62 protein-coding genes (2 of these 62 only partly in view) are annotated in these 54388 nt (G+C 59.1%); 23 read left to right on the plus strand and 39 right to left on the minus strand.

The annotated features are described in order from the left end of the window. The 5 genes from FBY04_RS25525 to FBY04_RS25545 all read right to left on the minus strand — a co-directional run. Positions 1–584: the 5' end (the start) of a diguanylate cyclase gene (locus FBY04_RS25525; protein WP_145317835.1), read on the minus strand. Its footprint begins 1462 nt before the window's first position; 584 of the gene's 2046 nt are visible here — the first part of the coding sequence; the start codon lies at positions 582–584; its stop codon lies off the left edge, out of view. Then, the gene (locus tag FBY04_RS25530; protein ID WP_084317518.1) at positions 581–1459 is read right to left on the minus strand and encodes an endonuclease/exonuclease/phosphatase family protein; all 879 of its coding nucleotides are present in this window, start codon (positions 1457–1459) and stop codon (positions 581–583) included. Before FBY04_RS25530 ends, FBY04_RS25525 begins: the two co-directional genes overlap by 4 nt. Before the next feature lie 14 nt (positions 1460–1473). Then, complete coding sequence (locus FBY04_RS25535) at positions 1474–2115, minus strand: thiol:disulfide interchange protein DsbA/DsbL (RefSeq protein WP_084317517.1); 642 nt, start codon at positions 2113–2115, stop codon at positions 1474–1476. Positions 2116–2315: 200 nt separating this feature from the next. Continuing rightward, entirely contained in the window at positions 2316–2927 is a 612-nt protein-coding gene (locus FBY04_RS25540; RefSeq protein WP_084317516.1) for a cytochrome c4, read from the minus strand. 46 nt (positions 2928–2973) lie between these two features. Further along, a complete protein-coding gene (locus FBY04_RS25545; protein WP_003196231.1) occupies positions 2974–3264 on the minus strand; it encodes a cytochrome c5 family protein in 291 nt (96 codons plus the stop codon). A 191-nt stretch (positions 3265–3455) separates the two neighbouring features. Here FBY04_RS25545 and yihA point away from each other — a divergent pair, with 191 nt between their 5' ends. Continuing rightward, complete coding sequence (yihA, locus tag FBY04_RS25550; RefSeq protein ID WP_017341758.1) at positions 3456–4097, plus strand: ribosome biogenesis GTP-binding protein YihA/YsxC; 642 nt, start codon at positions 3456–3458, stop codon at positions 4095–4097. A 323-nt stretch (positions 4098–4420) separates the two neighbouring features. Here the strand turns inward: yihA and polA are convergent, their stop codons facing one another. Beyond that, positions 4421–7192: a DNA polymerase I gene (polA, locus tag FBY04_RS25555; protein WP_145317838.1), complete on the minus strand. Its 2772-nt coding sequence runs from the start codon at positions 7190–7192 to the stop codon at positions 4421–4423. Positions 7193–7266: 74 nt separating this feature from the next. Between polA and FBY04_RS25560 the strand changes: the two genes are divergently transcribed. Together FBY04_RS25560 and FBY04_RS25565 are read left to right on the plus strand one after the other, a co-directional pair. After that, on the plus strand, positions 7267–7554 hold the full coding sequence (locus tag FBY04_RS25560; protein ID WP_084317514.1) for a DUF2782 domain-containing protein: 288 nt from the start codon (positions 7267–7269) through the stop codon (positions 7552–7554). Between the two features lie 60 nt (positions 7555–7614). Beyond that, positions 7615–8565, plus strand: coding sequence for a homoserine kinase (locus FBY04_RS25565; protein WP_145317841.1), 951 nt, complete (start codon positions 7615–7617; stop codon positions 8563–8565). An 80-nt stretch (positions 8566–8645) separates the two neighbouring features. On the opposite strand, the gene FBY04_RS25570 is transcribed toward FBY04_RS25565, so the two are convergent. After that, positions 8646–9566, minus strand: coding sequence for a zinc ABC transporter substrate-binding protein (locus tag FBY04_RS25570; RefSeq protein ID WP_084317806.1), 921 nt, complete (start codon positions 9564–9566; stop codon positions 8646–8648). A 66-nt stretch (positions 9567–9632) separates the two neighbouring features. Between FBY04_RS25570 and zur the strand changes: the two genes are divergently transcribed. From zur to FBY04_RS25590, 4 genes are read left to right on the plus strand one after another with little or no spacing between them, the layout of a single operon-like run. Continuing rightward, complete coding sequence (zur, locus tag FBY04_RS25575) at positions 9633–10115, plus strand: zinc uptake transcriptional repressor Zur (protein WP_145317844.1); 483 nt, start codon at positions 9633–9635, stop codon at positions 10113–10115. Then, positions 10115–10900 (plus strand): zinc ABC transporter ATP-binding protein ZnuC, encoded by a 786-nt coding sequence (znuC, locus tag FBY04_RS25580; protein WP_017341764.1) that lies wholly within the window; start codon positions 10115–10117, stop codon positions 10898–10900. Before zur ends, znuC begins: the two co-directional genes overlap by 1 nt. Continuing rightward, on the plus strand, positions 10893–11681 hold the full coding sequence (gene znuB / locus FBY04_RS25585; protein WP_084317511.1) for a zinc ABC transporter permease subunit ZnuB: 789 nt from the start codon (positions 10893–10895) through the stop codon (positions 11679–11681). Before znuC ends, znuB begins: the two co-directional genes overlap by 8 nt. Positions 11682–11718: 37 nt before the next feature. Then, the gene (locus tag FBY04_RS25590) at positions 11719–12435 is read left to right on the plus strand and encodes a PA5502 family lipoprotein (RefSeq protein WP_145317847.1); all 717 of its coding nucleotides are present in this window, start codon (positions 11719–11721) and stop codon (positions 12433–12435) included. A 119-nt stretch (positions 12436–12554) separates the two neighbouring features. On the opposite strand, the gene katE is transcribed toward FBY04_RS25590, so the two are convergent. Further along, positions 12555–14693 (minus strand): catalase HPII, encoded by a 2139-nt coding sequence (gene katE, locus FBY04_RS25595; protein ID WP_145317850.1) that lies wholly within the window; start codon positions 14691–14693, stop codon positions 12555–12557. A 265-nt stretch (positions 14694–14958) separates the two neighbouring features. Here katE and FBY04_RS25600 point away from each other — a divergent pair, with 265 nt between their 5' ends. Genes FBY04_RS25600 through FBY04_RS25610 form a run of 3 tightly spaced genes read left to right on the plus strand, consistent with a single transcriptional unit; the run spans position 14959 to position 17467 of the window. Further along, positions 14959–15966 carry a methionine ABC transporter ATP-binding protein gene (locus FBY04_RS25600; protein WP_145317854.1) on the plus strand — a complete coding sequence of 336 codons (1008 nt, stop codon included), beginning with the start codon at positions 14959–14961 and terminating at the stop codon, positions 15964–15966. Beyond that, the gene (locus tag FBY04_RS25605; protein WP_145317857.1) at positions 15966–16640 is read left to right on the plus strand and encodes a methionine ABC transporter permease; all 675 of its coding nucleotides are present in this window, start codon (positions 15966–15968) and stop codon (positions 16638–16640) included. The genes FBY04_RS25600 and FBY04_RS25605 overlap by 1 nt, the downstream gene beginning before the upstream one ends. 56 nt (positions 16641–16696) lie before the next feature. Beyond that, on the plus strand, positions 16697–17467 hold the full coding sequence (locus tag FBY04_RS25610; protein WP_145317860.1) for a MetQ/NlpA family ABC transporter substrate-binding protein: 771 nt from the start codon (positions 16697–16699) through the stop codon (positions 17465–17467). Positions 17468–17612: 145 nt separating this feature from the next. On the opposite strand, the gene FBY04_RS25615 is transcribed toward FBY04_RS25610, so the two are convergent. Genes FBY04_RS25615 through FBY04_RS25635 form a run of 5 tightly spaced genes read right to left on the minus strand, consistent with a single transcriptional unit; the run spans position 17613 to position 21515 of the window. Next, positions 17613–18248: an SCO family protein gene (locus FBY04_RS25615; RefSeq protein WP_084317507.1), complete on the minus strand. Its 636-nt coding sequence runs from the start codon at positions 18246–18248 to the stop codon at positions 17613–17615. Further along, the gene (cyoE, locus tag FBY04_RS25620; protein WP_084317506.1) at positions 18245–19144 is read right to left on the minus strand and encodes a heme o synthase; all 900 of its coding nucleotides are present in this window, start codon (positions 19142–19144) and stop codon (positions 18245–18247) included. Before cyoE ends, FBY04_RS25615 begins: the two co-directional genes overlap by 4 nt. Continuing rightward, positions 19132–20205: a heme A synthase gene (locus FBY04_RS25625; protein ID WP_145317862.1), complete on the minus strand. Its 1074-nt coding sequence runs from the start codon at positions 20203–20205 to the stop codon at positions 19132–19134. The genes cyoE and FBY04_RS25625 overlap by 13 nt, the downstream gene beginning before the upstream one ends. 10 nt (positions 20206–20215) lie before the next feature. Next, positions 20216–20809: a hypothetical protein gene (locus FBY04_RS25630; protein WP_084317805.1), complete on the minus strand. Its 594-nt coding sequence runs from the start codon at positions 20807–20809 to the stop codon at positions 20216–20218. Further along, a complete protein-coding gene (locus FBY04_RS25635; protein WP_145317865.1) occupies positions 20775–21515 on the minus strand; it encodes an SURF1 family protein in 741 nt (246 codons plus the stop codon). Before FBY04_RS25635 ends, FBY04_RS25630 begins: the two co-directional genes overlap by 35 nt. A 70-nt stretch (positions 21516–21585) precedes the next feature. Between FBY04_RS25635 and FBY04_RS25640 the strand changes: the two genes are divergently transcribed. Beyond that, the gene (locus tag FBY04_RS25640; protein ID WP_008064738.1) at positions 21586–21789 is read left to right on the plus strand and encodes a twin transmembrane helix small protein; all 204 of its coding nucleotides are present in this window, start codon (positions 21586–21588) and stop codon (positions 21787–21789) included. Positions 21790–21792: 3 nt separating this feature from the next. Here FBY04_RS25640 and FBY04_RS25645 read toward each other — a convergent pair whose 3' ends face one another. The 4 genes from FBY04_RS25645 to coxB form a co-directional block, all read right to left on the minus strand. After that, positions 21793–22680 (minus strand): cytochrome c oxidase subunit 3, encoded by an 888-nt coding sequence (locus tag FBY04_RS25645; protein ID WP_084317503.1) that lies wholly within the window; start codon positions 22678–22680, stop codon positions 21793–21795. Between the two features lie 25 nt (positions 22681–22705). Next, positions 22706–23257 carry a cytochrome c oxidase assembly protein gene (locus tag FBY04_RS25650; RefSeq protein WP_084317502.1) on the minus strand — a complete coding sequence of 184 codons (552 nt, stop codon included), beginning with the start codon at positions 23255–23257 and terminating at the stop codon, positions 22706–22708. Positions 23258–23380: 123 nt separating this feature from the next. Further along, positions 23381–24973, minus strand: coding sequence for a cytochrome c oxidase subunit I (gene ctaD, locus FBY04_RS25655; protein ID WP_084317501.1), 1593 nt, complete (start codon positions 24971–24973; stop codon positions 23381–23383). A gap of 82 nt (positions 24974–25055) precedes the next feature. After that, positions 25056–26183, minus strand: a complete 1128-nt coding sequence (gene coxB / locus FBY04_RS25660; protein ID WP_145317868.1) for a cytochrome c oxidase subunit II — start codon at positions 26181–26183, stop codon at positions 25056–25058. 370 nt (positions 26184–26553) lie between these two features. Here coxB and FBY04_RS25665 point away from each other — a divergent pair, with 370 nt between their 5' ends. Continuing rightward, positions 26554–27204 (plus strand): hypothetical protein, encoded by a 651-nt coding sequence (locus tag FBY04_RS25665; RefSeq protein ID WP_084317499.1) that lies wholly within the window; start codon positions 26554–26556, stop codon positions 27202–27204. A 122-nt stretch (positions 27205–27326) separates the two neighbouring features. Here FBY04_RS25665 and FBY04_RS25675 read toward each other — a convergent pair whose 3' ends face one another. From FBY04_RS25675 to FBY04_RS25685, 3 genes are all read right to left on the minus strand, one after another. After that, on the minus strand, positions 27327–28853 hold the full coding sequence (locus tag FBY04_RS25675) for a SulP family inorganic anion transporter (protein WP_084317498.1): 1527 nt from the start codon (positions 28851–28853) through the stop codon (positions 27327–27329). A gap of 90 nt (positions 28854–28943) precedes the next feature. Beyond that, a complete protein-coding gene (locus FBY04_RS25680; protein WP_084317497.1) occupies positions 28944–29675 on the minus strand; it encodes a carbonic anhydrase in 732 nt (243 codons plus the stop codon). 244 nt (positions 29676–29919) lie between these two features. After that, positions 29920–30978, minus strand: coding sequence for a PA0069 family radical SAM protein (locus tag FBY04_RS25685; RefSeq protein ID WP_145317871.1), 1059 nt, complete (start codon positions 30976–30978; stop codon positions 29920–29922). 232 nt (positions 30979–31210) lie between these two features. Here FBY04_RS25685 and FBY04_RS25690 point away from each other — a divergent pair, with 232 nt between their 5' ends. Next, positions 31211–31513: a hypothetical protein gene (locus tag FBY04_RS25690; RefSeq protein ID WP_145317915.1), complete on the plus strand. Its 303-nt coding sequence runs from the start codon at positions 31211–31213 to the stop codon at positions 31511–31513. 188 nt (positions 31514–31701) lie between these two features. Next, positions 31702–32343, plus strand: a complete 642-nt coding sequence (locus FBY04_RS25695; RefSeq protein ID WP_084317494.1) for a tyrosine-protein phosphatase — start codon at positions 31702–31704, stop codon at positions 32341–32343. Between the two features lie 43 nt (positions 32344–32386). Here the strand turns inward: FBY04_RS25695 and FBY04_RS25700 are convergent, their stop codons facing one another. Then, positions 32387–32674, minus strand: coding sequence for a YheV family putative zinc ribbon protein (locus tag FBY04_RS25700; protein ID WP_084317493.1), 288 nt, complete (start codon positions 32672–32674; stop codon positions 32387–32389). After that, positions 32671–34722: an oligopeptidase A gene (gene prlC, locus FBY04_RS25705; RefSeq protein WP_145317874.1), complete on the minus strand. Its 2052-nt coding sequence runs from the start codon at positions 34720–34722 to the stop codon at positions 32671–32673. Before prlC ends, FBY04_RS25700 begins: the two co-directional genes overlap by 4 nt. 89 nt (positions 34723–34811) lie before the next feature. Between prlC and FBY04_RS25710 the strand changes: the two genes are divergently transcribed. After that, positions 34812–35357, plus strand: coding sequence for a gamma carbonic anhydrase family protein (locus FBY04_RS25710; protein ID WP_145317877.1), 546 nt, complete (start codon positions 34812–34814; stop codon positions 35355–35357). 26 nt (positions 35358–35383) lie between these two features. Further along, complete coding sequence (locus FBY04_RS25715; protein ID WP_145317879.1) at positions 35384–36034, plus strand: HAD family hydrolase; 651 nt, start codon at positions 35384–35386, stop codon at positions 36032–36034. A gap of 93 nt (positions 36035–36127) precedes the next feature. On the opposite strand, the gene FBY04_RS25720 is transcribed toward FBY04_RS25715, so the two are convergent. Beyond that, entirely contained in the window at positions 36128–37219 is a 1092-nt protein-coding gene (locus FBY04_RS25720) for an aminopeptidase (RefSeq protein WP_145317882.1), read from the minus strand. A 60-nt stretch (positions 37220–37279) separates the two neighbouring features. Here FBY04_RS25720 and FBY04_RS25725 point away from each other — a divergent pair, with 60 nt between their 5' ends. Next, positions 37280–37702 carry a hypothetical protein gene (locus tag FBY04_RS25725; protein ID WP_084317489.1) on the plus strand — a complete coding sequence of 141 codons (423 nt, stop codon included), beginning with the start codon at positions 37280–37282 and terminating at the stop codon, positions 37700–37702. A gap of 41 nt (positions 37703–37743) precedes the next feature. Then, positions 37744–38166 (plus strand): hypothetical protein, encoded by a 423-nt coding sequence (locus FBY04_RS25730; protein WP_084317488.1) that lies wholly within the window; start codon positions 37744–37746, stop codon positions 38164–38166. A 6-nt stretch (positions 38167–38172) separates the two neighbouring features. Here FBY04_RS25730 and FBY04_RS25735 read toward each other — a convergent pair whose 3' ends face one another. After that, entirely contained in the window at positions 38173–38412 is a 240-nt protein-coding gene (locus FBY04_RS25735; RefSeq protein ID WP_145317884.1) for a DUF1161 domain-containing protein, read from the minus strand. 189 nt (positions 38413–38601) lie between these two features. After that, positions 38602–39033: an OsmC family protein gene (locus FBY04_RS25740; RefSeq protein ID WP_008152515.1), complete on the minus strand. Its 432-nt coding sequence runs from the start codon at positions 39031–39033 to the stop codon at positions 38602–38604. A gap of 244 nt (positions 39034–39277) precedes the next feature. On the opposite strand from FBY04_RS25740, the gene FBY04_RS25745 reads away from it, so the two are divergent. Beyond that, the gene (locus FBY04_RS25745) at positions 39278–40279 is read left to right on the plus strand and encodes an LLM class flavin-dependent oxidoreductase (protein ID WP_084317486.1); all 1002 of its coding nucleotides are present in this window, start codon (positions 39278–39280) and stop codon (positions 40277–40279) included. Positions 40280–40343: 64 nt separating this feature from the next. On the opposite strand, the gene FBY04_RS25750 is transcribed toward FBY04_RS25745, so the two are convergent. Both FBY04_RS25750 and FBY04_RS25755 read right to left on the minus strand, forming a co-directional pair. Further along, a complete protein-coding gene (locus FBY04_RS25750; RefSeq protein ID WP_145317888.1) occupies positions 40344–40565 on the minus strand; it encodes a DUF1161 domain-containing protein in 222 nt (73 codons plus the stop codon). Between the two features lie 121 nt (positions 40566–40686). Then, positions 40687–40902, minus strand: a complete 216-nt coding sequence (locus FBY04_RS25755) for a dodecin (RefSeq protein WP_008027736.1) — start codon at positions 40900–40902, stop codon at positions 40687–40689. Positions 40903–41060: 158 nt separating this feature from the next. Between FBY04_RS25755 and FBY04_RS25760 the strand changes: the two genes are divergently transcribed. Continuing rightward, positions 41061–41387, plus strand: coding sequence for a YqjD family protein (locus FBY04_RS25760; RefSeq protein WP_084317484.1), 327 nt, complete (start codon positions 41061–41063; stop codon positions 41385–41387). On the opposite strand, the gene FBY04_RS25765 is transcribed toward FBY04_RS25760, so the two are convergent. Further along, positions 41384–42277 carry a LysR family transcriptional regulator gene (locus tag FBY04_RS25765; RefSeq protein WP_145317891.1) on the minus strand — a complete coding sequence of 298 codons (894 nt, stop codon included), beginning with the start codon at positions 42275–42277 and terminating at the stop codon, positions 41384–41386. The two genes, FBY04_RS25760 and FBY04_RS25765, sit on opposite strands and share 4 nt — an antisense overlap. Before the next feature lie 112 nt (positions 42278–42389). Here FBY04_RS25765 and trpB point away from each other — a divergent pair, with 112 nt between their 5' ends. The 3 genes from trpB (at position 42390) to FBY04_RS25780 (ending at position 45002) form a co-directional block, all read left to right on the plus strand. Continuing rightward, positions 42390–43625 (plus strand): tryptophan synthase subunit beta, encoded by a 1236-nt coding sequence (gene trpB, locus FBY04_RS25770; protein WP_084317482.1) that lies wholly within the window; start codon positions 42390–42392, stop codon positions 43623–43625. Then, positions 43625–44437, plus strand: a complete 813-nt coding sequence (gene trpA / locus FBY04_RS25775; RefSeq protein ID WP_084317481.1) for a tryptophan synthase subunit alpha — start codon at positions 43625–43627, stop codon at positions 44435–44437. The genes trpB and trpA overlap by 1 nt, the downstream gene beginning before the upstream one ends. Before the next feature lie 121 nt (positions 44438–44558). Continuing rightward, positions 44559–45002: an anti-virulence regulator CigR family protein gene (locus FBY04_RS25780; RefSeq protein WP_145317894.1), complete on the plus strand. Its 444-nt coding sequence runs from the start codon at positions 44559–44561 to the stop codon at positions 45000–45002. Between the two features lie 122 nt (positions 45003–45124). Here the strand turns inward: FBY04_RS25780 and FBY04_RS25785 are convergent, their stop codons facing one another. The 11 genes from FBY04_RS25785 to FBY04_RS25835 all read right to left on the minus strand — a co-directional run. Then, positions 45125–47086, minus strand: coding sequence for a DUF4105 domain-containing protein (locus tag FBY04_RS25785; RefSeq protein WP_145317897.1), 1962 nt, complete (start codon positions 47084–47086; stop codon positions 45125–45127). Next, entirely contained in the window at positions 47083–47403 is a 321-nt protein-coding gene (locus FBY04_RS25790; RefSeq protein ID WP_145317900.1) for a DUF2388 domain-containing protein, read from the minus strand. Before FBY04_RS25790 ends, FBY04_RS25785 begins: the two co-directional genes overlap by 4 nt. Positions 47404–47430: 27 nt before the next feature. After that, complete coding sequence (locus FBY04_RS25795) at positions 47431–47739, minus strand: DUF2388 domain-containing protein (protein WP_145317903.1); 309 nt, start codon at positions 47737–47739, stop codon at positions 47431–47433. Between the two features lie 107 nt (positions 47740–47846). Beyond that, positions 47847–48164: a DUF2388 domain-containing protein gene (locus FBY04_RS25800; RefSeq protein WP_017335802.1), complete on the minus strand. Its 318-nt coding sequence runs from the start codon at positions 48162–48164 to the stop codon at positions 47847–47849. Positions 48165–48308: 144 nt separating this feature from the next. Next, positions 48309–48518 carry a DUF1127 domain-containing protein gene (locus FBY04_RS25805; protein ID WP_145317906.1) on the minus strand — a complete coding sequence of 70 codons (210 nt, stop codon included), beginning with the start codon at positions 48516–48518 and terminating at the stop codon, positions 48309–48311. 256 nt (positions 48519–48774) lie between these two features. Beyond that, positions 48775–48990, minus strand: coding sequence for a DUF1127 domain-containing protein (locus tag FBY04_RS25810; RefSeq protein ID WP_007947887.1), 216 nt, complete (start codon positions 48988–48990; stop codon positions 48775–48777). Between the two features lie 319 nt (positions 48991–49309). Further along, entirely contained in the window at positions 49310–50803 is a 1494-nt protein-coding gene (locus tag FBY04_RS25815) for an acetyl-CoA hydrolase/transferase family protein (RefSeq protein ID WP_145317909.1), read from the minus strand. A gap of 180 nt (positions 50804–50983) precedes the next feature. Further along, complete coding sequence (locus FBY04_RS25820; protein ID WP_084317474.1) at positions 50984–52417, minus strand: NAD(P)(+) transhydrogenase (Re/Si-specific) subunit beta; 1434 nt, start codon at positions 52415–52417, stop codon at positions 50984–50986. Then, positions 52417–52740: an NAD(P) transhydrogenase subunit alpha gene (locus FBY04_RS25825; RefSeq protein ID WP_017335806.1), complete on the minus strand. Its 324-nt coding sequence runs from the start codon at positions 52738–52740 to the stop codon at positions 52417–52419. The genes FBY04_RS25820 and FBY04_RS25825 overlap by 1 nt, the downstream gene beginning before the upstream one ends. A gap of 15 nt (positions 52741–52755) precedes the next feature. Beyond that, complete coding sequence (locus tag FBY04_RS25830; RefSeq protein WP_145317910.1) at positions 52756–53877, minus strand: Re/Si-specific NAD(P)(+) transhydrogenase subunit alpha; 1122 nt, start codon at positions 53875–53877, stop codon at positions 52756–52758. A 435-nt stretch (positions 53878–54312) separates the two neighbouring features. Continuing rightward, a protein-coding gene (locus tag FBY04_RS25835; protein WP_145317913.1) for a LysR family transcriptional regulator crosses the window boundary here: on the minus strand, positions 54313–54388 show its 3' portion. It continues 824 nt past the right edge of the window; only the last 76 of its 900 coding nucleotides appear in the window; the start codon falls outside the window, past its right edge; it ends in the stop codon at positions 54313–54315.

Raw genomic sequence — 54388 nt, forward strand, 5'->3', positions numbered from 1 at the left:
GGCGGCGGGGTGGGCGCTTGCGCCTCCGGGGGGGCCACCTGCTGTATCGCATCTTCCGTTTCACGATTACCAAACAAGCGCTGCAACAAGCCCGGACGACCGGGTTCCGCCGGGTTCTCCAGCTGATTCAAGGCTTTACCTTGCAGGCCGCTCAGCTCGCTGAGCAGCAACGGGATCTCTCGTGCCTGGCCGACGCGTCCGTCCAGTGTTTTGGCAAAGTTCTTGAGTGGGCGGCTCACTTCACGGGGTAGCGGCAATGTCTGCAGTTGCGCCACCAGCGCGGTCAGTGCGGCGCTGGTCTGATTGACTCGGGTTTCGCGACGCTGTTCAGAGTCGAGTACCGCTTTTTCCAGGCGCGGAAGCAGTGCCGCCAGACCGGCGTCCATGTCATTGGTGCGGATGACTTCGCGCATTTCTTTCATGCATTGGTCAACTGCGCGGTCGGTGCCCTCGGCCGCCAGCGTGCTGCGCACCAGGCCGCGCCGCAGCAGGTCGAGCCGGGCGTCCCAGCGACGCTCGAGCTTTTCCTGTTGTTCGATGCTTTTGAGGTATTTCTCTTTCCAGCGTTGTGTTTCGTCGCTCATTCATGGGTTCCGCGAGGGGCAGGACTCAACGCGGGCAATGCATCGGCCGTGAGCGAACCCGGCAGACGAATCTCTACCGCGACCGGCAGGTGATCGGAAATGGGTTGTGCCAGCACTTCGACCTTTTCCAGCGTCAGGGTCGGGCTCAGCAGAATGTGGTCCAGGCAACGCTGCGGGCGCCAGCTGGGGAAGGTCGCTTCCAGTTGCGGTGCCAGCAGGCCGAGGTCGCGCAACGGAGAATTTTGCAGCAGGTCACTGGCGTGGGTGTTCATGTCGCCCATCAGCACTTGATGCTTGTATCCGCCAATCAGCTCGCGGATGTAAGCCAGTTGCATGCTCCGGGCACGGGCGCCCAGGGCCAGGTGCATCATGACCACCACCAGCGCTTCCGGGCCTTCACCAAAACGCACCAGGATTGCCCCGCGACCCTTGGGCCCCGGCAGCGGATGATCTTCAATCGCCCACGGGCGCAGGCGGCTGAGCACGCCATTGCTGTGCTGGCCGAGACGGCCGAGATTGCGATTGAGTTGTTGATACCAGTAGGGGAAAGCGCCGAGTTGCGCCAGGTGTTCGACTTGGTTGACGTAGCCGGATCTCAGGCTGCCGCCATCGGCTTCCTGCAGGGCAACCAGATCGAAGTCGCCCAACAGATTGCCGATCTTTTGCAGATTGTCAGCACGCCCGGTATGCGGCAACAAATGTTGCCAGCCCCGGGTCAGGTAGTGCCGATACCGCTCGGTACTGATGCCGACCTGGATATTGAAACTGAGCAAGCGCAGACGGCTGTCTGCGGGCAGGCCCGTCGACTCCAGGTGATGTTCGTTGACCCGCGGATCATGCAGGCCAACGATGCGTTCAGTACCCCAGCGGCGCATGGCAGGCCCCGCGCTTAGTTGGCAGCAGCCTTGTTAGCCGCTCGCTCTTTGTCGACCAATTTGTCGGCCAGTTGCAGGGCTTGCTCGGCGCCACCGGCAGAACCCACGTCAAAGCGATACTTGCCGTTGACGATCATGGTTGGCACGCCGGAGATTTCATATTTCTTGGCCAGTTCTTTGGCTTTGACGATCTGGCCTTTAACGGCGAAGGAGTCAAAGGTCGCCAGGAACTTGTCCTTGTCTACGCCTTGAGTCGCCAGGAAGTCGGCCATATCGTTTTTATCGGTCAGCTTTTTGTGTTCTTTCTGAATCGCGTTGAACACCGCAGCGTGAACCTTGCTCTCGACGCCCATGGCTTCGAGGGTCAGGAACATTTGGCCGTGTGCGTCCCATGGGCCGCCGAACATGGCTGGAATACGAACGAAGTTCACGTCGGAAGGCAGCTTCTCGACCCAAGGATTGATCACCGGCTCGAAAGCGTAGCAATGCGGGCAGCCGTACCAGAACAGCTCAACGACTTCGATCTTGCCAGGCACAGCGACCGGAACCGGATTGCTCAGTTCGACATAAGGGGCGGCGGGTGCTTCGGCGGCTTGGGCAGTCATGCCGAACAGGCTGGCAGCGACGAGTGCGGCGCTGATGATCAGATTACGCATGCTTTACTCCTGGACAATTTGGGTCGCCTCGCGCGACCTGTTTTCAGACAGGCCATGGCGGGCTTGAGTTCTGTAGTGTAACGGCAGCAGGCACAAAAAAGGGCGGCCTGAGCCACCCTTTTTATACTTGCTGCGACGGATTAATAGAGCGTTAACGTTGCAGGAGATGTACGTCCCGTTCGACGCTCGATTCGCCAGTCTTAGTGCAGGCCCTGAATGTAGCTGGACACCGCTGCGATATCTTCGTCGCTCAGGCGTTTGGCAATGGTCTGCATGGTTTTGGTGTCGCCGTCGTTGGTACGGCCGCCTTCTTCCTTGCGGAAGTCGGTCAGTTGCTTGGCAACGTATTGAGCGTGCTGGCCACCCAGGTGCGGGAAGCCGGCAGCCGCGTTGCCTGCGCCGTTTGGCGAGTGGCAGCCGGTGCAGGCTGGCAGGCCTTTGGCAAGGTCGCCACCACGGAACAGTGCTTCACCGCGAGCCACGACTTTGGGGTCGGCGGCGCCAACGCTGCCTTTCTGGCTGGCGAAGTAGGCGGCGATATCGGCCAGGTCCTGATCGCTCAGGTTGGTCAGCAGGCCGGTCATTTCGAGTACCGTACGTTTACCGGACTTGATGTCGTGCAGCTGCTTGTTCAGATAACGCTCGCCCTGACCTGCCAGTTTCGGAAAGTTAGGCGCCATGCTGTTGCCATCCGGGCCATGACAGGCGCCACATACTGCGGCTTTCGCCTGACCAGCAGTTGCATCACCTGCAGCATGGGCTATGCCGGAGATCCCCACGGTCAACAGCAGACTCACGATCAATTTGTTCATCAGCTAATCCAACTACGGCTAAGGGTTAAAGAGTTATGGACCGGGATCACTCGCTCATCCACTGGATGATGGCTCGGTAATCCTCGGCACTGCAGTCCATGCACAAACCACGCGGCGGCATCGCCTTGAAACCCTGGGTCACGTGTTGCACCAGCGTCTCCATACCTTTCGCCAACCTCGGCGTCCAAGCTTCCTGATCGCCCTTTCTGGGCGCCATGGGTAGTTGGCCGGAATGACAGGCACCACAAACACGGTTGTACACAGCTTCCGGATCCTGTGTAGCCTGAGCGCTGTAAAGCGGCATCAAGACACCGGCAGCTAGCAGCCATTTCGTCATAAAACGACCTTTTCAGGGTTGAGAGCGTTCTGCGTTCTAGTGCGCAATCAAGGTCAATCGCTCTCGTGAACTTCATCCTACGCTGGGACAAAGCGCACACAAAATCTGCGGCATTATATACTGGCGTCACTGAAACGGAAACGACACCGCTTGCCGCGTCCATTCCCGGCGCCGCCCACATCGGAAATCCCATGCAACTCAAGAACCCCATCCTCGGCCTGTGCCAACAGTCCACCTTCATGCTCAGCGCTGCCAAAGTCGACCAATGCCCCGACGACGAAGGCTTTGAAGTGGCCTTCGCCGGGCGTTCCAACGCCGGTAAATCCAGCGCGTTGAACACTCTGACGCATGCCAGCCTGGCGCGGACCTCGAAAACACCGGGTCGCACGCAACTCTTGAACTTCTTCAAGCTAGACGATGATCGTCGTCTGGTCGACCTGCCGGGCTACGGTTACGCGAAAGTGCCGATCCCGTTGAAGCTGCACTGGCAGCGTCACCTCGAAGCTTATCTGGGTGGTCGCGAGAGTTTGAAAGGTCTGATTCTGATGATGGACATCCGTCATCCAATGACCGATTTCGACCTGTTGATGCTTGATTGGGCCGTCGCCAGCGGCATGCCGATGCACATTCTGCTGACCAAAGCGGACAAGCTGACTTACGGCGCTGCGAAAAACGTGCTGCTCAAGGTTCAGTCGGACATCCGCAAAGGCTGGGGTGATGCGATCAGCATCCAGCTGTTTTCGGCGCCAAAACGCATGGGCCTGGAAGACGCCTACACTGTATTGGCCGGCTGGATGGAACTGGCGGACAAAGGCTCGGAACTCGCGGAGTAAGCTCATTTACAAAAAACGCGGGCAAAAAAAACCCCGGACTTCTTATGGGGAGGGGGAAGTTCCGGGGTTCAAGTTCCGGACCGCTAGGGCGGGGTCCAGATTATCTGCCAACACTTAACACAACATAGGAGCATCGAAGGGCTTCACCAGCCATTCAGTTACTCTGAGTGGCAGTTCACAGGTTTAGTTCCGGCGCTTCAAAAACCATTTGAAATAAGTCGAATCGCTAACTGAAATAAGCGCTCTTCGCCCCCTCTGCCGCGGCACTATGCCGCACCAAAATCCCTGTGGGAGCGAGCTTGCACGCTCCCACAGAAGACGGGTTAGTGAGCCTCATCCCAGTTATTGCCTACGCCAACTTCGACCAGTAGCGGCACATCAAGCTTCGCGGCGTCAGCCATGTGGGCGCGAATCTCCTCGCGAACCTGATCGACCAGGTCTTCCCGCACCTCAAGCACCAATTCATCGTGCACCTGCAGGATGACTTTGGCGTCCAGACCCGACGAGGTCAGCCAGTTATCCACAGCCACCATGGCTTTCTTGATGATGTCCGCCGCAGTGCCTTGCATCGGTGCGTTGATCGCCGTGCGTTCGGCGCCTTTGCGCAGGGCTGGGTTTTTTGCATTGATTTCCGGCAGGTACAGGCGGCGACCGAAGAGGGTCTCGACAAAACCTTGCTCGGCCGCCTGGGCGCGGGTGCGCTCCATGTAGTCCAGGACGCCTGGATAGCGGGCGAAATAGCGGTCGATGTACGCCTGCGACTGTTTGCGATCGACGCCGATCTGCTTGGCCAGGCCAAACGCGCTCATGCCATAGATCAATCCGAAGTTGATCGCTTTGGCGCTACGACGCTGATCAGTGGTGACCTCTGCCAGATCGACGCCGAATACTTCGGCGGCAGTGGCTTTGTGCACGTCCAGGTCATTGCGGAAGGCGTGCAGCAAACCTTCGTCCTTGGCCAGGTGGGCCATGATGCGCAGCTCGATTTGCGAGTAGTCCGCGGCCAGCAGCTTGTAGCCTTTTGGCGCAATGAACGCCTGACGAATCCGCCGCCCTTCGGCGGTGCGGATCGGGATGTTCTGCAGGTTCGGATCACTGGACGACAAACGCCCGGTCGCCGCGACAGCCTGGTGATAAGAGGTGTGAATTCGCCCGGTGCGCGGGTTGATCTGCTCCGGCAGACGATCGGTGTAGGTGCTTTTCAGCTTGCTCATCGAGCGGTACTGCATCAGCACTTTGGGCAGCGGGTAGTCCTGCTCGGCCAGTTCCGCCAGCACGGCTTCGGCGGTGGACGCCTGGCCCTTGGCGGTTTTGCTGAGGATCGGCAGGCCAAGTTTTTCGTACAGGATCACGCCCAATTGCTTCGGCGAACCCAGGTTGAATTCTTCGCCGGCGATGGCAAACGCCTCACGCTCCAGTGCGACCATCTTGTCACCCAGCTCAACGCTTTGAATGCCCAGCAGGTTGGCATCGACCAACGCGCCCTGGCGTTCGATTCGCGCGAGTACCGGCACCAATGGCATTTCAATTTCGCTCAGGACTTTGCTCAAGCTAGGGATGGCATTGAGCTTTTCGTGCAAGGCCTGATGCAGGCGCAGCGTTACGTCGGCGTCTTCAGCGGCGTAAGGCCCGGCCAGTTCCAGGGAGATCTGGTCAAAAGTCAGCTGTTTGGCACCTTTGCCGGCAATGTCCTGAAAGCTGGTGGTGGTGTGATTCAGGTACTTCAGCGCCAGGCTGTCCATGTCGTGGCGGGTCGCGGTGGAATCCAGCACGTAGGATTCGAGCATGGTGTCGAACGCGATGCCTCGCACGGTGATGCCGCAGCTCTGGTCGCCACCGATGGCGCAGTTGGCCAGGATGTTCATGTCGAACTTGGCGTGCTGGCCGACCTTGAGTTTGTTCGGGTCTTCCAGGATCGGTTTCAGTGCGCGCAGCACGGTGTCGCGATCGAGCTGATCCGGCACGCCCATGTAGGAATGGGTCAGCGGAATGTAGGCCGCTTCGTTGGCCTGTACAGCGAACGACAGACCGACCAGTTGCGCCTGCTGCGCATCGATGCCGGTGGTTTCGGTATCAAAGGCGATCAGCGTGGCGTCGTTGAGCTTCTTCAGCCACAGGTCGAAATCGGCCTGAGTGAGGATCGTCGTGTACTTGAGTTCAGTCTCGACGGCGGCTTCTTCAATCACCGGCGCACTGACTTCCTGGCCGGAACGCTTGGCGTCGCGCTGGTTTTCTTCGAACCAGCTCTTGAATTCCAGCAGCGTGTAGAGCTCGGCCAGTTTGTCGTGATCCGGCGTGCCCATTTGCAGGTCGTCGAGGCCGATATCCAGCGGCACGTCGATCTTGATCGTCGCCAGTTGGTAGGAGAGGAAGGCCATTTCCTTGTGCTCTTCAAGTTTGGCCGGCAGGGTTTTCGCGCCGCGAATCGGCAGGGTCGGAACGATGTCGAGCTGCGCATAGAGCTCGGTCAGGCCGCCGTTTACGCCGACCAACAGGCCGGAAGCGGTCTTGGGACCGATGCCCGGAACGCCAGGGATGTTGTCGGAAGAATCGCCCATCAGCGCCAGATAATCGATGATCTGCTCGGGAGCGACGCCGAATTTCTCCTTCACGCCTTCCACGTCCAGCGCGCTACCGGTCATGGTATTGACCAAGGTAATGTGGCCGTCGACCAGTTGCGCCATGTCCTTGTCGCCGGTGGAGATAATCACCGGACGGTCGGCCGCCGCGCTGCTGCGGGCCAGGGTACCGATCACGTCATCGGCCTCCACGCCTTCGACGCACAGCAGCGGGAAGCCCAGCGCCATCACGCTCTGGTGCAGTGGCTCGATCTGTACGCGCATGTCGTCGGGCATGCTCGGACGGTTGGCCTTGTACTCGGCGAACATTTCGTCACGGAATGTCCCGCCCTTGGCATCGAACACCACGGCGAACGGACTGTCCGGGTACTGCTTGCGCAGACTCTTGAGCATGTTCAACACGCCTTTGACCGCTCCGGTCGGCAGACCTTTGGAAGTGGTCAGCGGTGGCAGGGCGTGAAAGGCGCGGTACAGGTAAGAAGAACCGTCCACCAGGACGAGGGGGGCTTGGCTCATGAGCAGGATCAACCTTTTCGGCGGGTCCGGCGCTAGAATAGCGGGACCGTTGACGACAAAGGGACAAGGTTATCATGCGCACACTAAATCGCCTGTTGCTGGCTGGCTTGTTTGCAATCACACCATTGGCCGTGATGGCCGCAGATGACGCACCCTCGGCAGACCCGGATGTCACGATCCGCACGGAAGGCGATAAAACTATCCAGGAATATCGGCAAAATGGCTTTTTGTATGCCATCAAGGTCACCCCAAAGGGCGGCAAGCCGTACTTTCTGGTGCGCGCGGATGGATCGGACGGTAACTTCATTCGCTCGGATCAGCCGGATATGCTGATCCCGGCATGGAAAATCTTCGAATGGTAAGCCGTTCCTAACTTAAATCGGCGCCGGCAGAGTGGCGGCGCCCGTACTGGCAGTTAAAACATGTCTGTGTTCACCCCGCTGGCTCGGCCCGAGCTGGAAACCTTTCTCGCCCCATACGGGCTCGGCCGCCTGCTTGATTTCCAGGGGATTGCCGCCGGTAGCGAAAACACCAATTTCTTTATCAGCCTGGAGCAGGGCGAGTTTGTACTGACCCTGGTTGAGCGTGGTCCGGTTCAGGAGATGCCGTTCTTCATCGAACTGCTGGATGTGCTGCATGAAGCCGACCTGCCGGTGCCTTACGCCTTGCGCACCACCGATGGCGTTGCCTTGCGCGAGCTGGCGGGCAAGCCTGCGCTGTTGCAGCCGCGTCTGGCCGGCAAGCACATCAAGATCGCCAACGCACAGCATTGTGCCCAAGTGGGCGAGTTGCTCGCGCACCTGCATCTGGCAACCCAGGCCAACATGATCAAGCGCAAGACCGATCGTGGGCTGGACTGGATGCTGGAAGAGGGCACGCAGCTGTTGTCGCACCTGAATGCAGAGCAGAGCGATTTGCTGCAACGGGCGCTGGATGAAATCACTCAACAGAAAGAAAAAATCCTGGCGTTGCCACGGGCCAACATCCACGCGGACCTGTTTCGCGACAACGCGATGTTCGAAGGCACGCACCTGACGGGATTGATCGACTTTTACAATGCTTGCTCGGGGCCAATGCTCTACGACGTGGCGATTGCCTTGAACGATTGGTGTTCGGACGACGACGGGTTGATTGACGGACCGCGGGCGCGGGCGTTGCTGGGCGCGTATGCAGCGTTGCGGCCATTCACGGCGGCCGAGGCTGAGTTGTGGCCGACCATGTTGCGTGTGGCGTGTGTGCGGTTCTGGTTGTCGCGGTTGATTGCCGCAGAGTCTTTCGCCGGGCAAGACGTGTTGATTCACGACCCGATGGAATTTCAGCAGCGGTTGGTGCAGCGGCAGAAGGTCAGTACACCCCTACCGTTCGCCCTTTAAAGTCAAAAGATCGCAGCCTTCGGCAGCTCCTACACCGATCTACGTAGGCGCTGCCGAAGGCTGCGATCTTTTTTATGGGACTACAACGACTCCAGACACCCCGCCAAATCATTCCCCAACTTCTCCAGCACCTGCTCATACCCCTGAGCAGTCGCCGGCGTGTACCCGCCCAACGCATCCAGTTCCGCCAGTTTCACAGGCAACCCCGCCACCAGCGTTTCCGCCAGCCGCGGACGCAACGGCGGTTCGCTGAACACACAGGTCTTGCCCACTTCCTGCAACCGCGTACGCATTGCCGATACATGCTGGGCACCTGGCTGAACTTCGGCGGCGACGCTGAATACGCCAGCGTGCTTCAGACCATAAGCCTCTTCGAAGTAGTCGAACGCCTCATGGAACACAAAGTACGGTTTGCCCGCGATGCCTGCCAGTCGAGCCTTCAAGCGCAGGTCCAGCGCATCCAGGCGCTCATCGAACGCTTTGAGGTTGCTTTGATAACGCGCCGCATTGGCCGGATCGACGGCACCCAGATCTGCGGCCATTTTTGTCGCGATCACCCGAGCGTTGACCGGTGATAACCACAAATGCGCATCCAGGCTGCCCGGACGGTGATCGTGATCATGTTCGTCGGCTTCTTCGGCGTGGGAGTGACTGTCTTCGGCGAAGCGACGCAATTTCAGCCCCGGCAGATCCTGCACGGCAACGCTCGGCAGCGTGCGACCGTTCAGCACGCGAGGCAGGAAACCTTCCATGTCCGGACCGATCCAGTAAAGCAGATCCACCGATTGCACCTTCCGTACGTCGGAAGGGCGCAGGGCATAGTTATGCGGGGAAGCGCCGGGCGGAAGCAGCACTTCCGGGATTGCCACACCGTCCTGCACCGCAGCGGCAATCAGCTGCAGCGGCTTGATGCTGGTGAGGACTTTGACTTCTGCGTGAGCAGAACCGATCAACAGAAAACTGGCGACAAATGCGACAAAGGTAGAAAAAAGTCGGGACACGATGACCACTCGAAGAGGCGAGAACGGGTAACATAATAACGTCTCTCACAAAACTCGTCGCCGCTCATGCCTAAAACACCGATTGCCAGCCGTCCCCACGACCACTCTCATTGCGTTCACAGCGCACTGTCTGAGGCCGATGCCCTGTGCGCGCGTCAAGGCCTGCGCCTGACTGCCTTGCGCCGGCGGGTGCTGGAACTGGTGTGGCAAAGCCACAAGCCGCTGGGTGCCTATGACATTCTTGCCGTGCTCAGCGAGCAGGATGGTCGCCGTGCTGCGCCGCCGACCGTGTACCGCGCACTGGATTTCCTGCTGGAAAACGGCCTGGTGCACCGCATCTCCTCGCTGAACGCCTTCGTCGGTTGCAATCATCCGGAACATGCTCACCAGGGCCAGTTCCTGATCTGCCGCGAGTGCCACGCCGCCATCGAGCTTGAGCAGAAGTCCATCAGCGACGCGATCATCGGCAGCGCCAGGGACGTCGGATTCGTCGTCGAAAGCCAGACTGTCGAAGTGGTCGGCATCTGTTCGGGTTGCCAGGGGGCTTGATGAGCAACGCGTTGATCCGCCTTGAGCAGGTTGCCGTCACCTTTGCCGGGCAAAACGTGCTGGATAACATCGAGCTGAGCGTCGAACCCGGGCAGATCGTCACGCTGATCGGTCCCAACGGTGCCGGCAAAACCACCCTTGTGCGGGCGGTGCTCGGCCTGTTGAAGCCGGACAGCGGCAGCGTGTGGCGCAAGCCGAAACTGCGGGTCGGTTACATGCCGCAAAAACTTCATGTCGATCCGACGCTCCCGCTGTCGGTGCTGCGCTTCTTGCGGCTGGTGCCCGGTGTGGATCGCACTCGCGCGTTGGCGGCCCTCAAGGAAGTGGGCGCCGAACAGGTGATCGACAGCCCGGTGCAAAGCGTTTCCGGTGGTGAAATGCAGCGCGTGCTGCTGGCCCGGGCGCTGTTGCGCGAGCCAGAATTGCTGGTGCTTGATGAGCCGGTGCAAGGCGTCGACGTAGCGGGGCAGGCCGAGCTGTACAGCCTGATCACTCGCCTGCGTGACCGTCACGGCTGCGGCGTGCTGATGGTTTCCCACGATTTGCATCTGGTCATGAGCACCACCGATCAAGTGGTCTGCCTCAACCGTCACGTCTGCTGTTCCGGTCACCCCGAGCAGGTCAGCGGCGATCCTGCTTTCGTCGAGTTGTTCGGAAAGAACGCACAAAGCCTGGCGATTTATCACCACCATCACGACCACGCCCATGATCTGCATGGTTCGGTGGTCACCACGGCCCCGACGGCCCAACCTCACGTTCATGGAGATAGCTGCAAGCATGGCTGATTTTCTGCTCTACGCCCTGCTTGCAGGCCTGGCCCTGGCGCTGGTGGCGGGGCCGTTGGGATCTTTCGTGGTCTGGCGGCGCATGGCGTATTTCGGCGACACCCTGTCCCACGCGGCCTTGCTCGGCGTGGCGTTGGGCTTTCTGCTGGATGTCAGCCCGACAGTGGCGGTCACCGTAGGCTGCCTGTTATTGGCGGTGTTGCTGGTGACCTTGCAACAGCGTCAGCCGCTGGCATCCGACACGCTTTTGGGAATTCTCGCACCGAGCACGCTCTCTTTAGGCCTTGTCGTACTAAGCTTCATGCACGAAGTGCGGATCGACCTGATGGCCTATCTGTTCGGCGATTTGCTGGCGATCAGTCCGACCGATCTGGCCTGGATTCTCGGCGGCAGCGCAGCTGTCATGGCCTTGCTGGTGACATTGTGGCGGCCATTGCTGGCAATCACGGTGCATGAAGAGCTTGCCAGGGTGGAAGGTTTGCCGGTGCCGGCGCTGCGTCTGACCCTGATGCTGCTGATCGCCGTTGTGATCGCCGTGGCGATGAAAATCGTCGGTGTGTTGTTGATTACGTCGCTGCTGATCATCCCGGCGGCTGCGGCACAACGTCACGCCCGGTCGCCGGAACAGATGGCACTGGGCGCGAGCCTGCTGGGCATGCTCGCGGTGTGTGGCGGGTTGGCATTGTCCTGGTTCAAGGACACCCCGGCAGGCCCGTCGATCGTGGTGGCGGCCGCCGCGCTGTTTCTGCTGAGTTTTGTCCTGCCCCGTCGAGGGGTGTAGACTTGCTCGTTTTTTGCGCAAATAGAGAGTCGCAGGAATGAAGCTGTTAGCCTCCCGTTATCTGCTCCTTGTTGCATTTTCGCTGCTACTGGGCGCATGTCAAAGCACGCCACCGGCGGCCACCGAGGCCACTGATGCGCGAGCCTTGGCCATCGCACAGCTCGAGCAAAGCCTCGCCAGCAGCGAGCTGGCCACTGCTGAAGATCAACTGGCTGCCTTGCAGGCCGGGTCGCCAAACGACCCTTCCCTTGTGCAGTACCAACGACAACTCGCCGAAGCCTATCTGCAACGCAGCCAGATCGTGCTGCAAAAAGGCGATGTGAATGCTGCTGCCACTGCCCTGAGCCGTGCGCGGGCACTGATGCCCAAGGCTCCGGCGCTGACCGGTGGGGTCAATAACGCTATCGTCAATGCGCGCAAGGCTGAGCTCGATAGAGCTGAAGCGGCGCTGTTGGCGGCCGAGGCCAAACCCCAGGCGAAAGTGATTGATCCGACCGCTGAGAGCACTACCGTCGCATTGAACCTCGCCGATATGAGCAAACTTCGTCGGCAACTGGATGCGATCGCGGCTGATGTGGTGAATTACAAGTGCGACGTGAGCATTCAGGCGCCGCGTACGCAGGATTATCCGTGGTTGGCTACGTTGTTGACCAAACGGGTAAAGAAGCTGGATTCGGGGTTTGATCTGAATCTGCAGAAGCAGATTCTGCGCAATGTTCCGGCGCAGATGGTCTTGAGTCCGCGTAAACCCTAAAAGCATCGCGAGCAAGCTCGCTCCCACAGGTCCAGTGTCGTTCACATAGTTGGCGAACGACACAAATCCTGTGGGAGCGGGCTTGCCCGCGAAGGCGCCCTACCTAGCAATACAGTGCCTTAAGCCGGAATCGCCTTGGCCTTAGGCTCCCGTTCCCACACCCGATGCTGCCCGATCGCCGCAAAAAACGCCTTGATCAACTTCGCGTCCGTCCCCACGATCAACCCCGCATCAGCCTCCAGCTTCAACACATCCAGCAATTGCTTCGCCTCGCCTTGCAACGCGATCGCCTTCAAGTGCTTGAACGCCTCCAGCACGTAATGCAGCGCCACGCCATCACCGCTCAACGCTTTGATGGATGTCGCGCCACCCGGCACAAAGACCGCATCGAAAGCGATGGATGGCATGCCTTCCATGGAGGCATCCACCGGCAGCATCTTGCCATCGGCGGTTGTCACCGGGGCGGACGTCGGGCCGAGCAGTTTGGCGTGGGCGCCTTCTGCTTTCAGCGCTTTTTTCATGGCATCGATTGCAGCGCCATCGACCCCGTTGGCTGCCAGAATCGCGACTTTTCGGGTTTTTATATCGCCCGGCAACAAATTGGCCTGGCTCAGGGCTGGTGAACGTTCCAGGGAGATTTTCGGCACATCGACCGTCCCGGCCTTCGGTGCCGGCAAGCCGAGGTTCTGCGCCACACGTTTGGCCAGTTCCAGGTCGATGTTGGCGAGGATCTCATTCACTTCGCGCGCACGGATAAACGCTCGCTCAACCTTGCCCAGCTCAAAGCTGTAGGCCGAGATGATGTGTTCCTGCTCGTGTTTGCTCATGCTGTGAAAGAACAGCCGCGCCTGCGAGAAGTGATCGCTGAACGACTCGCTGCGCTGGCGGATCTTGTTGGCGTCGATGCGCTCTGGATAGGTCTCGAAGCCGCCATCCTGTGCGGCGGGCGGCGTTTCTTTGGGCCAGCCGCCGTCGATGGAATTCGGTTCGTAGGACGCGCGCCCCTTGTCGATCGTGGTGCGGTGCATCGCATCCCGCTGGCCATTATGGAAGGGGGCCACCGGACGGTTGATCGGGATCTCGTGAAAATTCGGTCCACCGAGTCGGCTGATTTGCGTATCGGTGTAGGAAAACAACCGACCTTGCAGCAACGGATCGTTGGAAAAATCGATGCCCGGCACGATATGCCCCGGACAGAAAGCGACCTGCTCGGTTTCGGCGAAGAAGTTGTCCGGGTTGCGGTTGAGCACCATCTTGCCCAGCGGCGTGATGGGCACGATTTCCTCGGGAATGATTTTGGTCGGGTCGAGAATGTCGAAGTCGAAGGAATGTTCGTTTTCCTCTTCGACGACCTGTACGCCCAATTCCCACTCTGGGTAATCGCCCATCTCGATCGATTCCCAGAGATCGCGGCGGTGGTAGTCGGTGTCTTTACCGGCGAGTTTCTGGGCTTCATCCCAGACCAGCGAGCACGTCCCGGCGGCAGGGCGCCAATGGAATTTGACGAAGCGCGATTTGCCCTCGGCGTTAATCAGACGGAATGTATGCACGCCGAAACCCTGCATGCTGCGCAAGCTTTTCGGGATCGCCCGGTCGGACATTGCCCACATCACCATGTGCGCTGATTCCGGAACCAGCGAGACAAAGTCCCAGAAGGTGTCGTGCGCCGAACCGCCCGTAGGTATCTCGTTATGTGGCTCGGGTTTTACCGCGTGAACGAAGTCAGGAAACTTGATCGCATCCTGTATGAAAAACACTGGCATGTTGTTGCCCACCAAGTCGAAGTTGCCTTCGTCGGTGAAGAACTTCACGGCGAAACCGCGTACGTCGCGCACGGTATCGCCCGACCCGCGCGGGCCTTGGACCGTGGAAAATCGTACGAAGACCGGAGTTTTCTTGCCCGGGTCCTGTAAGAAACCGGCCTTGGTCAGCACGGAATGGTTTTCATAGGTCTGGAAAAAACCATGAGCGCCAGTGCCCCGGGCATGGACGATGCGCTCCGGGATGCGCTCATGGTCAAAATGCGTGATCTTTTCACGCATGATGAAATCTTCCAGCAACGACGGGCCGCGGGCGCCGACCTTCAATGTGTTCTGGTTGTCCGAAACCTTCACGCCCTGGTTGGTGCGCAGGGCCTGTTCGGTGGCGTCGGAGCGAAATTTTTCGAGGCTGTCGAGCTTGGCATTGGTATTGCCGCGGTCCAGTGTGTCGGTCCCGGCCAGGGCGCTTTTGGGTGCGGCAGGCTTTTTAGTACTCATCAGTCGTTAACTCCTCGTAGCGATTCCTGCCGTAGTCAGGATTCTTATGCATTCCCCAGGCACGGCACCGGGGGGCGTTTTCGAGTTGCCTTATTAGTGACTGATGGGCTTTTTAGCCGTTCCTTTTTTATGACCTTTGATCGTGTTATTGCCAAATGAAAGGTTGAATGCGGAATAAATGCTAATAACCTCTATACGGACAGGCTAAAATGCGCGCCCGGCTAACCGCTGATCCTTTTCTAACGCGCCCCACAAGGTTCGCTACGTGATCGAGTTTCAAAACGTCCACAAAACCTACCGCGTCGCCGGTAAGGATATTCCCGCCCTGCACCCGACCAGTCTGACGATTGAGAACGGCCAGGTCTTCGGCCTGATCGGTCATTCCGGTGCGGGAAAAAGTACCCTGCTGCGTCTGATCAATCGCCTGGAGAACTCCAGTGGCGGCAAGATCATCGTCGACGGCGAAGAAGTCACGGCGCTCGACGCCAACAGCCTGCGACGCTTCCGGCAGCAGGTCGGGATGATTTTCCAGCACTTCAACCTGCTGGCGTCCAAGACCGTTGCCGACAACGTCGCGTTGCCGCTGACCCTTGCGGGCGAACTGTCGCGCAGTGAGATCGACCAGCGTGTGGCCGAGTTGCTGGCGCGGGTGGGCTTGTCCGACCACGCCAAAAAATACCCGGCGCAGTTGTCCGGCGGCCAAAAGCAGCGTGTCGGCATTGCCCGCGCGCTGGCGACCAAGCCGAAAATCCTGTTGTGCGATGAAGCCACCAGCGCCCTGGACCCGCAGACCACGGCGTCGGTCCTGCAGCTGCTGGCCGAGATCAACCGCGAGCTGAAGCTGACCATCATCCTGATCACCCACGAGATGGATGTGATCCGTCGCGTCTGTGACCAGGTGGCGGTCATGGACGCGGGTGTGATCGTCGAGCAAGGTTCGGTGGCCGAGGTGTTCCTGCATCCAAAGCACCCGACTACCAAGCGTTTCGTGCAGGAAGACGAGCAGATCGACGAAAGCGAACAGCGCGACGATTTTGCTCATGTGCCGGGCCGTATCGTGCGTCTGACCTTCCAGGGCGAAGCGACCTACGCGCCTTTGCTGGGAACCGTCGCTCGGGAAACGGGCGTGGACTACAGCATCCTGGCCGGTCGTATCGACCGCATCAAAGACATCCCCTACGGGCAATTGACCCTGGCGGTCACCGGCGGCGACATGGAGGCGGCGTTTGCCCGCTTCACCGCGGCTGATGTCCACATGGAGGTGCTGCGCTGATGGAAGTCCTGACTGGTTTCTTCGCCAATATCGACTGGTTCGAAATCTGGCTGGCCACTGGCGATACCCTGCTGATGCTCGGCGGTTCGCTGTTGTTCACCGTGCTGCTGGGCCTTCCGCTCGGCGTGCTGTTGTTCCTTTGCAGTCCGCGTCAGTTGCTGGAAGCCAAGGGCATATACGCGATGTTGTCGCTGGTGGTGAACATTCTGCGTTCGCTGCCCTTCATCATTCTGCTGATCGTGATGATTCCGTTCACCGTGTTGATCACCGGCACTTCGCTGGGTGTTGCCGGTGCAATTCCGCCGCTGGTGGTGGGTGCCACGCCGTTCTTCGCGCGACTGGTGGAAACCGCCCTGCGTGAAGTGGATCGCGGCATCATCGAAGCGACACAGGCCATGGGTGCGACGACGCGTCAGATCATCACCAATGCCTTGCTGCCAGAGGCCCGCCCGGGCATCTTTGCGGCGATTACGGTGACAGCTATTACACTTGTGTCCTACACGGCGATGGCCGGTGTGGTGGGCGCAGGTGGTCTGGGTGACCTGGCGATCCGTTTTGGTTACCAGCGTTTCCAGACCGATGTGATGGTCGTCACCGTGGTATTGCTGCTGGTCCTGGTTCAAGTGTTGCAAACCGTTGGCGACAAGCTGGTCGTACACTTCTCGCGTAAATAAGTCATGAGCCGGCCATTCGCTGGCAGGCGCGATGCGCCTCACAAGGAGTTAGCTGAATGAAAAAACTACTCGTCGCGTTTGCTGCTATTGCAGCTTTTTCCGCCCACGCCGACACCCTGACCGTTGCGGCCTCTCCGGTCCCGCATGCAGAAATTCTCGAATTCGTGAAACCGGCCCTGGCCAAGGAAGGCGTGGACCTGAAGGTCAAAGTCTTCACCGACTACATCCAGCCGAACGTGCAAGTAGCCGAGAAACGCCTGGATGCCAACTTCTTCCAGCACCAGCCGTACCTCGATGAGTTCAACAAGGCCAAGGGCACTAACCTGATTTCCGTGGCCGGTGTGCACCTGGAACCGCTGGGCGCTTACTCCAGCAAATACAAAGCGCTGAACGAACTGCCGGGCGGCGCCAACGTGGTGATCCCGAACGACGCCACCAACGGCGGCCGCGCGCTGTTGCTGCTGGCGAAGGCTGGCCTGATCAAGTTGAAGGATTCGAACAATATCCTGTCGACCGTCAAGGACATCACCGAGAACACCAAGGACCTGAAATTCCGCGAACTGGAAGCCGCGACTCTCCCGCGGGTGCTGACCCAGGTCGACCTGGCGCTGATCAACACCAACTACGCGCTGGAAGCCAAGCTTGATCCGGCCAAGGATGCGCTGGTCATCGAAGGCAGCGATTCGCCGTACGTGAACATCCTCGTTGCCCGTCCGGACGACAAGGACAGTGAAGACATGAAGAAGCTGGTTGCCGCGCTGCACAGCCCGGAAGTGAAAGCCTTCATTCTCGAGAAGTACAAAGGCGCGGTGGTGCCGGCGTTCTGATCTGAAGCTGTAACGAAAAATGGGGCGCATTCAATGCGCCCCATTTTTTATGCCTGAAACACAGACCCTGCTGGGGCCGGCTTGCTGGCGATGGCGTCCGTGAGATTGCCATCGCCAGCAAGCCGGCCCCTACAAGGTTTGTGTGTTATTTGCGTTTGAGCATCACCGGTAACTGCGCCACCAGCTTGGCGTTGTTCAACGGCGCCCGGATAAACCCGCGCTGCGTTCCATCCGGCCCGATCACCGCCAGGTTGCCGCTGTGATCAACCGTGTAGTTTGGCTTGCTGGTGTCCGCCGGAATGAACGGAATGCTCACCGCGTTGGCCAGCTTCTGAATGTCCTCGACCGAGGTCGCCGTCAGTCCCTGAAACTGCGGATCGAAGTAACCCAGGTATTGCTTGAGCTGCTTGGGTGTATCGCGGTTCGGATCGACGCTCACCAGGATGACCTGCAATTTATCCACAGCCTCCGGCGGCAGTTCGCTCTTGATCTGGCGCAGCTGGGCGAGGGTGGTCGGGCAGATGTCCGGGCAGAAGGTGTAACCGAAGAACAACAGACTCCACTTGTCTTTCAGCGCATTGACCGCCACCGGTTTGCCGTCCTGATCGGTCATCGTCACGTCTGGCAGGTTACGGCTTTGCGGCAACAGGATGATCCCGGCGTCGATCAACGCAGTCGGGTCGCCCTGGCCTTTGCCGGACAGCACTTTGTTGATGGTCAGGCCCAGGACCAGCGCGATCAGGGCGACAAGGATGAAGACGGTTTTCTGGGTTCGAGTCATAGGTTCAACAGTAAGTAGTGGTCTACGAGCAGCGCGATAAACAGCAGGAACAAGTACCAGATAGAGTACTTGAACGTGTTGATCGCCGCGTGCGGCCGAGTGCCACGGTACAGCACGACGGCCCATTGCAGAAACCTCGCACCCAGTCCGACGGCGCAAATCAGGTAGAGCACGCCGCTCATGTGAATCACGTACGGCATCAGGCTGACGGCCAGCAACGCGAAGGTGTAAAGCAGGATATGGATTTTGGTGTAGTGCTCGCCGTGGGTCACCGGCAGCATCGGAATATCGGCTTTGGCGTATTCCTCTTTGCGATGGATCGCCAGCGCCCAGAAGTGCGGCGGGGTCCAGGCGAAGATGATCAGCACCAGCAGCAGCGGTTCGGCACTGACGTGACCGGTGGCAGCGGTCCAGCCGAGCAGCGGCGGGGCGGCACCGGCCAGGCCGCCGATGACGATGTTCTGCGGCGTCGCGCGTTTGAGGAATCCGGTATAGACCACGGCGTAACCGAGCAGCGAAGCCAGGGTCAGCCACGCTGTCAGTGGATTGGTGAACGCCAGCAATAACGCCTGGCCCAACACCGCCAGCACCAATGCGAACGTCAGCGCAGCCGTCGGTGAAACCCGGCCTTCGGCCAAGGGACGCTTATGGGTGCGCGCCATCACCGCATCGATCCGCCGGTCCACCACATGGTTGACCGCCGCCGCCCCGCCGGCACACAACGCAATCCCCAGATTGCCGAACACCAGCACCGTCCACGGCACCCCTGCGCGGGTTGCGAGGAACATGCCGACCAGCGAGGTGATGAGCATCAGCACCACCACTTTCGGCTTGGTCAGTTCCAGGTAGTCACGCCAGATCGCCTGGCTGTGACGTGCGCCGATCAGAGTCGCCATGGCATCTCTCCTTTTATTGTTATGGGCCCGGCTGAATGTTTGCGCGGGCTGAAGCGCCAGCGTGTTGGTTGTTTGACCCGAACCAGACTGGTTCGCGCGTGATAATTGACCAACACCAGCGTCAGCAGCAGCGCTGCGCCGCCGGCGTTATGCGCGACGGCCACCGGCAGCGGCAGGTGAAACAGCACGTTGCTGATGCCGAGGGTGATCTGTGCGGCGAGAGCAATCAGCACCAGCCCCGCCAGGCGTGTCATGCCGACGATTTTGAGTTGCCACGCCAGACCGAGCAGCACCAGCGTGACCAGCAATGCGCCAATGCGGTGAGTCAGGTGAATCGCCGTGCGAGCATCGCTGTCGAGCTGTCCGCCCAGGTAATTGGGGCCGATGTGTTGGGTCAGGTGAAAGCCGTTGGCGAAGTCCGCCGGGGGCAGCCACTGCCCGTGACAGGTCGGGAAGTCGATACAAGCCACCGCGGCGTAGTTGGAACTGACCCAGCCGCCGAGGGCGATTTGCAGGATCACCAACAGCAATCCGGCCGTCGCCCAGTACTGCAAACGCCGGGGCACAGTCAGCGCCGGTAAGACGCCCGACAGACGCAAGGTCAACAGAAACAACAGGCTCAACGTCGCGAACCCTCCGAGCAAATGCCCGGTCACCACTTGCGGCCAAAGCTTGAGCGTCACCGTCCACATGCCGAATGCCGCTTGGGCGATGACCACCGCCAGCAGGAACAATGGCAGCTTCACCGGTTGCCCCGGATGCCGACGATGCACCCAGGCGCGACCGGCCAGTACTGAAATCAGCAAGCCCAGCGTGCCGGCGAAGTAGCGGTGGACCATTTCGTTCCAGCCCTTGTGGGCTTCGACGGGCGTATCGGGAAAATGCAGTTCGGCATGGGCCAGCTGAGCTTCGCTTTTCGGCACGCTGATAAAGCCGTAGCAACCCGGCCAGTCCGGGCAGCCGAGGCCGGCGTGAGTCAGGCGAGTGTAGGCGCCGAGCAACACCACAATCAGTGCCAGCAAGGTGGCAAACAGCGCGAGGCGAAATCCTGGTTTGGCCATGACGATGCCCTTATCCGATGTTCGACAGTTTCAGCAGATGGCGCAGGTCGTTAAGCAGCTCCTTGCCCTTGATCGACGGGTCGTAGCGCAGCACCAGATTGCCGTGGGGGTCGATGATCCACAGGTGCGGCGTGTCATTGCTCTGAGCGCCTTTGGTGTAGGTCGGCAGGTCCAGTGAGTAACGCTGCAACTGCGGGTACTCGCGTTGAAGTTTAGTCTCGTAATCGCTGTTCAGCGGCTGCGCGGTGGCGATGGCATGACTGGCGCGGGACGCATCGCGACCGAGGCCGATCTGGATTTGTCGCGCCAGGTACACCAGTTGCTGGCAGTCCACCGAACACTCCTTGGGCGCGGTGACCAGCAATTGCCAGCGGTCCTCCTGCGCCTGCACGCCAAGGTCGGCGCGGGTCTGGCCGGTGCCGATCAGCTCGCCGTGATAGCTGCGACCTTCCGGCACCCAGAACTGCAATTTGTACATGCCGGTGGCGAGGATCATCGGACCGATCACCCCAAGCAGGATCAGCAGCAACTGCAAGCGACCCTTGCGCCGGTTCGCCGGCGTTTTTGCCTCAGACATGCTGGGTGGATTCATGGCCGCTCCCATGGTGTTTCTCCTTTGCGTTGTGCCAGCCGAGATAGACATAGAGGCCGAGCAGGGCGATCGACATGGCGAACCACTGCACGGCATAAGCGATGTGTTTTTCCGGCCCTGTGGCCACTACCGGCCAATCGGCCTGGTAGGACGCGGGGCCGGTTTCTGCGCGTAATTCGTAGGCAAAACCTTCACGGTCCAGCGCCTTCCAGAGCTTTGAAGGCTCGACGGCAGTCACTAACCGAGGCCAGGTTGTAGTGCTCGGATCGGCCTGCAGTTGAAAGGTCGCGCCGGGTGAAACGTAGACCCAGGCATCCAGGCTCAATGCCTGAGTCGGCGTGGTGAATTGCGGCGGTGTGCGCCGGTCCGGCCAAGGCAGCCAGCCGCGATTGACCAGCAGCCACAGTCCGGTCGCCTGATCCTGAAACGGTTGCAGCAGCTCGACCCCAACCTTGCCGTCGCGCTGGCGGTTGTCCAGCAACAGGCTGTGCGCCGCATCGAAGTGGCCGTGCAAGCGAACCCGGCGAAAGGCCGGGTCCTCGGTGTGTCGCAGTTCGGTGCTGGCCATCGATGCAGCGGCGCGGCGCTCGGCGTAGGTGTGCAACAGCGCGCTTTTCTCCGTGCCCCGGCTCAGTTGCCAGAACCCGAGTGACACCAGCGTGGGCAGCAATAATGCGACCACCAGCGTCGGCACGATGCCCGGCCGAAAGCGCTTCATGGCGTCGCCAGAAAGTCGGTAGTCGCGATAGCTATACTCAAGTGCATCGCCTTTCCCCCGGAGTTCCACCATGCTCAAAGCAGCCATCGTCCTGATGCTGATTGCCACGGTTGTCAGCCTGTTCAGCGGCCTGTTTTTTCTGGTCAAGGACGACAGCAGCTCGAACCGCCTCGTCATTGCCTTGAGTGTTCGTGTTGCTCTGGCCGCCATCACCGTCGGCTTGATCGCCTGGGGTTTTTTCAGCGGCCAGCTGGTGTCGCATGCGCCTTGGTAAGCCTCAGAGCACGTAGACGAAAACGAACAGCCCGATCCACACCACGTCCACGAAGTGCCAATACCAGCTCGCCGCTTCGAAGCCGAACTGGTGCTCGTTGTCGAAGTGCCCGCGCAGGATCCGCATCAGCATCACGAACAGAATGATCGTGCCGATGGTCACGTGGGCGCCGTGGAAACCGGTGAGCATGAAAAAGGTCGCGCCGTAGATGCCGGAGCCCAGGGTCAGGCCCAGTTCTTGGTAGGCGTGCAGGTACTCTTCGGCCTGGAAGCCGAGGAAGGCACAACCCAGTAAAACGGTGATCGCCAGCCAGATTTTCAGCGCGCCGCGATGGCCTTTTTTCAACGCGTGGTGGGCGATGGTGATGGTGACGCTGGAGCTCACCAGCAGCACGGTATTGAGCAGTGGCAGACCCCAGGGGCTGATGACTTCCTTCGGTGGCGGAAACAGTTTCGAGTCGGGGTTGTTCAGCAAAGGCCAGACGAATTCGAAGTTCGGCCAGAGCATATGCGCGATGCCTTTGGTCCCTTCACCGCCGAGTGCCGGACCAGAAACGTGGCGCACGTAAAACAGCGCACCGAAGAAGGCGATGAAGAACATCACCTCCGAGAAGATGAACCAGCTCATGCCCCAGCGAAACGAGCGATCCATCTGGGCGCTATATAACCCCTGACGACTTTCCTTGATCACCGTACCGAACCAGCCGAACAGCATGTAGGCCAACAGCAGGCCGCCGACGAAAAAGATCAGCGGGCCGTGGGATTCCGGCCGCGCCGCTTTCAGATCGTTGAACCAGGTGGCCAGGCCGAACACGGTGACGAACATGCCGACCGTAGCGATGATCGGCCACTTGCTCTGGGCCGGTACGTAATAATGTTCATGAGTTGCCATTTATTGTTCTCCTTATCGGGCACGCTCAGCCGCCAGTATTTACAGCCACCGGTGGATGTCGGGCGGTGATATCGAACAGCGTGTAGGACAGCGTCAGGTGCTTCACATCCTTGGGCATGTCACGGTCAACGATGAAACGTACCGGCATCTCGATCCGTTGACCGGGCTGCAGCACTTGCTGGGTAAAGCAGAAACATTCGGTCTTGTGGAAATACGCCGCCGCGTTGCTCGGCGCGATGCTCGGCACCGCTTGCGCGCTCATCGGCTTGTCAGTGGGGTTGTGCGCGATGAAGATCATCTCGTTCACTGCGCCAGGGTTGGCCGTCAGCTCGTCGCTCTTGGGGTAGAAATCCCAGGACATGTCAGCCGAGTTGGTCGACAGAAACTGCACGCGTACCTGCCGTGAGGTATCGACGGCCTGCTCGCCTTCATACTGCCCGGCGGTCTTGCCATTGATGCCGAACGCCTTGCACATCACGTCGTAGATCGGCACCAGGGCAAACCCGAAAATAAACATCGCCACCACCACCAGTAACAGGCGGGTGACCAGCTTTTTCATCGAAATCGAGTCAGCCATGGTTTCCTACCTCTACGCCAACCCCTGTAGGAGCCGGCTTGCTGGCGATCCAAACACCGCGGTGCATCAGGCGCACCGCGTTATCGTTCATCGCCAGCAAGCCGGCTCCTGCAAGGGCGGTGTTCATTTCACTTCCGGCGGCGTGGTGAAGGTGTGATACGGCGCCGGTGACGGGATGCTCCACTCCAGGCCTTCGGCCCCATCCCACGGTTTGGCCGGTGCTGGCGGGCCGCCGCGGATGGTCTTGATCACGATGAACAGGAAGAAGATCTGCGTGGCGCCAAACATGAACGCGCCGATCGACGACACCATGTTGAAGTCGGCGAATTGCAGGTTGTAGTCCGGAATCCGCCGCGGCATACCCGCCAGCCCCACGAAGTGCATCGGGAAGAACGCCATGTTCATGCCGATGAACGAGAGCCAGAAGTGCAGCTTGCCGAGGGTTTCGTCGTACATGTGGCCGGTCCATTTCGGCAGCCAGTAGTAAGCCGACGCGAAGATCCCGAAGATTGCCCCTGGCACCAGCACATAGTGGAAATGCGCGACCACGAAGTAGGTGTCCTGGTACTGGAAGTCTGCCGGGGCGATGGCCAGCATCAACCCTGAGAACCCGCCAATGGAGAACAGGATCACGAACGCCACCGCGAACAGCATCGGCGTCTCGAAGGTCAGCGAGCCTTGCCACATGGTGCTCGCCCAGTTGAACACCTTCACGCCGGTGGGCACCGCGATCAGCAGCGTGGCGTACATGAAGAACAGCTCGCCCACCAGCGGGATGCCGACCACGAACATGTGGTGCGCCCAGACGATGAACGACAGGAACGCGATACTCGCCGTGGCATAGACCATCGAGGTGTAGCCAAACAGCGGCTTGCGCGAAAAGGCCGGAATGATCGAGCTGACGGCACCGAAGGCCGGCAGGATCATGATGTACACCTCAGGGTGACCGAAGAACCAGAACACATGCTGGAACAACACCGGGTCACCGCCACCGGCGGCACTGAAGAAGCTCGTGCCGAAGTGGATGTCCATCAGCATCATCGTCACGCAACCGGCCAGCACCGGCATCACCGCAATCAGCAGGAACGCGGTGATCAGCCAGGTCCAGACGAACAGCGGCATTTTCATCAGCGTCATGCCGGGGGCGCGCAGGTTGAGGATGGTGGCGATCACGTTGATCGCGCCCATGATCGAACTGATCCCCATCAAGTGGATGGCGAAGATGAAGAACGTCACGCTTTCCGGCGCGTAGGTCGTCGACAGCGGGGCGTAGAACGTCCAGCCGAAGTTCGGTCCGCCGCCGGGGGTGAACAGGGTCGACACCAGCAGGATGAACGCCGCCGGCAACAGCCAGAAGCTGAAGTTGTTCATCCGTGGCAAGGCCATGTCCGGCGCGCCGATCATCAGCGGGATCATCCAGTTGGCGAGGCCGACGAACGCCGGCATCACCGCACCGAACACCATCACCAGACCGTGCATGGTGGTCATCTGGTTGAAGAATTCCGGCTGGACGATCTGCAGCCCCGGCTGGAACAGTTCGGCGCGAATCACCATCGCGAACGTACCGCCCAAGAGGAACATGGAGAACGCAAACCACAGGTACAGCGTGCCGATATCCTTGTGGTTAGTGGTCAGCACCCAGCGCATCAGACCTTTGGCCGGGCCATGGGCGTGATCGGTGTGGGTCTGAACATGGTCATCGACTACAGCAGTCATGTCCTGTCTCCTGCAAACAGATGGGCTGGGCGGGCCGGGGCGCATTGCCCCGACCGGTTCCTGGTGCACGCAATAGACCGGGTCATTTGCTTTCCGCCTGTTTCAGCTCCAGCACTTCTTTAGGCGTGACCATGTCGCCTTTGTTGTTGCCCCAGGCGTTACGTTCGTAGGTCACGACCGCCGCGATATCGACCTCCGAGAGCTGCTTGCCGAACGCCGCCATGGCGGTGCCAGGCTTGCCGTGGAAGACAATGCTCAAGTGATCCTTGATCGGGCCGATGGCGATTTTCGAGCCCTTGAGTGCCGGGAACATCGGCGGCATGCCCTGGCCTTCGGCCTGGTGACAGGCCACGCAAGTGGTGTGATAGACCTTGTCGCCACGCTCTTTAAGCTCGTCGAGGGTCCATTCCTTGCTGGTCAGCTCTTTGAGTTGCATGGCCTCGGCCTTGCGCTCGCCCAGCCATTTTTCGTAATCGGCCTTCTCCTTGACCTCGACCACGATTGGCATGAAGCCGTGGTCCTTGCCGCACAATTCGGCGCACTGCCCACGGTAGAGGCCAGGCTTGTCGACGCGGGTCCAGGCTTCATTGACGAATCCCGGAATCGCATCGCGCTTGACCGCGAAGGCCGGCACCCACCAGGAGTGGATAACGTCGGCGGAGGTCACCAGGAAGCGCACCTTGGCGCCAATCGGCAACACCAGCGGCTTGTCGACCTCCAGCAGGTAGTGCTCGCCCTTGGCTTCCTTGTTGTGAATCTGGTCGGCGGGCGTGGCCAGGTTGCTGAAGAACTCGACGTCCTGGCCCAGGTATTTGTAATGCCACTTCCACTGATAACCGGTGACCTGGATATCGATATCCGGCTCACTGGCGTCATACATCTTGATCAGGGTCGCCGTGGCAGGAACCGCCATGGCCACGAGGATCACGAAGGGCACGATGGTCCAGAGGATTTCGACGGTGGTGCTTTCATGAAATTTTGCGGCCACCTGCCCGGTCGAGCGACGGTGGAGGATCATCGACCAGAACATGGCGCCGAAGACGATGATGCCGATCACTACACAGATCCAGAAAATGGTCATGTGCAGGTCAAATACTGCGTGACTGATTTCAGTCGCTCCCGGCGCCATATTCACAGTCCAGGCGGCGTGCGCCTGACCGAAAATCGACCACAACAGGAGGCCCATCCAGACGTGTGGATGTCGCATCATTGCGGGTTCCCCTTATCGTTCTTGTTATCCCGCCGGCTTTCACCTGCGGCAAGGGAGCGGCATTTCAGACTACGAACTTGAATCGCCGGGCCTTGCTGCGTGTGCAGTCGGGCGTCATCAGCTAACTCCATTCCCACCCGAGTATAGACAGCGACTGCGACCTCGCAACGTGACGGCGTAAATGATCTGAAACAGCTGGGACTTGCGTTCAAGGTCCCGAATGGAGAAGGATGCAGACGAGTGGTGGCAAATGGATATAACTGTGCCGTCTCAAGGATGAAACAATTATGACAAATGCGTCTTAGCCTTTTTCGTATGCAAGCTAAGTTATGTCTTCCCTATTTCATTGCCTTTGTTTCCTGGAGTTTTCATGAACACCGCCGCATTGCGCGAGCAGATCCAAAAAGCCCAACAACACGAGGCCGAGACCGGCCTGTTGACGCGTCAGCTGGAAAGCAAACTGCCTCATCTACACCCATCGATCCAATTGCCGGAAGCGGATGCCAACGGCGTGTTGACGCGTTTTGTCGCCGCCTACATTGATGAAGTTCCTGATCTGCTGGATGCAGCCAATGAAGTCGCCAGGGAAGCGGGTATCGAGTCACAGATCAAACCGGTGCTGACAATTGCCGAGCAGTACTTCCTTCAGCCGCCGGCGCTTATGGCCGGTCACATCGGGCTCGACAGCCTGCTGGACGAAGCCTATCTGGCGCATCGGTTTGTCGAAGAGGTCAACGACCTGTACATCAAGCACTTTGGCCAGCCACTGATCCCATTGGACATGACTGTCGCCAACCTGATTGCTCACCAACTGATCGGTGAGGAATTTGCCAACCAACTGGATGAGGCGGTGCATCACGCCGTGGACGAGATGCTCAACGATGAAAGCTTTGCGCTGGAGTCGGTGGAAGCCTACCGCGAGAAACTCAGCAGCCCCGATACCGGCGCGGCATGGAAGCGCTGGCCGTGCATGTCACGCCGGTTGGGCGTAGGGCTGGAGCTGGATCAACCCGCCGCCTGATCCAACTGAAAAACCGAACCCCTGTGGGAGCGGGCTTGCTCGCGAAGACGGTGGGTCATTCAACATTAATGTCGACTGACTCACCGTCTTCGCGAGCAAGCCCGCTCCCACATTGTCCATGTTCAGGCCGTAGAACCTACTCCGGTGGTAGTCCGCAACCGCCCTTCAAGCCTGCGCTTCAACCCTCGCGCTTCAATCAATAGCGTCGACCCCTTGGCCGCATTGGCCCGACCCCATTCTTCAAGCAACTCCAGGCACGAGTGATCGATGTAGCTCAGGTTATTGAGCGGCACATGCACCGTTGCACCGGCGGGAATGGTCCCCAGCACTTGAGTCAACGCCGGCACCTTGAGAAAGGTCGCAGCCCCGATCAAGCGCAACTCCATTTCACCGTCCTTGGGCAGATCGATCAGGCTGATCTTCAACCGCGAGGCTTTCCACGCCAGTTTGGCCAGGGTCAGGCCGAAGCCGATCAGTACGCCGGTCAACAAGTCGGTGAAGACGATCGCCAGCGCTGTCGCGGCGTAGGTGAACATCGGCATCCGGCCATAACGGCCCAGACTGCGGAAGGCCTTGAGGTCGACCAGTTTGAAACCGGTGTAAACCAGCACACCCGCCAAACTTGCCACCGGAATGCTCTGCAGCACGCTGGACAGCAGCAACACGAATGCCAGCAGCCATAGGCCATGGAATATCGTCGACAGTCGTGTGGTGGCGCCAGCCTGCACATTGGCCGAGCTGCGCACGATCACGCCGGTCATGGGCAACGCACCGAGCAGGCCGCAGAGCATGTTGCCGACGCCTTGCGCCGAGAGTTCCCGGTCGAAGTCCGAGCGTTGACCGCTGTGCATCCGGTCCACCGCGGCGGCCGAGAGCAGGGTTTCGGCGCTGGCGATAAACGCGACAGCGAAGGCAGCGATCAGCAAGGTCGGGTCGGCGAGATTGAGCAAGTCCGCCGGTTTCAGCCAGTCGATGGCTTCCGCCAGATTGGCCGGGACTTCCACGCGTTTGACCTGCAAGGCGAGCATCAGGCTGGCGCCCGTCGCCAGGCCTACGCCCAGTAGCGCTCCCGGAATGAAGCGCAGGGAATGTGGGCGGAGTTTTTCCCACAGGTACATCACCGCTATGGTTGCGAGTCCGAGCAGGCCGGCCTGCCAACCAAAAGAAGGCAAGGCTTGCGCCACGGCAGCGGGGAAGGCCGCCAGGTTATCCAGCCCCGACGGTTTGGGCACGGCGTCGAGCATCACATGTACTTGTGACAACACGATCAACACGCCAATCCCGGCGAGCATGCCGTAAACCACCGCCGGCGCTGTTACCCGAAACCAGCAGCCCAGCTTCAAACGTCCGGCGACCAATTGCAGAAAACCCGCCAGCAGCAGGATTGGCCCGAGCATGGCGATGCCGTGCTGGCGCACCAGTTCGAACACCAGAACGGCCAGACCCGCCGCCGGACCGCTGACTTGCAGGGGTGAACCCGCGAGCCAACCCACGACCAGACCACCGATGATCCCGGTGATCAGGCCTTTGGCCGGCGGTAATCCCGAAGCAATGGCGATGCCCATGCACAAGGGCAGGGCGACGAGAAACACAACCACTGAAGCGAGCAGCTCCCGTGGCAGAACAGCTTTGAGTTGAGCAGCACGCATGGTGACTCTCCCGAAGTTTTCTTCAGGCATGGCAAGGCCGGGCCGCTGAAACAGCGGCCGGGGTCAAACCACACAGATTTTTAGGAAGATTTAGAAGCGCGCTTTGGGCGTTGCCACCGGTATCGGATGGCTGCCATCGAGGGGCAGGAAACGACCCTGATCGGCGTCATAAGCCTTGATTGCGCTGGTTTCGATGTCGTAGACCCAGCCATGGATGAACAGATGACCGTTCGCCATGCGCGAGGCTACCGAGGGATGAGTACGCAAATGCTGCAATTGGGCAATGACATTCTCTTCGGTGAGGATGTGCATTGTCTCGTTTTCGTCGGTGCAGTTGCAGTTCTCGTGCACCATGGTTTTCGCGACTTCCGCATGCCGCAGCCAGGCTTTGACCGTGGGCATCTTTTCCAGGCTATCGGGATTGAGCACCGCACGCATCGCGCCACAATCGGAGTGGCCGCAGATGATGATGTGTTGCACGCCCAGCGCCAGCACCGCGTATTCGATGGCCGTGGAAACGCCACCGTTCATCTGACCGTAAGGCGGTACGACGTTGCCAACGTTGCGTGTCACGAACAGATCGCCGGGCGAACTGTGGGTGATCAATTCGGGCACGATGCGCGAATCGGCGCAGGTAATGAACATCGCCCTTGGCTGTTGGGCGGTGGCGAGTTTTTTGAAAAGCTCTTCCTGCTGCGGAAAGATCTCATGATGAAAATGCAAAAAACCATCAACAATATGCTTCAACGCTGCATCGGCGGTTTCCGCCTCGGTTGGGGCTGAAGCCGACGCAGCCAACGGCTGTTTATCCTTGTCACTCATGAATTCATCCTCATTGGCGGAGTCAGGGAATTTTCCCGTTTTGTCCGGTGTGAAGCCAGTGGCTGGTTAAAAAACATCCAGGTCATGAATCTCGACCCGTCAGTCACTCGATGAACAAGGTAGCTGCCGAAACTTAACTCAAACTGAATCAACTGCTCTAGACCGTGTGTTCCAGGTCACAAAAAACGTGACCAGCCTAAATAGGTCGCACCAGTGCGCCTACTCAACCATAGGCCAATTGTCCTCAAATCAACGACATCTGGCGACCCGGCGGACAAAAGGCGTCGCAATCCAGATTGAAACCCTCCCGTCGATTCAGTCCCAGGCGTTTGATGGTCTTGGCAAATCGTTGTGCCAGCAAGTCGGCAAACGGACCTTCGCCCCGCATCCGGCTGCCAAACCGACTGTCGTAGAGCTCACCGCCGCGGCTTTGGCGGATCAGGCTCAATACATGAGCGGCGCGTTGAGGATAGTGGGCCGCCAGCCATTCTTCGAACAACGGTGCCACTTCCAGTGGCAGGCGCAACATCATGTAGGCCGCACTTTGTGCGCCGGCCGCCTGCGCCTCGGTCAGCAGGCTTTCGAGTTCGCTGTCGTTGATCATCGGAATCATCGGCGAACACAGCACGCCCACCGGAACCCCGGCCTCACGCATCACCCGGATCGCCCTCAGGCGGGCCTTGGGCGCAGCGGCGCGCGGTTCGAGGATGCGCTTGAGTTCATCGTCCAGGGTGGTAAGGCTGATCATCACCGCTACCAGCCGTTGTTCGGCGAGTTCGGCCAACAGGTCCAGGTCGCGCAGGATCAGCGAGCCCTTGGTGATGATCGTCACCGGGTGACGGTAACGCAGCAGCACTTCCAACGTTTTGCGGGTGATCTTGTGTTCGCGTTCGATGGGCTGGTACGGATCGGTGTTGGAGCCCAGGTTGATCGGTGCGCATTGATAGCCGCGTTTGGACAGTTGCTCCTCCAGCACATCGGCGGCGTTGGTCTTGGCAATCAGTTTTGTTTCGAAATCCAGCCCTGGTGACATGTCCCAGTAAGCGTGGCTGGGCCGTGCATAGCAATAAATGCAGCCGTGCTCGCAGCCGCGATAGGGATTGATCGAGCGATCGAAGGGCAGGTCCGGCGAGTTGTTGCGGGTGATGATGGTTTTCGCGGTCTCGATGCGCACCTCGGTGTCCTGGGTCATCGGCGCTTCCTGATACCAGCCGTCATCCTCCGCCACCGAACGATTTGGCGCGAAGCGGTTGTGCGGGTTGGTGGCGGTGCCGCGCCCGCGAGGTGGCAAGGGAGTGCTCATCGATCAATACTCGTTGCTGTATGTGCATACAGTATCGGAGGTTGCGCGAGCCGGCCAGTGCCGTTCGGCACTTTGGCACGGCACGAAAATTCTTTGCAATGAAGTTGATCGACAAGTGCAACTGGATGACATGCTGGGAAACAGTTGGCGAATAGCGTTGAAGCTAACTTGGTTAGTAGTATTCGTCTCGCACGAAGTTTCGTGTATTCACTCTTTAAATGGAATTTATACAATGTCGTTTTTTAATCAGCGCGGTATCTTTTTACAACTTATGCAGCCAGGCCCTTCAGAACCCAATACGCTCGTTTCAATACAGCTTGCCCGCAAGGAATCGGGTTGGGATGCCGCAAACGAAGCGCAGACCGAGGCTCTGGTGGACTCCGTCTATATGACGGCAACCTCGGTTGACGGTGGTCGTTCTTTCAACATCAAACTCGTCAAAAGTGATGTGGACGGTGATGGCGATATCGACAACGACGACAAGGAGAAACTGTTGGCTCTGGCAAAAGCTTATTTCAGTATCGTCAATCCATAAGTATGTTTTTCTAACTAAGCCTGTGTGGGTGTTCATGCAGGTTTAGTTGTGAGCGGGGATTCGGATAAGGAATCGCAGGATTTCAAAAGGAGTTGATTCACGATTCTTTGACAGATGGCTCACGGGTCTTTGACCGTTCAAGGCTCATTGTGGCGTCGTCACCCCGCCTCTCAATATGGTTGCCCCGCATGTCCTCACGTCTTATCCCTGCGATGTGTTTGTCGCTGGTTGCACTGTTCAACCTGACGTTCGCCCATGCTGACGAGACAGTCGTGCCCCGTCCTGCGGAGTGGGCTCAACCGGTCGAGGTTCAGTACAACCTTTTCCAGATGTCCCCGACCCTCTACCGCAGCGCATTACCCGACCGCGGCGTGGTTCCCTTGCTGGAAAAACTCAAGGTCGCCACGGTGATCAACTTCCTGCCCGAGCCCGATTCAAGCTGGCTGGTCTCGCCCGGTATCGAACAGGTTCAACTGCCCTACCGCACCAATCACGTGGATGATGCGCAAGTCCTCACAGCCCTTCGTGCCATTCAGAGTGCCGAAGCCAAAGGCCCGGTGCTGATGCACTGCAAACACGGCTCGGACCGGACTGGCCTGATGGCCGCCATGTACCGGGTGGTCGTGCAGGGGTGGAGCAAGGAGGACGCCCTGAACGAGATGACTCAGGGCGGCTTTGGTGACAGCACGCACTTCAGGGACGGTGTTCGTTACATGATGCAGGCCGATGCCGAGAAGCTGCGCACTGCGCTGGCCAACGGCGACTGCAGCACAAGCCCGTTCGCCGCGTGCTCGATGAAAAGCTGGTTCAAGTCCGCCCACGTCGAATAAACAGCCCCCCACGGCATTGCGCCATGGGAGGTGACCACTGAACTCAGTGCTGTTCGTCAGGCTTTTTCTTCAACTTCGGGTTCGGGAAAAACTGTACGGCCTGAACCTTGGCGTCCGGTACCTTCAGCGCTGAAACATTGACCCGCGTCCCCAGTTCCTTGGGGACGGACAGGCCTTGTTCATTGAGCGTATCGGAATAGCCGCAGCCCACGCATTCGCGATGCGGGACATCGTCTTCGCTCCACATCATCAACTTGTCCGGCTCACTACAGGCCGGGCAGACAGCCCCGGCGATGAAGCGTTTTTTCGTCTTCACAGGCCCCTCGCTCATGCTGCTGCGTCCTCACTCAGGCCGCTGTGGCGCAAGAGTGCGTCAATCGACGGGGCACGGCCACGGAAGTCGACGAACAGCACCATCGGCTCCTGCGAACCACCTCGCGCCAGGATCGCTTCGCGGAAGGCTCGACCGGTTTGGGCGTTGAGCACGCCGTCCTCTTCGAACTTCGAGAAAGCGTCGGCGGACAGAACCTCTGCCCATTTGTAGCTGTAGTAACCCGCGGCGTAACCACCGGCGAAAATGTGCGCGAAGCTGTTCGGGAAGCGGTTGTAAGCCGGAGGGCGCATGACCGAGACCTCATCGCGTATGCCTTCGAGCACTTGCAGCACGCTGCGGCCATCGCCGTGGGTGGCATGCAGTTCGAAGTCGAACAATGAAAACTCCAGCTGACGCACCATCATCAGGCCGGACTGGAAGTTCTTCGCTGCGAGCATTTTTTCCAGCAGATCCTGGGGCAGTGGCTCACCGGTTTCGTAATGACCGGAAATCAGCGCCAGACCTTCCGGCTCCCAGCACCAGTTTTCCATGAACTGACTTGGCAGCTCGACCGCATCCCATGCCACGCCGTTGATGCCGGATACGCCAGCGTATTCGACGCGAGTCAGCAGGTGATGCAGGCCGTGACCGAATTCGTGGAACAGGGTAGTCACTTCGTCGTGGGTCAGCAGCGCAGGCTTGCCGCTGTCGGCCGGTGTGAAGTTGCACACCAGATTGGCCACCGGGTTTTGCAGTGTGCCTTCAGCGGTGCGGCGACGGTCGCGGGCGCCGTCCATCCAGGCACCGCCGCGCTTGTTGGCGCGGGCGTAAAGGTCGAAGAAGAAGCGGCCGACATGCTGGCCGTTTTCCTTGATTTCGAACAGGCGAACGTCAGGGTGCCAGGTATCGAAGCCCGTCTGCTCGGCAATTTCGATGCCGTACAGACGTTGAACGATGGCGAACAGACCGCTCAACACTTTATCAATCGGGAAATAGGCGCGCAGGGCTTCCTGGGCAACGCTGTACCGTTGTTCGCGGAGTTTTTCACCGTAGAAACCGCTGTCCCAGCTTTGCAGGTCCGGGCAGCCTTGTTCGGCGGCGTAGGCCTTGAGCTGTTCCAGATCCTGGGTGGCGAAGGGCTTGCTGCGCTTGGCCAGATCGCGCAGGAAACTCAGCACCTGATCACTGGATTCAGCCATTTTGGTGGCCAGACTCAGCTCCGAGAAGCTGCCGAAGCCCAGGAGTCTTGCCAGCTCCTGACGCAGGTCGAGGATTTCTTCCATCACCGGACCATTATCGTTCTGACCGGCATTCGGGCCCTGGTCCGACGCACGGGTGCAGTAGGCGGCGTAGACTTCTTCGCGCAGGGCTCGGTCCTGGGCGTAGGTCATCACCGCGTAGTAACTCGGGAATTCCAGAGTGATCAGGAAGCCCTCCAGACCCTTGGCCTGGGCTGCGGCGGCCATTTGTGCCTTGGCGGAATCGGTCAGGCCGGCGAGGGCGGCTTCGTCGGTAACGTGTTTGGTCCAGGCTTGGGTCGCATCGAGCAACTGGTTGGAAAAGCGGCTGCCCAGCTCGGACAATTTGCTTTGCACTTCGGCGTAACGTTTTTGCTCGGCTTCAGGCAGGTCGATACCCGACAGACGGAAGTCACGCAGGGAGTGTTCCAGGATAGTTTTCTGCGCCACGTCGAAACCGGCGGCTTGCGGACTGCTGGCCAGGGCTTCGAAGGCCTCGAACAATTCGCGGTTCTGGCCCAGCTCGGTAGAGTAGGCACTCAGGGCGGGCAGGCAGGACTCGTAGGCTTCGCGCAATTCGGTGCTGTTGCACACGGCATTCAGGTGGCTGACCGGGCTCCAGGCCGCGCCCAGACGATCGTTGAGTTCGTCCATCGCCAGCACCAGGCCGGCCCAGGTCGGTTGTTTGCCCTGGGTTTTGAGGATCTCGTTAATCGCGGCGCGGTTGTCAGCCAGGATCTGTTCAATGGCCGGTTGCACGTGTTCGGCACGGATCGCCGAGAATGGCGGCAGGTCGTAGGACTGCAGAAGAGGGTTGTTCACGCTCACGGTTGGCACCTTGGCTGGAAGAAACATGCGGCCATCTTAATTACAATCGACGCTCACCGCAGCTATCGGCAACAGAGAGAAACCCTATCGTGACCCTTCGCAAGTATCAGAACCATACGCCACTGCTGGGCAAAGGCGCTTTTGTCGACAGTTCGGCGGTGGTGATCGGCGACGTCGAAATCGGCGATGACAGCTCCGTTTGGCCGCTGACGGTGATCCGTGGCGACATGCACCGCATCCGGATTGGCGCGCGCACCAGCGTGCAGGACGGCTGTGTGTTGCACATCACCCACGCCGGACCGTTCAATCCTGATGGCTTTGCGTGTTTGATCGGCGATGACGTGACCATCGCGCACAAAGTCATGCTTCACGGGTGCAGCGTGGGCAGCCGGGTGCTGATCGGCATGGGCAGCATCGTCATGGACGGCGCTGTGGTCGAGGACGACGTGATCATCGGCGCCGGTAGCCTGGTGCCGCCGGGCAAACGCCTGGCAAGCGGCTTTCTGTATGTCGGCAGCCCGGTGAAACAGATCCGTCCGCTGACTGACAAGGAACAAGCCTTTTTCACCTACAGCGCGGCGAATTACGTGAAGCTCAAGGATCTGTATCTGGCCGAAGGCTACGACCAGCTCTGACCCTGCGCCCTTATTCAGGATTCAACATGCATTACCAAACCGTATTGTTCGACCTCGATGGCACCCTGACCGACCCGCGCGAGGGCATCACCCGCTCGATCCAGTTCGCCCTGGGCAAACTGGGGATCGATGAACCCGACCTGACCAAACTGGAACACTTCATCGGCCCGCCGTTGTTACAGGCGTTCATGCAGTTCTACGACTTCGACGAACCCAAAGCCTGGGAGGCGGTGAATTTCTATCGCGAGCGCTTCAAGGTCACCGGCCTGTATGAGAATAGCGTGTTCGATGGCGTTACGCCGCTGCTGGAAACCCTCGGCGTGCAAGGCCGTCATCTGTACATCGCGACTTCCAAGCCCTGGATCTTCGCCCGGGAAATCGCCCGGCACTTCGATTTCGCCAAACACTTTAAAGTCATTTACGGCAGCGAACTGGATGGCACACGGACCAACAAGGTCGAGCTGATTGCCCACCTGATGGCCGAAGAAAACCTGGACCCGGCCAACACCCTGATGATCGGCGACCGTAAACATGACCTCATCGGTGCGCGCAGCAACGGCCTGGATGCCGCCGCGGTGGGTTATGGTTTTGGCAGCCGTGAAGAGTTGAGCGCAGAAGCGCCGACGTATCACTTTGAAACGCTGGAGGAGATGCATCAGGCGTTTTTGCGGCGTTAGTTAAATAGCTTTCGCGGGCAGGCCCGCTCCCACAGGGATTTCTGTATACCGCAGATCCAATGTGGGAGCGGGCTTGCCCGCGAAGAGGTAAATTCAGTCACCGGAAATGTCCGATTCCGCCAAGGCTTTCAATGCCGCCTTCCGCTCCTTTACAGGCAACGCGCCCAGCCTTTCCACCGCCGTATAAAACTTCACCCAATCCCCGCCCTCCTGTCGGAACAACGCCGCAAACGCCGGCACCCACTGGTCGTACAAACCAAACGGCAACAACCGGGCGTTGTTCATCGGGGCGTTGATCCAAGTGTCATAGCGTTTGTCTCCGGCCCATTGGTTGTCGCGCAACTGCCGGTATTCAACGCGCAACCGCTCAAACTCAGCGGCTTTGCGTTGACGCATCTGATCGGTGGCGAGCGGCTGAGCGTATAGCTTTTCCAATCGCGTGCGCGTGTCCAGAACCAGTTGAACAAACTGATCCCGCCGCTGCGCTTCGGCGCCATTGTCCGGCGCCAACCCGCGATACGCTCGCCACTGCCGAGTGCCTTCCTGTTCCACGAACGTGGCGAAAGACTCGTTGAATTCAGTGTCGTCCTTCACATAAAAGCGCTGGTGCGCCAACTCATGGAAGATCAAGGTCGCCAACCGTTCATCCCCCCAACTCATCATCGAACTGATGATCGGATCGTTGAACCAGCCGAGCGTCGAATAAGCCTCGACACCGCCGATCGACACGTCCATACCTTGCAGTCGCAGCAATGCTGCCTCGCCACGGGCCGCGCTCTGGCTGTAATAGCCGCGATAGGCCACGCAACCTGCGACGGGGAAACAATAGTTTTGTGGTGTGAGGGAGAATTCCGGCGTGGCAAACACGTTCCAGACTACGAACGGTCGGCCAATGTCAGCGTACAAACGGTAGCTTTGGTTATCCGGCAGATGCAGCTGCTGGCTGGCGAACGCTCGTGCCTTCTGCGATTGGGCCAGATGTGCACGCAGTTTCTGATCGCGGGCAGGGTCGGCAATCACCTCGGAAACCGGCTCCCGCGCCCGCAGCAATTGCAGCTGACCACTGGTCAATTGGCCGTAATAGCTGACGCTGGCGCAACCATGGAGCAACAAAAACAACACACCCGGAAACAAAACGCGCAAAACGCGATCAAGTAACCCAAGGCTTGGAAGCGGCCTGATCAAAATAAAATCATCCCTGGAGAGTCTGCCCGCAAGACTATCCCGCCTGACTGGAGCTCCGCTATGCGCAAGATGATGCTGACGGGAGGCCTGTTGATGCTGACAGGCTGTGCAGGATTCGGATTACCTCACCCTGATCCCGCTCAAGCGTGGATCGATCTCCATACACAGCAACAAGACACTGCGCTGCAAGCGCTGGAAGTCGATAACAAGGCCTCTACCGACAAGCGCTATTTCGAGGTTCAGCCCGGCAGCCATGAGTTGACGGTGCGTTATCAATTCCCGGTCGAGCCGGGCAACATCGGGCCCGACGCCGAGCCGCTATGGCGCGATTGCCAACTGAATGTGAAATTCAACGGCTTCAACGCGGGTGAGAAATATCAGCTGCAAGCAGGGAATATCGGATTTCGGCCGTGGGCCAAGCTCTATGATCAACAGCGAAAAGTCATAGGCCAAGGCACACCGGCGGGCTGCCAACGCACTTGATCGGCGTTATGCTGAAATGACCAATCCTTGGGACATTCATCATGCGCAGGTTGTTGCTATTGCTCGCGGCAGGCGCCGTCGCCGGTTGCCAGAGTCCGTTGCCGGCGGTCAATCCACAAATGGCGTGGATCGAATTTTCTACGCCCTTCCCCAACGATAAGTTGCTGATGGCCGAGCGACTGGACAATCAGCGATTGCGCGATGGGCGTTTCTTCCAGGTGACGCCCGGCAGTCATGAGCTGATCGTTCGTTTCGACTTTGAAGTGCCCGGTGGCGGAGGCTTGGGTGTGATGAACGGTCCCTCGGAGCGTTTGTGCTACCTGACCATCAACTACGATCATTTCGAAGCAGGCCAGCGTTATGTGCTGGAAGGCCGTTCGATAGCGTTCACTCCCGGCGCCCGGTTGTACAACGCCAAGCGGGAAATCGTCGCTGAAGACCGAGAGTCCTATTGCCTCATGTGAGCCGTATCAGCTGTCGTTCCTCTGGTAAATGATGGCTTTGGTGCCGTTGTCGCAAGTGCCGACGACCATCGCGGTGTCATGCTTGTCGGCTTCTTCCTTCGACACGATTTCCAGCGTGTAGGAGGGCACGGCATTCGCCTGAATCTTCACTTCGATCTCATTCTTGAGTTCTTCGCAATCCTTGGGCGCTGCAAACGCCGAAGTGGCCAGCACACTGCAGATGATCACCAGGGCAAAACGTTTCATGGTTGAAGCTCCTTTGAGGCAGCACGCAGGTTGATGCGTTTTCGCTGCTGTCATTTATTCGACCACAGTCACGCCAGCCGGGTTTTGTTTCCATGCAAAAAAGATCGCGGCCTGAGGCCGCTCCTACAGATTGACTCGAACCCTGTAGGCGCTGCCGCAGGCTGCGATCTTTCCGTTTCAACACAAAATTTAGCTGACCAATGTGGCATCCAGACTGATCTTCGCATTCAGCACTTTGGACACTGGGCAGCCTTCTTTGGCTTTATTGCTCAGCTCCTCGAACTGCGCCTGAGTCGCGCCAGGAATTTTTGCCTTGAGGATCAATTTCACCGCCGTGATCGCGAACCCGCCGTCCACCTGGTCCAGTGTGACCTCGGCATTGGTATCGATGCTGTCAGCCTTGAGACCGGCATCGCCGAGAATCATCGAAAAAGCCATGGAGAAACAGCCCGCGTGGGCCGCGCCGATCAGCTCTTCCGGATTGGTGCCTTTTCCGCCTTCGAAACGGGCCTTGAAGCCGTAGGGCGCTTCTCTGAGAACACCGGTTTCCGTGGAAATCGAGCCGATGCCGGTTTTCAGATCACCTTCCCAATGCGCCGATGCTTTCTTGGTAATAGCCATGTCTGCCTCCTCAGAATCCGGCGCGAAGCGTCGCGCCTTCGTGGTTTTCGGTTGCTAGGGTTCTGAGGATAGACGGTGGTGCAAAGTTCACCTGATCTCATTAATCCTACCGTTTTCGTAGGTTTTTTTGCCTTGGCTATTGAAACTCGGGTATATGCCCTCATTGCATGAAACACGCCTATGGATTCGGCAGGTTTTCGTTTTCAAGAAAAAACCTGCGTCCTCAAATTGGAGAAGCAGGTTTATGAAACGACTGTCCGATATCAAATTCTCGACCCTTGATCTGGTGCCTGTGCGCGAGAACGGCAGCGCTGCCCAGTCGCTGCGCAACTCTCTGGACCTGGCGCAGCACGTCGAAAAATTCGGCTACAACCGTTTCTGGGTTGCCGAACACCACAACATGGACGGCATCGCCAGTTCGGCGACCTCGGTGTTGCTTGGTTATCTGGCCGGCGGCACGTCCACCATTCGGGTCGGCTCGGGTGGCGTGATGTTGCCCAACCACGCGCCGCTGGTGATCGCCGAGCAGTTCGGTACGCTCGAAAGCCTTTATCCGGGCCGGATTGACCTCGGCCTGGGACGCGCCCCCGGTTCCGATCAGATGACCGCCCGCGCCCTGCGGCGTGAGCGCTCGGGCAGCGCCGACGATTTTCCTGAAGACGTCGCGGAGTTGATGCGCTACCTCGGCCCGCGCACGCCGGACCAACGGATCATCGCAATGCCGGGTACCGGCACCAACGTTCCGGTCTGGTTGCTGGGTTCGAGCCTGTTCAGTGCACAACTGGCGGGTGAGCGCGGTTTGCCCTACGCCTTCGCTTCCCATTTTGCACCACGTTTCATGCATGAGGCGATTCGCGTCTATCGCAATCACTTCAAGCCTTCAGCGGTATTGGATAAGCCTTACGTGATGCTGGGCGTTCCGCTGGTAGCGGCTGACACCGACGAGCAGGCCGAGTATCTGGCAACGTCGGTCTATCAGCGCATTCTCGCGTTGATGCGTGGCCAAAGCCTGGTGCAGCGTCCGCCGGTGAAAACCATGGATGGCCTGTGGCTGCCCCATGAGAAAGACGCGGTCCATGATTTCCTGGGGCTGGCGATGGTGGGGAGCCCACAGAAGATCCGCGCCAAGCTGGACGTTCTGATTGAGCAGACCCAGGCAGACGAGCTGATTTTTACCTGCGACCTGTACGAACATGCCGATCGCGTGCACTCCTACGAGCTGCTGGCGCAGGTCATGAAGGGCTGACGCTGAAACAGCGCGCACAAAAAAGCCGACGCCATTGCGTCGGCTTTTTCATATTCGAGGGAGGTCAGCCCTGCTTGTAGACGATTTGCTTGGTGCCTTTTTCACAGGTGCCGACGACTTTTCCGTCAGCTGCGCCTTTGTCGACGATCTCCAGTGAGTAATTGGAAACGCCCTTGGCATCCAGTTTCGCGGCGATTTCGGCTTTCAGTTCTTCGCACGGCTTGCCTTCAGCAAAGGCAGCACCCGCAAGGCTCAACAAACCTACCGCCAACATAAACTTCTTCATTGGTCGCACTCCCTGGTCGGAAAAAGGGAGCATCCAGCCATCAGCCGGATGCACTCATGTAGCGCTTTGCCATTCCCTATGGCATTCGGCCGGCGCGCAAGTTCAGAAGACTCGCTCAAACTCAGCTGCTGGCAATCCGGAACCCGACTTTGAGCGTTACCTGGAAGTGTGCAGCCTTGCCGTCCTTGATGTGCCCGCGGGTTTCCGTCACTTCGAACCATTCCATGTACTTCAGACTTTTACTGGCTTCGGCCAGCGCGTTGTTGATGGCGTCTTCAATGCTGCTGGTGGATGAGCCGACAAGCTCGACTTTCTTGTAAGTGTGATGGTCAGTCATGGGCGTTCTCCTCAGGGTGTGAAATACAGCCTAGCAGTGATTTTTCGTATTACTTCTGTCGGTCTGTCCGACACAGAAGTTCAGATTTACTGCACTTTCTCGAACCCCTGAAGTCCCAACCAACACACGCCACTCATCATCAATGCAGGAGAGCCACCATGGCCAACACCTCTTTACGTAAAGCCTCATTGCAAAGCATGGAAGCCGAGATCGAGAGTCTGCTGAAGTCTTTGGAAAACCTGAAGGACGACGCCTCGGACGAGTCGCGTAAAACCCTCAAGGCTTTGAAAGCCAACGCTGAGAGCGCCCTGAAACATTCGCGTCATCTGCTCAGCGATGCGTATGAAGAAGTCAAAGTCAAAACCCGTGAAACCGGTATCGCCACCCGGGACTACGCTCAGGAACACCCTTGGACTACAGCCGGTGTCGCTGTGGGTGCGCTGGGTTTGCTTGCGGCGTACCTGCTGTTCAAACGCGGCGACTAATCTGCTTGGCGCAGCTCGTTTTTGAGCCACTGCGCCAGTTGCCGGGCGCGCCCATCCGCGGCGCGCTTGGGTAGCCACAACGCCAGTTGCGCCGGAGTTTCACTGAAGCCCCACGGCGCAACCAGGCGACCGGCCTTCAAGTCTTCGGCCACCAGCGGTTCAGGGGCAATCGCCACACCCAGCCCGGCGACCGCCGCCTCCAGCAAATAATACAAATGCTCGAAACCCTGCCCGTACTTCAACGCATTGGCGTCGAGGCCGTTTTGCTGCGCCCAGCTTGGCCAGGCCTGCGGACGTGAGGTGGTGTGCAGCAACGGCTCGTTCAACAGCGCGCTTGCCGGTGCCTTTTCCAGTCGGTCGTAACCGGCGATGCGCGGGCTCATGACCGGGCCGATGCGTTCGCTGGCCAATTCGTAGACCTGCATGTCCGCTGGCCATGGTGGCTCGGCAAACACCAGTAACGCGTCCAGCCCCGGTCGACGAGGATCGAGATCGCCTTCACCGGCCGACAGGTGCAGGCGCAGGTCCGGCAAATCTGCATTCAACCGGCCCAGGCGCGGAATGAACCAGCGAGCCAAAAGACTCCCCGAGCAGCCGAGCACGAACGGTGCGTCGGCCGTGCTTTGCGTCAATTCGGCGCAGACGGTGCGCAACCGTTCGAACGCTTCACCGCTGGCGTCGCGCAATCGCACGCCGGCATCTGTGAGTTTAAGGCCGCGTCCATCCTTGATGAACAGACTCACGCGCAGATGCTCTTCGAGCACTTTCAGTTGTCGACTGACTGCGCCGTGGGTGACATGCAGCTGTTCGGCGGCCTGACTGACGCTATTCAAGCGGGCAGTGGCTTCGAAGGCGCGTAGGGCATTCAACGGGGGAAGGTCATGGCTCATGGGATCTGTGAGTTTTCCTGACAGGTTGCGGCGATCTTATCGGTTTTCAGCTCAGGGTGTCAGGGGTAGAGTTAAGCCCATTGTCATCTTACGCATTCAACCGGAGCGACCCATGACCCAGACTAATCTGCGCAACGGCCCCGACGCCAACGGCCTGTTTGGCGCGTTCGGTGGCCGCTACGTCGCCGAAACCCTGATGCCGTTGATCCTCGATCTGGCCCGCGAGTACGAAGCAGCCAAGGAAGATCCTGCATTCAAAGAGGAATTGGCCTACTTCCAGCGTGACTACGTCGGACGTCCCAGCCCGCTGTATTACGCCGAACGCCTGACCGAATTCTGCGGCGGCGCGAAGATTTATCTGAAGCGTGAAGAGCTGAACCATACCGGCGCGCACAAGATCAACAACTGCATCGGCCAGATCCTGCTGGCCCGGCGCATGGGCAAGAAACGCATCATCGCCGAGACCGGCGCCGGCATGCACGGTGTGGCGACCGCCACCGTGGCCGCGCGTTTTGGCCTCGACTGCGTGATCTACATGGGCACCACCGACATCGAGCGTCAGCAAGCCAACGTGTTCCGCATGAAACTGCTGGGCGCCGAAGTGATCCCGGTGGTCGCCGGCACCGGCACCCTGAAAGATGCGATGAACGAAGCCCTGCGTGACTGGGTGACCAACGTCGACAGCACGTTCTACCTGATCGGCACTGTTGCCGGCCCGCACCCTTATCCGGCGATGGTCCGCGACTTCCAGGCCGTCATCGGCAAGGAAACCCGCGATCAACTGCAGGCTCAGGAAGGTCGTCTGCCAGACAGCCTGGTCGCATGCATCGGCGGTGGTTCCAACGCCATGGGCCTGTTCCATCCGTTCCTCGACGACAAAAGCGTCGAGATCATCGGTGTTGAAGCGGCCGGTCACGGCATCGAAACCGGCAAGCACGCCGCCAGCCTGAACGGCGGCGTACCGGGTGTGCTGCACGGCAACCGTACTTTCCTGCTGCAGGATGACGATGGCCAGATCATCGACGCTCACTCGATCTCCGCCGGCCTCGACTACCCGGGGATCGGCCCGGAGCACGCCTGGTTGCATGACATCGGTCGCGTTCAATACACCTCGGTGACCGATGACGAAGCCCTCGACGCATTCCATAAATGCTGCCGCCTGGAAGGGATTATTCCTGCATTGGAAAGCGCCCACGCCCTGGCCGAAGTATTCAAGCGCGCCCCGAGCTTGCCGAAAGATCACCTGATGGTGGTCAACCTGTCCGGCCGTGGCGACAAAGACATGCAAACCGTGATGCACCACATGGAAAACTCTCAACAAGTGCAGTCCAAGCAGGAGAAACACTGATGAGCCGCCTGCAAACGCGTTTTGCCGAACTCAAGGAACAGAACCGCGCCGCTCTGGTGACTTTCGTCACCGCCGGCGACCCGAGCTATGACACTTCGCTGGCGATCCTCAAAGGCTTGCCCGGTGCTGGCGCCGACGTGATCGAGCTGGGCATGCCGTTCACCGATCCAATGGCCGACGGCCCGGCGATCCAGCTGGCCAACATTCGGGCACTGGCCGCCAAACAGAACCTGGCGAAAACCCTGCAAATGGTTCGTGAGTTCCGTGAAGGCAACAGCGAAACGCCGCTGGTGCTGATGGGCTACTTCAACCCGATCCACATGTACGGCGTGCCACGTTTCATCGCCGACGCCAAAGAGGCCGGTGTCGACGGTCTGATCGTGGTCGACTTGCCGCCCGAGCATAACGGCGAACTGTGCGATCCGGCCCAGGCTGCCGGTCTGGACTTCATTCGTCTGACCACCCCGACAACCGATGATGTGCGCCTGCCGACCGTCCTGAACGGCAGCTCCGGCTTCGTCTACTACGTGTCTGTGGCCGGTGTGACCGGTGCTGGGGCGGCAACGCTGGAGCACGTTGAAGAGGCGGTTGCGCGTCTGCGTCGTCACACCGATTTGCCGATCAGCATCGGTTTCGGTATTCGTACACCGGAGCAAGCGGCGTCTATCGCGCGTCTGGCTGACGGCGTGGTGGTGGGTTCGGCATTGATCGATCACATCGCCAATGCATCGACGCCGGAGCAGGCGATTGATGGCGTGTTGAGCCTTTGCTCGGCGCTGGCCGATGGCGTGCGTAAGGCCCGCGTCAGCTGAAGGTAAAGATCCTGATACAGAGGAATTAGAGCCTCGCGGCACAGACTAAACAGCAAGACCGAGGGCTTCAGGACTACGTTCTGAAGCCCTTTTTGCTTTAGGTGCAGTGAGGAAAGACCTGATGAAAATGCCAAAACGTCTGATTGCCAGCCTGAGCGTGCTGATGCTCAGTGCCACTCCGTTGCTGCACGCCAGCGCCGATCAGCGCGACGATCACGATCGCGGCGGCCAGCAGCAAGGCCATTACGACAACCACGGCGATGATCACGGCGGCCCGCAGGACAATCATCGCGGCGGCCCTCCGCCACGGGACTTCGGCCCGGTGCGCCAGACGATCCGTGACAGTCATGGTTATTTCGTACGCGGCGCGCCGCCACCTCCGGGCATTCATCTGGAACGTGGTCGGCCGTTGCCGCACGGTTATTACGGAGAACGCCTGGATAATCGCGCGTTGAGTCGGCTGCCGTATTACCCGGGTTATGAATGGCGGCGCGCGGGTGGCGACATTGTGCTGATCGCCGTGGGCTCCGGGATCGTCTATGAAATTCTGGAAGGGGTTCTTTGACGTGAGGGAACTGTAGGAGCGAGCTTGCTCGCGATGGACTTGAGTGCGTCGGGTTTCGTCGTGAAACACGCGTTATCGTTAACGACCATCGCGAGCAAGCTCGCTCCTGCAGGGGGCATTCACTAAGGCAACTCCAACCCGCCCGACGCTTTATGCAGTTTGCGCAAATGTTCGCCGACCTGTTTCAGGTTGGCTTCGTTGGCGGCCATTTCCGCGGCTCGGCTTGGTTCGAGCAACGCTCTCACTTCCTTGTCCAGATCGCCGGTCAATGCTTGAAGCTGTTTCTGCCGCAAGCTGCTTTCCGATTCCAGGCGTTGCCATTCGCTGGGTTGCGGCAATCCATAACCGCCGGTGCCGAGCAACTCCGCCGGCCGGCTGAGGAAGCCGCTGTTGGCGAGAATCTGCTGCAAGGTCGCGTTGGCTTTGTCCATGCCGCCGTTCTTCAGCTCCCGAGCACCGAGATAGCGTTGCTTCACTTCGTCCTGGGCCAGCACCAATTGTTGTCGGAAGGCTGCCTGTTCCAACAAGAGCAACGCCGCGCTGGTTCGCAGATCGGCTTGGTCGATCCATGTGCGGCGCTCTTCGGCCTTCAGTGCCAGCCAGTCTTCGACCTTGTCCTGTTTGATCGGCAGGTGCTTCTTCAGCACTTCGAACATCGCTTGATAACGATCACGGAAAGAGTCGAAGCGATAGCCAAGCCGCAGCGCTTCGCGAGGATCATCCAGCACGCTGGTATCCGCCAGTCCGCGTCCCTTGAGCACTTCCAGCAAGCCGTTGGGCATGATGTTGTCCAGCCCGACCAGCTTCGCGTTGTTGGTGCCGCTGCGTAGCAACTTCAGACCTTCCACCGCGCAGTTGTTGGACAGGAAAAAGTAATTGCCGTCGTAGCTCCAGTGCATCTCGGCGGCGTGTTCCACCACGTCCTCAATCTCGTTGCGCGACAAATTCAGCGGCACCGAGGCGAGGCTGCGCAGTTCGGTCTTGGTGTACTCGTCGATCACTTGGGCCAGCGGCAGGACGAACAGGCGCGACGGGTACTTGCCGACTAATCCGTCCCAGCTCGACAGCTGTACGTCACCCACGAAGGCTCGGTAGGACAAGACCAGGTGCTGATCCAGATCCAGTCGACAATCCGGTCCACGTGGCCGGCCCGGTGCGCAGATCACCAGGCGCAACATGCTGTGGCCCCAGCGGCTGACCCAGTTCTGGTTGGCTTCGGCCAGCAGATAGTCCACGGCATACACCCGTTCCGGATCGACCTGCCCCAAGGGCTGTTTGGCGAAGTCATTGCCGGCGTTGAGGAAGGCGAAGGATTTGCCGCAGGTGTCTTTGGCGGCGGGTGCCCAGCCAAAATGTTCTTTGTAGTAGCGGTATAGCGCAGGGCGGCGACAAGCGTAGCTCGGGTCGAGGAGGAAATACTCCATGTTCACCGCGACAAACTCTTTGGGGCTGCTCGTTTCGTAGATGTCCGGGCTGCGGGCGATCTGTCGGTTGTGCTGTTCGCGTTCGCCGCGACGACCGACGTATTGCGGCCAGCCAGCGAGGTCGAGCAGGCGCGGGTCATCGCTCAGCGTAAAGCGTCGGGAGGATTGGCCACGGCATTCATCCGGAATGCCGACCAGGCCGGAGCTGTTGTTGCGTCGGGTACAACGCTGGATCAGCGTGCGTTCGGCAGCTGGCCAAAAACGCGAGCGATCATAAATGTGGGTGAGTTCGTGCAGCACCGTGGCCAGCATTTCGCGGCGGACGGTGCCGTGAGGGCGATAAGTCTTTTTGGTTGCAGCGCTGCCGTCGGTGAGGCTGGCAAGCAAGTTGCGGTTGAGATCGAGCTCGGACACCAGTGATGCCTGGCCGTAGGCGTTGCTCGGCATGTCATCGGTCCAGCCAACGTCGATGCGCCGGTCGAGTTGTTCGATGAACCTCGGCGGCAATGCCTGCATGGCTTCATCAAGCAGCGCCTGGCTGGCCTGCTGTTGCGCAGGGCTCAAACCTTCTGTCTTGAGCTGTAATTGCAGGCCGGCCTGGGCCGTATTGCCGAGCAGCAACACGACCCCGGCCAAGAGCCAGGCACTTAACGACTTCACAGTGCGAGGATGGCTTCTGCGAGTACCTGATCACTGGCATCCCGGGCTTCCGGCACGCGGGCGCGCAATGTGTTGAAGGCCGCTTCCAGGTGCGCCCCACGGATTTCACCCTCGCTGGCGACGAAACTGGCCGCATCGTCGTGGGCTTCACGGACGATTTTCGAATCACGGATTGACGTGGTGGTGTCGGACGTGAAATCGAGTGTGCGTTGGGTGGCATTGATGATGATGTTACTGGTGGCTACCAGGGTGTGCGCCTGGGCCAGATCGGCCAATAACAGCAGGCCAAGGGTGGCGATAATCAGCGGGCTACGCATGGAACGACTCCGGAGGAACGAGGATAACTATTGGACGAGAATAGCCTGCGCCAGTTCAAGATCGCTTGCATGAAGTTTTGGCTGGGCCCGACGCAGGTAAACCAGCGCGGATTCCAGTTCTGCTCCTCGCAATTGGCCGTCGCTGGCAATGAATGACGCGGCGTCATCCCGGGCGGCCAGCAGCAGCTTACGGTCGAAGGGGGCGGAGGTCACCATGCTGGTGGCGTAGCCAGTGGCCACGAGACCCTGTGTCGTCAGGTCAAAGGCCTGGGCTGAGCCAGCCCAGCAGGCCGCCATGAAAACCGGTGTAATCAATAGATGTGTAGGAAAACGCATGAGACTCGACAGTTGAAGGCGAGTCCAAAGGCTAGCGCAACGCCCGGTTTAGAGCCAGTGCCGAAACATTGGGACACGTTGGGCGTGTCCCATGAGGAGATGACGTTTTAGATAGTCAGAATAGCCTGAGCCAGTTGAGCGTCCGTAGCGTTCAACCCCGGCGCCTGATGGCGAATGTGGTCGAGTGCGCTTTCCAGTTTCACGCCGCGAATGGCGCCTTCGCTGGCGACAAAACTGGCGGCGTCATCACGGGCTGCCCGGACGATCTTGTCATCGCGAAAGGACGACGTGACATCGGAAGTGGCGTCGGACGTTGCCTTGAGTGCACCGACGACGGCATCGGTGGTGACGATGAAGCTGGTGGCGTGGGAATTGGCAGCCACGGCAAGCAGGGCTGCAGCGCTGAGCAGACGAAGACGGGACATGGTGTAACTCCTTTGGGTAAACCGATTGAGAGGTGGCGCGGTATCTGTTGAGTCAGACGCCTGTCGCGCAGTCATCGCCACGTTCTGATCTGATATTAGGCCTGTAGGTGTCGGTTCGCACAGTCCCGTCTGTTCAAGTGTATGTCAGCGCCAGAACGGCTTGTCCAATTCTCTGACTCGATCTGAATGACTGATGCCCAAGTCAGACAGCTGCCGGCCATCGAGTTGCGCCAGTAAACGCCGGGTTCTGGCTCTCTCGAGGGTATCGGCGAGGGCTCTGAGCAATCTTCTTGGCCAGGTAATCCGAGGCTTTGATTTCGGGGTTGTAGCGGCAAGATCCAGTAGGTGATCCATGGTGCAATCCTTTTGCTGGCAGGTCGGGATTTCATGATGATCCCGCCCGATTTTCCAGAACAGACACACTCCATTGAAATTGTACTGGTTCAGTTGTGATTGTTTGTTAACTGTACCTATTAATGCCAACAACTATTGTTTTGAGGATTTTCCGGCCCAAAACGACAAAACCCGTCGTGGTTTCCCACGACGGGTCTTGTTTGTTCAATTCGGGTGCTGGCGGTTGACCTTAAGGATCAGAGCCAGCGACGCTAACTTAGCGCCAGAACGGCTTGCTCAGCTCTTCGTAGCGTTGTGCTTCGCTAATCCCGGCGTCAGCCAGCAGACGCGAATCCAGACGAGCCAGTTGGTGGCGGCTGGAGATGCGGCGCTGCCACAGCATCAGGTTGGCGATAACGCGAAGAGGCATGGAAGCCTGGGTTTTTGCAGCGGTGTCTTCGAAGAACAGATCGGAACTGAGTGTACGTTCCATGGTTTTCATCCTTCCGCTTGTGGCGGGATTAGGTAGTGGTTTAACTGATGCCAATGATCCTCTCGTTTGGCCAGTCTCTCTAGATACAGTTCACCTGTATTGTGAGGGACCAGTTAACTGTTAAAGAGCGGTGTACTGGTCAAAATTGAGACAACTGTACCTATCTGCACTTATATGGTGCATTTAATGGCGTTCGGGTCGGAAAGGTAGGCAATTACAGTAGGAAATGACCGGTACAGCAGTACAGTTTTAAACACATTTCTGTATGGCAATAGCAAGCTGACGAAACTGTGTTTGCGTCAGCCGCTATCTGTACCAATTACACGGCGAGCATCCGCCCGGTTTCTTCCAGATTCATGTGCCAGCTCAGTGCGTCACGCAGGAGATGCGGAGTGTGCCCGCCGAGTGCGCAGGCAGCGGTGAAGTAGTCATCCAGGGCTTGGCGGTAATCGGGGTGCACGCAGTTGTCGATGATGACTCGAGCCCGCTCCCGCGGTGCCAAACCGCGCAAGTCCGCCAGCCCCACCTCGGTCACGAGAATGTCGACGTCATGCTCTGTGTGATCGACGTGGCTGACCATCGGCACCACGCTGGAGATCGCGCCGCCCTTGGCGATCGACTTGGTCACGAAAATGGCCAGGTGCGCGTTACGCGCAAAGTCGCCCGAGCCGCCGATACCGTTCATCATCCGCGTGCCGCAGACATGGGTGGAGTTGACGTTGCCGTACAGGTCAAACTCCAGCGCGGTGTTGATGCCAATGATACCGAGCCGTCGCACCACTTCCGGGTGGTTGGAAATTTCCTGCGGACGCAGGACCAGTTTGTCCTTGTAGCGCTCCAGGTTGCCGAACACATCGGCGTTGCGACGGCTCGACAAGGTGATCGAGCTGCCTGAGGCAAAACTCAGCTTGCCGGCGTCGATCAAGTCGAAGGTCGAGTCCTGCAACACTTCGGAGTACATGGTCAGGTCTTCGAACGGCGAGTCGATCAGTCCGCACATCACGGAGTTGGCGATGGTGCCGATGCCGGCCTGCAGTGGGCCGAGTTTGTTGGTCATGCGCCCGGCCACCACTTCCTGCTTGAAGAAGTCGATCAGGTGGTCGGCAATGGCCTGAGTGTCGACGTCCGGCGGCAGCACGGTCGAAGGTGAGTCGGACTGGTTGGTGATCACGATCGCGACGATCTTTTCCGGCGGGATCGCAATGGCGGTGCTGCCAATGCGATCGTCGACCTTCACTAACGGAATTGGCGTACGGGTCGGGCGGTACGTCGGTATATAGATGTCGTGCAAACCCTCGAGGTTCGGGTTGTGCGCCAGGTTGATCTCGACGATCACGTGTTTGGCGAAAATCGCGAAGCTGGCCGAGTTGCCCACGGAAGTGGTCGGTACGATGTGGCCTTGTTCGGTAATCGCCACGGCCTCGATAACGGCAATGTCCGGCAGTTTCAGCTGCTGGTTGCGCAATTGCTCCACGGTTTCCGAGAGGTGCTGGTCGATGAACATGACCTCGCCAGCGTTGATCGCCTTGCGCAAAGTGCTATCGACCTGGAAAGGCATGCGTCGCGAAAGAACGCCGGCTTCGGTGAGCTGCTTATCGAGGTCGTTGCCCAGGCTGGCGCCGGTCATCAATGTGATTTTCAGCGGGGTGACTTTGGCGCGTTCAGCCAATGCATGAGGCACGGCCTTGGCTTCACCGGCACGAGTGAAACCACTCATGCCGACGGTCATGCCGTCCTCAATCAGAGCGGCAGCATCGGCGGCGCTCATCACCTTATTCAACAACGAAGGCAAGCGAATACGATCACGGTACATGGATTGTTATCTCGGGTAACGGAAGCAAGGTGTGCAGTCTAGTAGCTTGAAAAAAATCCGTCCCGCTACCATGGTCGAATGCCGAGCCCTGATTTAGAGCCTTTGGTCGGGTTTCACGGGCAATAAAAAAACCCCAGCCTACTAAAGGCTGAGGTTTTGGGTATTGCGTTGGAGCAGGTTTTACTCGACGGCTTTGACCATGTCTTCGATGACCTTCTTGGCGTCGCCGAAGACCATCATGGTTTTGTCGAGGTAAAACAGTTCGTTGTCCAGGCCGGCATAACCGCTGGCCATCGAACGCTTGTTGACGATGATGGTCTTGGCCTTGAACGCTTCGAGAATCGGCATGCCGGCAATCGGCGATTTCGGATCGTTCTTCGCGGCCGGGTTGACCACGTCGTTCGCGCCGAGCACCAGCACCACGTCGGCCTGGCCGAACTCGGAGTTGATGTCTTCCATCTCGAATACCTGGTCATAAGGCACTTCGGCCTCGGCCAGCAAGACGTTCATGTGGCCAGGCATCCGACCGGCAACCGGGTGGATCGCGTATTTCACGGTTACACCGCGGTGGGTCAACTTCTCGGTCAGCTCTTTCAGCGCGTGTTGTGCCCGCGCTACCGCCAGGCCGTAACCCGGAACGATGATCACGGTATCGGCGTTGGTCAGCAGGAAAGTCGCATCGTCAGCCGAACCGGATTTCACCGGGCGGGCTTCCTTGGCGCCTGCAGGACCGGCATCGGCCGTATTGCCGAAACCGCCGAGCAGTACATTAAAGAAGGAGCGGTTCATCGCCTTGCACATGATGTACGAGAGGATTGCACCGGACGAACCCACCAGCGAGCCCGCGATGATCAGCATCGAGTTGTTCAGCGAGAAGCCGATACCCGCTGCTGCCCAGCCGGAATAGCTGTTGAGCATCGATACCACCACCGGCATGTCCGCGCCGCCGATCGGGATGATGATCAGCACGCCCATCACGAAGGCCAGCGCCAGCATCAGCGCGAAAGCGGCGAGGTTGCCGGTCATCATGAAGGTGATGCCCAACGCGAGCGTCGCCAGACCCAGCAGCAGGTTCAGCTTGTGTTGACCACTAAACTGTACCGGTGCGCCTTGGAACAGACGAAACTTGTACTTGCCCGAGAGCTTGCCGAACGCGATCACCGAACCGGAGAAGGTGATTGCACCGATGGCCGCGCCGAGGAACAGCTCCAGGCGGTTACCGGCAGGAATCGAATCGCCCAGTTGTTTGACGATGCCCAGCGATTGCGGCTCGACCACCGCCGCAATGGCAATGAATACCGCGGCCATACCGATCATGCTGTGCATGAAAGCGACCAGTTCCGGCATCTTGGTCATTTCTACGCGCTTGGCCATGATCGAACCGGCCGTGCCGCCGACCAGCAGGCCGACGATGACGTAACCGATGCCTGCGGTGGCAAGCTCTGCGCCCAGCTTATAGATGAGCCCCACGGTAGTGAGGATCGCCAGCGCCATGCCGAGCATGCCGTACAGATTGCCGCGCCGCGACGTGGTCGGGTGCGACAGCCCTTTCAGGGCCTGGATGAAGCAGATGGACGCGATCAAGTAGAGCGTCGTTACAAGGTTCATGCTCATTACTTGGACGCCTCTTCTTTTACCGCTTTCGGGGCTTTCTTCTTGAACATCTCAAGCATCCTGCGAGTCACCAGGAAGCCACCAAAAACGTTCACCGCCGCCAGAGCCACCGCGAGGGTGCCCATGGTTTTGCCCAGAGGCGTGACGGTCAACGCCGCGGCCAGCATGGCACCGACGATTACGATCGCCGAGATGGCGTTGGTCACGGCCATCAAAGGCGTGTGCAGTGCAGGCGTAACGTTCCAGACCACGTGATAACCGACATAAATCGCCAGCACGAAGATGATCAGGTTGTAGATACCGGGGGAGATAAGCTCTTCCATCGTCTGAATCCCTGCTTAGGCGTTTTTGCGGATGACTTGGCCGTCGCGGCACATCAGGCACGCGGCGACGATGTCGTCTTCGAGGTTCACTTCGAACTGGCCTTCTTTGTTGAAGACCAGCTTCAGGAAGTCCAGCAGGTTGCGTGCGTACAGGGCTGAAGCATCTGCCGCGACCGCGCCGGCCAGATTGGTCGGACCGCAAATGGTCACGCCATTCTCCACCACCACCTGATCGGCTACGGTCAGCGGGCAGTTGCCGCCCTGAGCCGCTGCGAGGTCGATGACCACGGAACCTGGCTTCATTTGCGCGACGGTTTCCGCGCTCAACAGAGTCGGTGCCTTGCGGCCGGGAATCAGTGCGGTGGTGATGACGATGTCAGCTTGCTTGGCGCGCTCGTGCACAGCCAGGGCCTGTCGCTGCATCCAGCTCGCAGGCATTGGGCGTGCGTAGCCGCCAACACCGACGGCGCATTCACGCTCTTCATCGGTCTCGTAAGGCACGTCGACGAACTTGGCGCCAAGGGATTCGATCTGTTCTTTAACCGCAGGACGTACGTCAGACGCTTCGATCACTGCACCCAGGCGTTTCGCGGTAGCGATTGCCTGCAAACCGGCAACACCGGCGCCGAGAATCAGCACGCGTGCCGCTTTCACGGTGCCCGCCGCCGTCATCAGCATCGGCATGAAGCGTGGGTAATGGTGAGCGGCCAGCAACACGGCTTTGTAACCGGCGATGTTGGCCTGGGAGGACAGCACATCCAGGCTCTGGGCGCGGGAGGTGCGCGGGGCCGCTTCCAGTGCGAACGCGGTAATGCCGCACTCAGCCAGCTTGGCAATGGTTTCATTGCTGAACGGGTTGAGCATGCCCACCACAACGGTGCCGCTTTTAATCAGCGTCAGCTCGCTGTCGCTGGGGGCGACCACCTTGAGAATCAGTTCGGCACCGAACGCATCACTGGCGCTGCCAATAATTGCGCCTGCCGCTTCATAAGCACTGTCGACAACGCTGGCGTTTATGCCGGCGCCGCTTTGCACAGTGACCTTATGACCCTGGCCGATCAGCTTCTTGATGGTTTCCGGGGTTGCAGCAACCCGTGTTTCACCGGTCTGGGTTTCGAGAGGAACACCAATGTGCACGTCAAATCTCCTGCGTGATCTTATTGAGTAAACCCAGGCACTTCGGATGGTGCGGCTGGGGGCGGCCGATCAGCACGATCCCGCCAAATCTGGGCGGGGCGCGGCATTTTGCAGGCGAACTTTGTGCCCTTCAAGGGATTATGACGGGTGACGGAAAATTAACTACAAGTCACCCCGTGACCGAATGTCGCAACCGACCGCCTCGGTCCCTTGCAGGCCGTGCCTTGCAAGGATTCTGGCCGAATTTCAAGAATTTACACATCGGCACGGTGAATGAGGTGGTATTGCTGCCGGATAGCGGCTCAAGGCCACGTCTTCAGGCGCTTGTGGGACGTTTGTACCGCTTCTCGGTACAGTCTGCGAATATGCGACAAATACTTATATCTGTAGGGCTTTAAATTTGCTGACTACGGGGTCAACTAATGGTGTTAAGCCCTATCCTTCTAGGCTGTAGCTCTGCGCCTGATTTACCAGCCAGTCGCGAAATGCCTTCAAAGACGCAGATTCGACC

It is taken from the genome of Pseudomonas sp. SJZ080 (genome assembly GCF_007828295.1).
Taxonomy (GTDB): Bacteria; Pseudomonadota; Gammaproteobacteria; order Pseudomonadales; family Pseudomonadaceae; genus Aquipseudomonas; species Aquipseudomonas migulae_A.

Coding starts and splice junctions, on each gene's coding strand:
- FBY04_RS25695 (WP_084317494.1), top strand. CDS start 31,702: ATGTCCTCACGTCTTATCCCTGCGATGTGTTTGTCGCTGGTTGCACTG.
- FBY04_RS25690 (WP_145317915.1), top strand. CDS start 31,211: ATGTCGTTTTTTAATCAGCGCGGTATCTTTTTACAACTTATGCAGCCA.
- yihA (WP_017341758.1), top strand. CDS start 3,456: ATGCAACTCAAGAACCCCATCCTCGGCCTGTGCCAACAGTCCACCTTC.
- FBY04_RS25560 (WP_084317514.1), top strand. CDS start 7,267: ATGCGCACACTAAATCGCCTGTTGCTGGCTGGCTTGTTTGCAATCACA.
- FBY04_RS25565 (WP_145317841.1), top strand. CDS start 7,615: ATGTCTGTGTTCACCCCGCTGGCTCGGCCCGAGCTGGAAACCTTTCTC.
- FBY04_RS25755 (WP_008027736.1), bottom strand. CDS start 40,902: ATGACTGACCATCACACTTACAAGAAAGTCGAGCTTGTCGGCTCATCC.
- FBY04_RS25640 (WP_008064738.1), top strand. CDS start 21,586: ATGCTCAAAGCAGCCATCGTCCTGATGCTGATTGCCACGGTTGTCAGC.
- FBY04_RS25810 (WP_007947887.1), bottom strand. CDS start 48,990: ATGGAACGTACACTCAGTTCCGATCTGTTCTTCGAAGACACCGCTGCA.
- FBY04_RS25800 (WP_017335802.1), bottom strand. CDS start 48,164: ATGTCCCGTCTTCGTCTGCTCAGCGCTGCAGCCCTGCTTGCCGTGGCT.
- FBY04_RS25610 (WP_145317860.1), top strand. CDS start 16,697: ATGAAAAAACTACTCGTCGCGTTTGCTGCTATTGCAGCTTTTTCCGCC.
- FBY04_RS25635 (WP_145317865.1), bottom strand. CDS start 21,515: ATGAAGCGCTTTCGGCCGGGCATCGTGCCGACGCTGGTGGTCGCATTA.
- coxB (WP_145317868.1), bottom strand. CDS start 26,183: ATGATGCGACATCCACACGTCTGGATGGGCCTCCTGTTGTGGTCGATT.
- polA (WP_145317838.1), bottom strand. CDS start 7,192: ATGAGCCAAGCCCCCCTCGTCCTGGTGGACGGTTCTTCTTACCTGTAC.
- FBY04_RS25680 (WP_084317497.1), bottom strand. CDS start 29,675: ATGAGTGACAAGGATAAACAGCCGTTGGCTGCGTCGGCTTCAGCCCCA.
- FBY04_RS25820 (WP_084317474.1), bottom strand. CDS start 52,417: ATGAGCATGAACCTTGTAACGACGCTCTACTTGATCGCGTCCATCTGC.
- FBY04_RS25795 (WP_145317903.1), bottom strand. CDS start 47,739: ATGCGTTTTCCTACACATCTATTGATTACACCGGTTTTCATGGCGGCC.
- FBY04_RS25805 (WP_145317906.1), bottom strand. CDS start 48,518: ATGGATCACCTACTGGATCTTGCCGCTACAACCCCGAAATCAAAGCCT.
- FBY04_RS25715 (WP_145317879.1), top strand. CDS start 35,384: ATGCATTACCAAACCGTATTGTTCGACCTCGATGGCACCCTGACCGAC.
- FBY04_RS25730 (WP_084317488.1), top strand. CDS start 37,744: ATGCGCAGGTTGTTGCTATTGCTCGCGGCAGGCGCCGTCGCCGGTTGC.
- FBY04_RS25645 (WP_084317503.1), bottom strand. CDS start 22,680: ATGGCAACTCATGAACATTATTACGTACCGGCCCAGAGCAAGTGGCCG.
- znuC (WP_017341764.1), top strand. CDS start 10,115: ATGAGCAACGCGTTGATCCGCCTTGAGCAGGTTGCCGTCACCTTTGCC.
- FBY04_RS25685 (WP_145317871.1), bottom strand. CDS start 30,978: ATGAGCACTCCCTTGCCACCTCGCGGGCGCGGCACCGCCACCAACCCG.
- zur (WP_145317844.1), top strand. CDS start 9,633: ATGCCTAAAACACCGATTGCCAGCCGTCCCCACGACCACTCTCATTGC.
- FBY04_RS25665 (WP_084317499.1), top strand. CDS start 26,554: ATGAACACCGCCGCATTGCGCGAGCAGATCCAAAAAGCCCAACAACAC.
- znuB (WP_084317511.1), top strand. CDS start 10,893: ATGGCTGATTTTCTGCTCTACGCCCTGCTTGCAGGCCTGGCCCTGGCG.
- FBY04_RS25745 (WP_084317486.1), top strand. CDS start 39,278: ATGAAACGACTGTCCGATATCAAATTCTCGACCCTTGATCTGGTGCCT.
- katE (WP_145317850.1), bottom strand. CDS start 14,693: ATGAGTACTAAAAAGCCTGCCGCACCCAAAAGCGCCCTGGCCGGGACC.
- FBY04_RS25750 (WP_145317888.1), bottom strand. CDS start 40,565: ATGAAGAAGTTTATGTTGGCGGTAGGTTTGTTGAGCCTTGCGGGTGCT.
- FBY04_RS25675 (WP_084317498.1), bottom strand. CDS start 28,853: ATGCGTGCTGCTCAACTCAAAGCTGTTCTGCCACGGGAGCTGCTCGCT.
- FBY04_RS25615 (WP_084317507.1), bottom strand. CDS start 18,248: ATGACTCGAACCCAGAAAACCGTCTTCATCCTTGTCGCCCTGATCGCG.
- trpA (WP_084317481.1), top strand. CDS start 43,625: ATGAGCCGCCTGCAAACGCGTTTTGCCGAACTCAAGGAACAGAACCGC.
- FBY04_RS25780 (WP_145317894.1), top strand. CDS start 44,559: ATGAAAATGCCAAAACGTCTGATTGCCAGCCTGAGCGTGCTGATGCTC.
- FBY04_RS25725 (WP_084317489.1), top strand. CDS start 37,280: ATGCGCAAGATGATGCTGACGGGAGGCCTGTTGATGCTGACAGGCTGT.
- FBY04_RS25815 (WP_145317909.1), bottom strand. CDS start 50,803: ATGTACCGTGATCGTATTCGCTTGCCTTCGTTGTTGAATAAGGTGATG.
- FBY04_RS25540 (WP_084317516.1), bottom strand. CDS start 2,927: ATGAACAAATTGATCGTGAGTCTGCTGTTGACCGTGGGGATCTCCGGC.
- FBY04_RS25605 (WP_145317857.1), top strand. CDS start 15,966: ATGGAAGTCCTGACTGGTTTCTTCGCCAATATCGACTGGTTCGAAATC.
- FBY04_RS25760 (WP_084317484.1), top strand. CDS start 41,061: ATGGCCAACACCTCTTTACGTAAAGCCTCATTGCAAAGCATGGAAGCC.
- ctaD (WP_084317501.1), bottom strand. CDS start 24,973: ATGACTGCTGTAGTCGATGACCATGTTCAGACCCACACCGATCACGCC.
- FBY04_RS25535 (WP_084317517.1), bottom strand. CDS start 2,115: ATGCGTAATCTGATCATCAGCGCCGCACTCGTCGCTGCCAGCCTGTTC.
- FBY04_RS25740 (WP_008152515.1), bottom strand. CDS start 39,033: ATGGCTATTACCAAGAAAGCATCGGCGCATTGGGAAGGTGATCTGAAA.
- FBY04_RS25625 (WP_145317862.1), bottom strand. CDS start 20,205: ATGGCCAAACCAGGATTTCGCCTCGCGCTGTTTGCCACCTTGCTGGCA.
- trpB (WP_084317482.1), top strand. CDS start 42,390: ATGACCCAGACTAATCTGCGCAACGGCCCCGACGCCAACGGCCTGTTT.
- FBY04_RS25735 (WP_145317884.1), bottom strand. CDS start 38,412: ATGAAACGTTTTGCCCTGGTGATCATCTGCAGTGTGCTGGCCACTTCG.
- FBY04_RS25545 (WP_003196231.1), bottom strand. CDS start 3,264: ATGACGAAATGGCTGCTAGCTGCCGGTGTCTTGATGCCGCTTTACAGC.
- cyoE (WP_084317506.1), bottom strand. CDS start 19,144: ATGGCGACTCTGATCGGCGCACGTCACAGCCAGGCGATCTGGCGTGAC.
- FBY04_RS25630 (WP_084317805.1), bottom strand. CDS start 20,809: ATGGGAGCGGCCATGAATCCACCCAGCATGTCTGAGGCAAAAACGCCG.
- FBY04_RS25765 (WP_145317891.1), bottom strand. CDS start 42,277: ATGAGCCATGACCTTCCCCCGTTGAATGCCCTACGCGCCTTCGAAGCC.
- FBY04_RS25530 (WP_084317518.1), bottom strand. CDS start 1,459: ATGCGCCGCTGGGGTACTGAACGCATCGTTGGCCTGCATGATCCGCGG.
- FBY04_RS25825 (WP_017335806.1), bottom strand. CDS start 52,740: ATGGAAGAGCTTATCTCCCCCGGTATCTACAACCTGATCATCTTCGTG.
- FBY04_RS25590 (WP_145317847.1), top strand. CDS start 11,719: ATGAAGCTGTTAGCCTCCCGTTATCTGCTCCTTGTTGCATTTTCGCTG.
- FBY04_RS25650 (WP_084317502.1), bottom strand. CDS start 23,257: ATGGCTGACTCGATTTCGATGAAAAAGCTGGTCACCCGCCTGTTACTG.
- FBY04_RS25700 (WP_084317493.1), bottom strand. CDS start 32,674: ATGAGCGAGGGGCCTGTGAAGACGAAAAAACGCTTCATCGCCGGGGCT.
- FBY04_RS25790 (WP_145317900.1), bottom strand. CDS start 47,403: ATGCGTAGCCCGCTGATTATCGCCACCCTTGGCCTGCTGTTATTGGCC.